This window comes from Mucilaginibacter aquatilis, assembly GCF_009755275.1.
Classification (GTDB): domain Bacteria; phylum Bacteroidota; class Bacteroidia; order Sphingobacteriales; family Sphingobacteriaceae; genus Mucilaginibacter; species Mucilaginibacter aquatilis.
This window is the reverse complement of record NZ_WQLA01000002.1, coordinates 173,015-230,685: the sequence shown is the minus strand read 5'-3', so window position 1 is coordinate 230,685 and position 57,671 is coordinate 173,015. Positions and strand designations below refer to the sequence as shown.

The following is a 57,671-nucleotide window of genomic DNA, read 5'->3' as shown; positions in this document are numbered from 1 at the left end:
CAAATATAATACTGGCGTAAAACAAACCCATAAACCAGGCCGGCGTTGGGTTATCCAGCTCATGTATACCGTCAAAATCATGCTCAATAAGTATTGATTTTTCTTCAGAAAGCGGCTTTAACGATAACAGTTTCTGGATAACCTGGGCTTTTGGCTTCTTGATCTTAGCTTTTTTACGGGCAACTTCCATTGCTGCATATTCTGCGGGCAAAAACACCTTGGCTACCAGCTTAAAAGCACGGTTAATCATCAACATAGCTACTATAATGGTAACCATAATTAATATAATGGCACCATAACCAAGGTAATCTCTTACAGCAGGTGTAATCAGGCTATCATCAGCAGCATTAACTGTTTGTGCACCGGTAACAAGCAGGCAGATTATAATATATTTTAGAAGTTTCATCGTGATAAAAAGCTGTCGGGTTCAACAAAACTGTCACGCAGTGGCATATCGCTCATGTAGTCGTTATGCTCTCTACGGCTCTTTATAAGCATAATACTTACTACTATAAAGAACACCAGGAAAATGGCTAATGATACGAGCAGGTAAATCTGATTACCCGACACGTTTTCGGTAAACTGCTTGAACATAATTATTGGTTATTAGCGGTTTTGTTTACTTTGATATCGGTTCCTAAGCGTTGCAGGTAAGCAATAATGGCCACGATTTCTTTATTCGGTTTTACTTTGATGTGGTCTTTAGCCAGGTTATCGGCAATCTCCTGAGCCTGTTTGTTCAAGTCCTGGTTTGCTTTAAGTGCATAACCCGGTGCATACGGTACCCCCAATCTTCGCATAGCTGTAATTTTAGCAGCTGTTGTGGTTGTATCCAGGTCCTGGTTAAGCAACCAATCATAATTAGGCATAATACTACCAGGCGACATCAGGCGTGGGTCCATCATGTGGTTATAGTGCCAGGCATTTCCATATTTTCCACCTTCGCGGTGCAAATCGGGACCGGTACGTTTTGATCCCCACAAGAACGGGTGATCATATACAAATTCGCCAGCTTTGCTGTAATCGCCATAGCGCTCTGTTTCTGACCGAAATGGCCTTACCGTTTGAGAGTGACAGTTAGAGCAGCCTTCGCGTATGTATAAATCACGCCCCTGCAACTCCAGCGGTGTATAGGGTTTTACGCTAGCTATTGTGGGTATGTTAGACGAGATTGTCATGGTTGGCATTAACTCGATAAACGTACCGATGAGAATCACGATTAAAGAGAGCACCATTAAACGAATAGGTTTACGCTCAATAACCTTGTGCCATATATCGCCGTTTTGTTTTACGTAAACGGGCTCCAGTGGCATGGCTTCGGCTGCCTCATTACTTACCAGGCTACCTTGCAACATGGTACGCGCTAAATTGTAAGCCATTACAATTACGCCTAACAGATAGAATGATCCACCTATTGAGCGCATCACATGCATTGGAATAATGCGCATGGTGGTCTCCAAAAAGTTAGGATACTTAAGCATGCCTTCAGGCGTAAACTCTTTAAGCATCAGCCCTTGTGTAAAACCGGCCCCATACATCGGTATAGCATAAAACAGAATGCCCAGGGTACCAATCCAAAAATGGAAGGCAGCCATCTTTTTAGAAAACAGGTTGGTTTTGTAAATGCGCGGAATCAGCCAGTACAGTATGGCAAAAGTTAAAAAGCCATTCCAACCTAAAGCGCCAACATGCACGTGTGCCACAATCCAATCAGTGAAGTGGCCTACCGCATTAACCTGCTTCAATGACAACAGCGGGCCTTCAAAAGTGGCCATACCGTAAGCGGTTAAACCTACTACCATAAACTTCAACACCACGTCATCTCGCACTTTATCCCACGCCCCCCGTAAAGTAAGTAAGCCGTTGATCATACCGCCCCAGCTTGGTGCAATAAGCATAATAGAGAATGCCACGCCTAATGATTGTGCCCAACCGGGCAATGTGGTATAAAGCAAGTGGTGAGGACCTGCCCATATGTAGATAAATATGAGCGCCCAAAAGTGCAGGATACTCAGCTTGTAAGAGTAAACCGGCCTGTTAGCCATTTTGGGTAAAAAGTAGTACATCATACCCAGGTATGGTGTAGTTAAAAAGAACGCAACCGCATTGTGCCCGTACCACCATTGTACCAATGCATCCTGCACACCGGCAAACAGGTAGTAACTTTTTAAACCGGATATAGGCAGCTCAAAAGAATTAACAATGTGCAGAACTGCAATGGTTACAAACGTGGCTATATAAAACCATATAGCCACATATAAATGGCGTTCGCGACGCTTAAATATAGTGCCGAACATGTTAACGCCAAACACCACCCATATCAGTGTAATGGCAATATCAATAGGCCACTCTAACTCGGCGTACTCGTGTGAGGTAGTAAAACCAAGCGGTAGGGTTAACACTGCTGAAAGGATGATGAGCTGCCAGCCCCAAAAGTGTATCTTGCTTAACACATCACTAAACATGCGGGCCTTAAGCAGCCGCTGCAGCGAATAATAAACGCCCATGAATATGGCATTACCCACAAAGGCAAAAATTACCGCATTGGTATGTAGTGGGCGTATGCGGCCAAATGTGGTATACTGATTACCCAGGTTGGCCGCTGGGCTAAACAATTGTATGGCAACCAATAGCCCCACCGTCATGCCTATAATTCCCCAGACAATGGTGGCTATCCCGAAGTTGCGCACAATCTTGTTATCGTAGTAAAATTTTTCGGGTTGCATAGATTAAATTAAGTTGGTCTTATTTGATGCGGTAAAGTTAGATTGGCCTGCCGGCTGACAGAATGATGTCAGTTGGCTCAAAAACTGATGTACATCACTTTTCTTCTTCGCGAGGCTCATCATCCAGCAGGATTCGAACGGAAGGTGTATACAGGTCATCGTGCTGGCCATGCCGTTGCGCCCAAAAAAATGCACCCAAAAAAACCAGGGCCAGCAAAATGCTGCAGCCTATAAGAAAGTAAATGATGCTCATAGCAGTTGACGCTTTTTTGCTGCTACCCTGGTAGCAATACTGGTGAATGATATGATAGTGGCTGTACTTAGCGGCATGAGTATGGCGGCAATTAAAGGTGAAAGGCTGCCGGTCACCGCATAGCTTAATCCTAACAAGTTATAGGTAAGTGATATACCAAACGAAATATGGATAATCTTAACCCCATCTTTGGCAAAGCCAAAAAATGCTGGTAGTTTGCTTAGTGACCGCCCGTCCAAAATGGCGTCACTTCCGGGCGAAAAGTTGTTAACATTGTCGGTTATGGCAACACCCAGGTCACTTTGTTTCAAAGCGCCCGAATCATTTAACCCATCGCCTATCATCATTACTTTACGGCCTGTAAGCTGCCATGATTTTATGTGATCAAGTTTTTGCTGAGGAGATTTGCTAAAATGCATAAATCCCAACGGACCGAAATATGCAGCCATTTCCTCTCGCTCGTGATCCTGGTCTCCTGATAAAAGGTAAAACTGGTATTTGGGTCTTAATTTGAATATATCACTTAACCCAGCCCTAAGGCTTTGTTTAAAGCGGAATGACCCGCAGTAGACATCATCAATCACAACATGCACTTCGGTATACTTGCCTGTTGTAAGGTGTTTGAGTTGCATAAAGGATGCACTGCCTACTTTTACTTCATGACCATTAACACAAGCCGACAAACCTTTTCCGGGTACTTCCTGATATGATGAAAGGGACAGCCGGTTATAAGAGCCCATTAACCTGCATATTTGCCGGCTAAGCGGATGACCCGAGTTGCTGCACAGGCTGTAAACCATTTGCTTTTCAGTATCTGTAAATTTGGCCTGCTGCTCAGCAACAGCATTTTCTCCGGTGGTAATTGTACCCGTTTTGTCAAGCACTACAGTATCAATCCGGGCTAACTGCTCAACTACCGCGGTGTTCTTCAGGTAAAATAAATTACGATCGAAGATGCTCAGTACAGCAGACATAGTAAATGGTGTACTAAGGGCCAGAGCACAAGGGCAAGCTACTATAAGTACAGCTGTAAAGGCTGAAATTCCTTTTGTGAAATTAGTTGGTAACCAAAAAAGTAATGAACCAAATGCGATTAGCAGCAAAACAATACTAAAGTATTTACTTACCCGCTCGTTAAAGGTTTGCATACGGTTTTGCTCGTTGCGGGTAAAGGCCTCGTTGTTCCAGAGCTGGGTAAGGTAGCTTTGTGACACCGGTTTGATTACTTCCAGCTCCAGCGCTTCGCCAGTTTGGCGCCCCCCAGCAAACACCACTTCTCCCAGTGTTTTGTGAACCGGAACTGACTCGCCCGTTACAAAGCTAAAATCAATCAACGCCTCGCCTTGCAGCAATATAGCATCAGCCGGTATAATTTCGTTATGCCGCACGCGCATACGCTGGCCAACCTTCAGTTCTGAAAGGGGTACCGGTTTCTCCTTTTCCTCTTCTATCACCTGTACCGCCACCGGGAAAAACGAACGGTAATCGCGTTCAAACGAAATATGGTAATATGTTTTTTGCTGTACAAACTTGCCTACCAGCAAAAAGAAAACCAAGCCACACAACGTATCGGCAAAGCCCGGGCCACTATGAGTCAGTATTTCGGCAAGCGTACGTATAAACAATACGGCTATACCCAGCGCCAGCGGGAAATCAATATTGAGCACTTTGTTGCGCAGATTATTCCACGCCGAGGCAAAATATTCTGTACCGCTGTAAAATACTACGGGCAATGAAAACAGTATATTAAGCCACCCGAAAAACTGCCTGAAGGTTTCTTCATAACCCGATAAGCCCAAATACTCCGGAAAGCTCAACAGCATTACATTGCCAAAGCAAAAGCCGGCAACTGCAATCCTTTTCACCAAATTGCTTTTCTGGCCAGTTGTTTGTTTTTTAACAATATCCTGCAGGTTTATTAAGGGCTCATAACCTATATCATACAGTAATTCCACCACCTGCCGCAAGCTAACTTCCTGATGATTGAACCGTACGTTAAGCTGCTTTTTCAGAAAATCGGTACGGGAATATGAGATAGCCGGATTAATTCGGTTTAAATTCTCTAGCAGCCAAATACACGAGCTGCAGTGAATATAAGGAATGTACAGTGTTACTACCGTCAGCTTATCATCCGTATAATCAATTAAGTCATTAATAATCGTAGGCTCGTCCAGGTACTCAAACCGTTTGTCAATAACTGCCCGGTTGGCGCCCGGATGGTTGTTGTAATTGTAGTAATTGCATAAACCACTCTCAGAAAGTACCTGGTAAACGCCCTTACAGCCCGCGCAGCAAAATTTTTTTTCATCCAGCACATAATTACTGCCGGCAAGATCTTCGCCGCAATGGTAGCAGGTGCTTTGGGTAAGCGCATCTATAATCATGATCAATAGCTATACCCCAAAATTGGGTTATAACTATTGATTACAGAATGACTGCTATTAGGTTAAGAAGTGATTAAAATCACTTCCTAATGACCCTCTTTAAAATACCGGGTTATTTTAGATACCGGAAAAACCAATATGGTTTTATGAGTACGCTTGGCCTTCGTTTTGGTATGGCTGCCGTTTACCCAATGTTCAAGGATGCTGGGCCGGTGATGCACCATAGCCAGCATATCAATGCGGCCGTGCGTAATAAGCCATTCCAACCCATCATTTACATCATCATTGCTTATTTGCCGGTATTAAATGTTAGAATAGTTGACCTAGAAGTAACCTCACTAACCTTTTGTGACACTACATTTCTTTTGTCTAAAGGGATATTGATCTTGATTGAGTAATTTGTCATTAATCGCTTGGTTAATCACTCGTTGCAGGTTACGCATTTGACACTGATAGTAGTGTCATTTGCCTCGTTGATCACGCATTCAATATTTATTGTAGTCATAACTGATTAAGTTATGATAATAGAAGGTCAACAAAGAGGTTAACTTTGGAAACTGAAAACAAAAAAAGCATATTCAATCAGTCGTAAAACTTTTTAAATACGCTCTTTTAGTCGGGATGGCAGGATTTGAACCTACGACCTCCAGCACCCCATGCTGGCGCGATACCGGGCTACGCTACATCCCGAAAGCTTTTAGCTAAACTATTCTGAATATTTATCAGGGGTGCAAATATATATTTTTGATAAAAAATATAAAATCCAGTATTCTGTTTTATTCCAAAGCTGTCGCTAATCAATAGGTAAGGTAAACCAAAAGGTGCTTCCTTGTCCAAGCTCGCTGTCTGCACCAATTTCGCCCCCGTGGCGCTTAATAATTTCTGCACTTATGTATAATCCTAAACCAAGGCCTGATACCTGAAATCCGGAGGCATCAACGCGGTAATACCTGTCAAACAAATGCTGTATTTTACTTTTAGGAATACCCGGACCTGTGTCAGATACTGAAACTTTTACAACTCCATCGACCTGTTCAATATGCATGGAAATCAGTCCGCAATCGGGTGCGTATTTCGCGGCGTTATTAATAAAATTGGTCACTACCTGGTCTATTCTATGTTCATCCGCCAGTATTTCCAACTCCAAATCACCGGTAATGCTTATGCGGTGGGAGCCGGTGATAGCAATTGGATTTGCACAGGCGTTAAGTAGCTGCGATAATATAAAATAAGTTTTATTCAGTTGCATTTCGCCCTGTTGCAGGCGGCGCACGTTCAGCAAATCATCAACCAGTGTGCTTACGCGCTGTATACTCTTACGCGATTGCATAATAAGCTTAGGCATCATAGCGTTGGTTGGGTTATGCTTAATTTTGTCCATCAATTGCAAAGAAGCTTTTAAACTGGTAAGCGGAGTTTTTAGCTCATGGCTAGCAATACTTATAAAGTCATCTTTACGCTGCTCAAGCTCTTTTTGCTCGGTAATATCAACACAAGTAATTATATAACCGGCAAATGAACCATCGGGCCTGAACAGAGGGTTGCCTTTAGAAAGTATCCAGTAATAATGGTCATTAACGCCGCGCAGTCTCAGCTCGCCTGTAAATGGTTCACACTTATTAAACGCTGCAAGGTAAAGTTCACGGTATTTTTGCTTATCATCAGGATGTATAAAGTCGGTCCATCCGTTGGCTGCAAGCGTGGCTTGGTTCTGGCCGGTAAAATCAGCCCAAGCTTTGCTCAAGAATGTAATTTGACTGGTATCATCTTCAACTGCTATCATAATACCCGAGCCTTCGGCCATAGCCCTGAATCTCGATTCGCTTTCCTGTAGCTCACGCGTGCGGCCTGATACTCTTCTTTCAAGCTCCGCATTTAACTCGTTAAGCTGTTGCTGTGCCTTTTGCAATTCATCGTTAGTTGATACCAATTGCTCATTGGCTGCTGCCAGCTCCTCGTTCAAACTAGTTTCACGGTTAAGCGCCTCCTCCTGCTCGCGCGAACGTTCTATTGCTTCTTGTCCTAACACGTTGTTAGTTACATCAGCTGCTGTGTGTAATATGCAATAAGTAACGCCGGCCGCATTTTTCACAGCCTTGTATTCATACTCATAATACCTTGTTTGCAACATGCCATTACGCAAAGTTTCTGCAGGAGAGATGCCTACTTTGCTTATCCCCGTTTCAAATACACCTTGCAGGTAAGCAAAAAAAGGCTGGCCCTGCAATTCTGGTACAGCATCAATTAATGATTGCCCTATAATACTGCTGTCTTTACCCCAAAACTCGAGCATTGCGTTATTAGCAAACGCAATTACAAGTTCGCTGCCGCTGTAAATAGCCGTTGCATCTTTTGATAACGACAAAACATGGAGTAACATTTCACTATTTAACGATGGCAGAGTATTGATCATTTCCGTTTATGCAACTGTAGAGTGTATGCCTTCGTTACAAAAATAAACAAAGTGGTTGTAAAATATTGGGTTGCTTGTTTCATAAACCCTCAAAACAATTAAAAAGTTTAACCATTAAGTGCATTTTTCAAATCCCTGTAATTTAAAACCTGAAAATTTTAATGCCCGCTATGTAAAGCAAATACTTTCTTAAAATTTTCGTTTAAATTTATATTCCATACTTTAGTAGCAATAGTATGCAAACGCCCGATAGTTATAACCAATTAATAAGTAAGGTGAATGCTTTTATAGAAAGGTATTATCTTAACAACTTATTAAGAGGACTTATTTTTCTGGGCGCAGGACTCTTCAGTGCATACCTAACCATTGTTTTACTTGAGCATTTTGGCAATTTTAATACGGTATTGCGTACCGTACTATATTATGCATTTATATTGCTTAACCTTGCGTTAATTGCACTGCTGGTTATACCGTCGCTTTTAGCTTACTTCAGGTTAGGAAAAACACTTACTCATGATGAGGCAGCAGAAATTATTGGAGAACATTTTACTGATGTAAAAGATAAACTGCTTAATACTTTGCAGCTTAAAAAGCAGGCGCAACAAAGTCATCAAAGCTACCAGTTGCTTGAGGCAAGTATTAATCAAAAAATTGCTGCGTTAACACCGGTAAGTTTTCCATCTGCCATAAACCTTGGCCAAAACAAGCATTATCTTAAATGGGTGGCATTACCGCTAACATTAATTATTGCTATATCGTTTATTGCGCCGTCCATACTAACCGAGAGTACAAAAAGACTTATTGAGCACGACAAACATTTTGAACCTGCGGCCCCTTTCAAGTTTGTAATATTAAACAAAAGCTTAAAAGCGGTACAAGGAGCCGATTTTAAACTCAACCTTAAACTTGAGGGCAACAACCTACCGGCAAATGTCTATATCCAAACCGGTAATAATACGTTTAAAATTGATAAAGAAAGCCTTTCTGCTTTTCATTACACGTTTATCAATCTTCAGCAAAATACATTATTCCGTATTTTGGCAAATGGTTTTAGCTCACAGCCTTATGAAATAAAAGTAGGTCTTAAACCATCGTTACTTAGCTTTGATGTTCAACTGCAGTATCCGGCATACTTACATAAAACCAGTGCAAGGCTAAATAACGCCGGCGATCTTACCATTCCTGCCGGTGCTACGGTAAACTGGTATTTGCATGCCGCTAATTCATCAGCCCTTAAATTTGTAATAGATGAGCAAGGCAAACAATTGCAACCATACAAAGAAGGTGAGTTTAAATACAACCAACGTATTATAAAGGCTACAACATACAGCCTTACCCCGCAAGGTAAAGATGTTAATGAGGGCGATAAAGCACAATACCGGATTAACGTTATTGCCGATGAAATGCCCTCCATAAATGTAGAGCAAAAGCAAGACTCCATTAGCAGCAAAGCAATTTATTTCACCGGCGATATTCATGATGATCATGGCTTTACTGCTTTAAAGTTTCATTTTAACGTGAGGAAACCGGGTAATAAGTTGCAAAACACGGTTCGCGCTGTAAAGGCCGATTTAAGTGCAAACCAATCAAACTTTTTTTACTACTGGAATTTAAAAGATTTGAATATTGAACCCGGGGCAGAGGTAAGCTATTACTTTGAGGTAACTGATAATGACGCTGTAACCGGACCGAAAACCGTTCGTTCAAGCGAACGAACGCTACAGGTACCTACGCAGAAAGAGCTTGCCGGGCAATTAGATGCCAATAGTAAAGCTACAAAGCAAAAAATGCAATCGGCCGTAAAATTGGCTGCACAGGTTGAGCGAGATGCACAAAAACTTAACCAGTTGCTGCTAAATAAAAACTCATTAACTTTTGAAGAAAAAAAGCAAATAGAAGATTTACTGCGCCGAAAAAATGAGTTAAACCAATTGGTTAAAGATATACAGGCCGATAATAAACGAGACCGCTACAACCGCGAAGAAAACCAAAAGCAAAGCCCTGAATTACAGGAGAAGCAAAAGCAAATGGAAGAGCTGCTGAACCATGTACTTGATGAAAAAACTCAGGACATGCTCAACAAGTTGCAGCAAATGATTCAAAAAGATCAGAAAGACGGTGCACGAACTGAGCTTTCTAAAATGCAGAACGATAATAAATCTTTGAAAAAAGAACTCGACCGTATGCTTGAGCTTTACAAGCAACTGGAGTTTGAACAAAAGCTCAATCAAAATATTAATGAGTTGCAAAAGCTGGCTGAGCAACAACAGGCGTTATCTGAAAAAACAAAACAGCCCGGTGCCAATATGCAGCAATTGCTTAAAGAGCAGGAGGAATTGAAGAAAAACTTTGATGGCGTGCAAAAGTCATTAAATAATCTTAAAAAATCGAATGAGGAGCTGGAGCAAAAAAATAATTTCAACCCCGATGAAAAAAAGCAGGAGGAAATAAACCGCGAAATGGACAACAGCAGGCAGCAATTGCAAAAAAACGATAAGTCAAAAGCTGCCAGTTCACAACAGCAGGCAGCACAGCAAATGCAGCAAATGGCACAAAAAATGCAGCAAGATCAGCAAGAAGGTGAACAGGAAGAGAATATGGCTAATGCCCAACAGCTACGCGAATTGTTAAAGGTGTTAGTTACCAGCTCTTTTGAACAGGAAAAGGTAATGCAGGCTTTTAAAGTAATGAGTGGCAATGACCCGATGTATGTTGGCATGGCTCAAAAACAGAAGAATATTAAGGATAATTTGAAAACAGCAGAGGACACTTTGTATGCCTTAAGCCGCCGTATACCTCAAATACAATCAACCGTTAACCAGGAAGTAACTGCAATTAACACAAATATTGATAAAGCGCTTGAGCTGTTAGGAGACAGGCGTACACCTGAAGCAAACCGCAGCCAGCAATACGCAATGACTGCCATGAACAACCTTGCACTGCTGCTGAGCGAAGCATTAGACAATTTGCAAAATGCAAGCAGCAAAGGCGGCAAAAGCGGAAAGCAGCAATCATTGCAGCAACTGAGTCAAATGCAGCAGCAACTCAATAAAAACATGCAAAAAATGCGTGAACAAATGCAGCAGCAGGGTAACCAGGGCGAGAGCGCCAAAGGGCAAAGCCAGCAGCAACGCAACAGCATAAGCGAGCAAATGGCACGCATGGCGCGGCAGCAGCAATTAATTAGGCAACAACTGCAAGAGCTTAACAGGCAGCAAAATAAGGACGGAACGGGTAAACTTGGCAACCTCGACAAAATTTCCAAAGAAATGGAACAAACTGAAAGCGATCTCGTAAACAAGAAAATCACGGAGGAATCGTTAATAAGGCAACGGCAAATTCAAAACCGCCTGCTAGATGCTGAAAAAGCAGAGCAGGAAAGGGAACAGAATAAGCAGCGGGAAAGCAGGGTTGGAATAGATACACCCCCGGGTTATATAAAAGCTTTGCAGGAATATGAGCTCTTAAAAGCAAAGCAAACTGAGCAAATACAAACTGTGCCGCCTGCTTTAAATTTTTATTACAAACAAAAAATTAAACGTTACTTTGACCAACTCAATGCAAAATAATATTCAATCAGACGGTGTTCAAACAGGGGAGCTGTTTACACTGCAACTTCCGTCAACGTACGAGAGCATAACACAGCTTGAGGCCCTGATTGAGGAGATCGCGGATAAATTTAAAGTTAGCGAGGATACTTTTGCCAACATGATGACCTGCCTTAACGAGGCAGCAATAAACGCTATTGTACATGGTAATAAACTCAATGCCGATAAAAAGGTAATTGTTAATGCCGACGTTGATAGCAAACGTGCTATTTGGACTATTACCGATGAAGGCGAAGGTTTCGACTTCAATGATTTGCCTGACCCTACTGCCGAAGAAAATCTGGAAAAGCTTACCGGCAGGGGAGTGTTTATATTAAAGCATTTAGCCGATCAATGCATATTTAATGCAAAGGGGAATGAGGTAGAGCTGCACTTTAAATTGTAAATGGCTGCTATTAACTTTTTTTTAGAAGATACCGCTTATAAGTTAAAAAATAAGCTACAGCTTAAACGCTGGATAAAGGATACTATAATTAGCGAAGGCTACAAATTAGGGGAGCTTAATTATATTTTATGCTCTGATGAATATCTTTTGCAGATAAATCGTCAGTACTTAAATCACGATACTTACACAGATATCGTAACCTTTGATAACTCCGAACAGGAGGGTGTTATTACCGGCGATATCTTTGTATCTGTTGATCGCACCCAGGAAAACGCTGTTAAATTTAATGTAGGGCCTGATAATGAGCTACATAGAGTTATTATTCATGGTGCATTGCATTTGCTTGGATACCTGGATAAGAAGCCAGCCGATAAGCAGTTGATGACCGATAAAGAAAACGAATATCTGGCAAAAAAAGCTTTTTGATTGCCTTTTGTTTAGCTACCTTTATTTAACAAAAACTAACATTTAACATGAAGATTTTAGCATTAATGCTTGCCCTGCTATTTACAGCACCATCTACCGTATATGATTTTAAACTAAAGAATATTGACGGTAAAGCATTTGACTTAAAGAAATATAAAGGCAAAAAATTATTGATTGTAAATACCGCATCAAAATGCGGCTATACACCACAATATACTGAATTACAAAAGCTTGCCGATCAGTATAAAGATAAGTTGGTGGTTGTTGGCTTCCCTGCTAATAATTTCAACGGCCAGGAGCCGGGCTCAAACGGTGATATCAAAGCATTTTGCGAAAAAAACTTCGGTGTAACTTTCCCTTTAAGCGAAAAAGTGAGCGTTAAAGGATTAGACATTGCTCCTCTGTTCCAGTATCTTACCACACAGGAAAATCCTGACTTTACGGGAGATATCAAATGGAACTTTGAAAAGTTTTTAATTGACGAGAACGGTAAACTTATTCACCGCTACCGTTCAAATGTAAAGCCATTATCAACTGAAATAACCAGCCAGTTATAGTTTAAATGAGTGTTTAAATGAAACGCCCCGGATAATATCCGGGGCGTTTTTTTATTCAAAACTTACCCGCTTTTACCCCTATTATTCCAAAATTATACTCCTATCATTAGCGTTTCGTTTTTAAAGAGCATCAGAAACCGCTAAGGCAAAAACAAATTGATTTACCTCAACAGAAAATAATTTAACAAATTATAAAACACCACATTTTACGGTTGGTTATACTTTGCAAACAGGCACATCAGTATGAACCAATCAGATAAACTTACCCGCCGGCAAATTGTTGGCGGCCTGGGAGCCGGAATAGCCGCCGCGGCAGTGTCGCCGGTATTCGGGTCAACTCAACCATCGCAGCCGCAGGCTGATAATTTAACGGTAGCCCCTTTGGAAGATCCTACCACACGCTTCCCGAAGCCTCCATTTAAAGAACAATCACAGCCTTGGCCAGGTTTAGCCAGCAAAATGGAACCACGGCCAGATCATGGTGAAAAGTGGTACAAAGGTTCGGGCAGGTTAATGGGGCGTAAAGCGCTTATTACCGGGGGCGACTCGGGTATGGGCCGTGCTGCTGCTATTGCTTATGCACGTGAGGGCGCCGATGTAGCTATTAATTACCTCCCTAATGAAGAGGAAGACGCTAAAGAAGTAGTTGCTTTAATAAAGGCTGCAGGCCGTAAAGCGGTAGCCATACCGGGCGACTTAAAAAGCGAAGACTTTTGCAAAAGATTGGTTGAGCAAGCTGTACAAGGTTTAGGCGGACTGGACATACTGGTAAATAATGCCGCCCGTCAGCAAACACGCAAAAGTATTTTAGAAGTATCATCAGAAGATTTTGATGCTACCATGAAAACTAATATATACGCACCGTTTTGGACCACTAAAGCTGCCGTACCACACCTTAAACCAGGCTCTGCAATCATTTTTACTACATCTGAGCAGGCTTATGATCCTTCGGCCGAATTATATGATTATGCGCAAACTAAGGCAGCTAATATGAGTTCGGTTAAATCATTAGCCAAGCAACTGGCCGAAAAAGGAATACGCGTAAACGGCGTAGCACCAGGCCCTATATGGACCCCTCTGCAGGTGAGCGGGGGTGCCACAATGGAAAAACTTAAAATGTTTGGCGGCCAAACACCACTGGGCCGTCCGGGTCAGCCGGGTGAGTTAGCTTCTATATACGTTCAGTTAGCTGATGGAACCGCAAGCTATGCCACAGGGCAAATCTATGGTGCATCAGGCGGTGCAGGTAATCCGTAAATATTTCAATAAACAGAAAAGCCGCTTTAAAAGCGGCTTTTCTGTTTATTATATTACATCTTGGGCATACGTCGCATCATGTTGGCCATGGCTGCGGGGTTGCTTACCTGCTTCATTATTTTACGCATATCTTCAAACTGCTTTATTAAGCGGTTTACCTCCTGCAAATCAGTACCCGAACCTTTTGCTATACGTGCACGGCGGCTTTGATTAATAGCATCAGGGTTAGCTTTTTCATGCGGAGTCATTGACTGAATGATGGCCTCGATTGATTTAAAGGCATTATCACCAATTTCAACATCCTTCATCATTTTGCCCACACCAGGTATCATGCCCATCAAATCCTTCATGTTACCCATTTTCTTGATCTGCTGTATCTGGCTATAAAAATCATTAAAGTCAAACTTATTTTTGCGTATCTTCTTTTGCAGCTCGGCAGCCTGCTTTTCATCAAACTGCTGCTGCGCACGTTCCACAAGTGATACCACGTCGCCCATGCCCAAAATACGCGAGGCCATACGGTCGGGGTGGAAAACGTCTAACGCTTCCATTTTTTCGCCCGTACCAATAAATTTGATTGGTTTGTTTACAACCGATTTAATGGATAGTGCAGCACCACCACGGGTGTCACCATCTAACTTGGTTAAAACTGCACCGGTAAAGTCTAAGCGGTCGTTAAACACCTTTGCAGTGTTTACAGCATCCTGACCGGTCATAGCATCAACCACAAATAATATCTCGTGCGGGTTAACGGCAGCTTTTACCTGCTCAATTTCCTGCATCATAGCCTCATCAATAGCCAACCTGCCGGCGGTATCAATTATAACTACGTTATTGCCGTTTTGCTTAGCCTGTGCAATACCCTCAAGGGCAATAGCTACAGGATCTTTACTTTCGAGGTTAGCATAAACCGGAATGCCTATTTGCTCGCCCAAAACCTGTAATTGCGTTATAGCCGCAGGGCGGTAAACGTCATCAGCTACCAGTAAAGGCTTTTTATTTTTTTGCGTTTTAAGGAAGTTGGCCAGCTTACCTGTAAAGGTGGTTTTACCGGCACCGTTCAAACCTGCAATTAAAATAATGGTAGGCGTTGCCGGAAAAGTTAATTCGGCAGTAGTACCACCCATTAGCGCCGTAAGCTCATCATTCATGATTTTGGTGAGCAATTGCCCCGGCGATATGGTAGTGAGCACGTTCTCACCTAATGCCTTTTGCCTTACATCATCTGTAAAGGCTTTGGCGGTTTTATAGTTTACGTCGGCATCCAGTAAGGCTTTTCTAATTTCCTTCATGGTTTCGGCCACGTTAATCTCGGTAATAGTTCCCTGGCCTTTCAGAACCTTAAACGCCCTGTCTAACTTATCGGAAAGATTTTCAAACATGCTGATAAATACTGCTTTATTTTGAGCTTACAAAGGTATTGTTTTTTGCCGTAGGTTGTATACAAAGCCTTAATTAACCAACATGAAGCGTAAATAAAATAACAACTAACCATTTAGTTATTATTAAAGTTTTTATGTACCTTGTTAAAAAAGTCAATGAAAACTTACTTAAAACTTAGCCTGATTATAATTACATTTACCACAACTGCAACCGTGGCGCAAACTATAAAGCGAATACCAACAACTGTAACTGTTGATGGTAGCGGCAGAACCACCGAGCCACCTATATATAAGGATGAAAGAGGCAAGATTTTAGAGCTTAAACAAGTAATGAGCTACATGCAAACCGGCGATTATAAAATGGTGAAGACTGCTGATAAGCGTAATAAGCCGGTATTTGTGGTCACCAAATCACCTGGTTTTAACCGCAGGCCGGTTGCAAATGAGGTAGTGGTAAAGCCGCAATAATCCATTTACTCAGTTTTAAACGGCATTGTTACCGTTTAAAACTTATGCTCTGTTCACAATATATGTGATAACCTTTAATATACTGTTGTACAGTTTTGGAGTTTCGCGTTCATTTGCCGCAAATGGCTTTACAAACCTGATGTGGCTATCAAATTAGGAGCCCATTTAATGTAGAACACCTTACGGGAACCTATAAATAATACCTAAAGCAAGGTTTTCGCTGGCCTGTATGCCAGGCTGGGTATCGGTGCGGTTTACAAAGGCATCTCTGTCATAAATAGCAACGCCTGTTATTGTTACTGCAACCAGGCGGTTAACTTTTGCAGCAATTGTTAAATCGAGGCGATGATCAATATTTTGTGCGCCACGACCGTAAGGCACAAATATTTGATAACGTGATGTTAAACGCAAGTTTTGCATAACTTCTTTATCAAATAAAGCAACTGCCTGGAATGCAAGCTCGTTATAAACTGATCTTCCTAGTTGTACGTTGTATGCCTTAGGCGGATTTCCGGAGTACTCAATGCCATCGTTAAGTACGAAAGTTTGACGGGCTGTACCGGTACCAATACGTAAATCAAACCAATTGTTAGGCTTGTATTCAAAACCGAATGATTCGGTTATGTAACCTGGCGCCATAAACTGCGATATAAGTACCGGAGGCTTATTTGCATCGTACCTGAAACCTTTGTCAAACTGTGATTCGAAACTTAATGACCCGAAGAAGAACCACGATTTAGATAATTGTGTGGCCAGTTTATTATCCCAAAAAATACGGTCGTTGGTTTTTCGGGGTAGCTGCTCCTTGTTTTTCGATCTGCCGTAAAGCAATACCAACTGGGTAGTGAATACAAACGGCTGCTTATTGTACTCCAGCTTGTAATCAATATTACCGTTTATAGCAAAAGAGTTTACACCACCACCCGTCCAGTTATTACTAAAGCTTGATTGATTGAAATTGATGCCTATAATAGCCGTTTTATGCCAATAGCTTATTTTATAATCCATCATGCTAACGGGCATGTATTCGGGCGTTACAATGATTGGCCTCAACTGGCGGGGCACAGCGTTACGGCGCGGACTAATACGATACCTGTTAATAAGATTAGTATCTATCTTAATACTATCGCGGCGCAAGCTATCGGCACGGCGAAGGCTGTCGGTCGTTCGCTGTAAATTAAGCGCAACGCGTTGCAGGCTGTCGGCACGGCGCAAGCTATCGGTTTGCTGGGCAAAAACCGTGGCGCACATAAACACAAAGGCAGATATAAACGTGAGTGCAGTTCTCAACATATTACAACAAATTAAACGAAAATGCGCAACGGATAAAAATTTGATTTGAATTACTTGAAGTATCAGCTAAAACAGCTTACCCATGCCCAAAGTTTTCGCCTACTTAAATATTGATCATCACGTTCAAAGCGGTAGGCTTCGCGTTCAAAAACAATTTGCTCATAGGCAGTTTGATGATTATTGTATTTCAGCCTGTTAACAAGATAATTCAACAAGTAAAGTAAGTAAAATGGTATAACGAGCAACTCGGCTGCCTGCTTTAAATGTATGGTTTCGTGCCTTAGTAACACTACATCATTTTTTAATACTTGTGTACGTACTAATATAAACGGAAACACGGCCATTCCATCAACTTTAAGGCTGCTTACAACAATAACCGGAAACTTCATGGTGTAAGTGGCACGTAACCCGGGGCATTAGGGTTACGCTGAAAGCGTTTAAGGTTTGATTTAATTTGATTAATAAACTCGTAATCACTGGCAGTGGTTACCATATAGTAACTAGGCCGGTAGCGGGCCATAAAGTTTGATAGTTGAGGATCTTGCAAACCGGTTACCTGTTGCACCAGTTTTTTACTAAAACGTTGGTCTATTACGTTTAACTTATAATCCTGCTCAATAAGTTCGCGCAAATGTGTGGCATTACGTCCGCTGCGGCTTAACATGTTCCAAATAGCATCAATACCTATTCCGGCACCGTTGGGCCCAATGCTTAAAATATCCTTATGTGCTAAGGAGCCATAAATTTTAGAATAGGCTTTGCGGGTTTCCTGTAACTTTTGGTCGGCGGTTAGTGTGGTATCGCGTACGTTTACCTCCTTAAGCATAATACTTTTGGCCTTAAGGTATACCGCCATATCACCGGTGGCAGGTACCCGCACGGTATCATTAAAGTAATTTTGTTTGCTTACTACCAAGGCATCGCCAGGGCGGGCGCTTATCTTAAAATCGGCCTTAAGTGTGTTATATACCGATTGGCCGTCACGTAAGTTTCGGATGTTGACTTTGGCTATACGCTCCTTGCTATCCTTGTCAAACACAAGACCCGCAACCTGTTTGTCTTGCGCAAACAAGGCCGGTGCTGTAAAACAAAAAAGCAACAATAGCCAATACCTCATCAATAACTCAGAATTTAACGGGGAACAAAGGTTTAAATTATAAACAAAACAAACGTACTGAGTTTGATAAATTTAACGTTTTTTAACAGCCCTGTAAACCGGTTGTTACTTAGCTATAATCAGTTGCTGGCCTATCTTAATATTATTATCGTTCATATTATTAAGTGCCTTCAGCTCTTCAACAGTTAGTCCGTAACGTTTTGATATATTATACAAAGTATCGCCGGTGCTTACGGTATGCACTTTTACAACCGGCTGTGCCTTTACAATGGTATCTTTTTGAGGATTAGCACTATTTTGATTTATTTCGGCCAGTACCCGGTCTTCACGACGTATTTTTTGCACTTCTCCTTCCGGACGGTCATACTGATCGAGCCCATACTTCTTTATAGTGTTGATAAGTAATTCGGGATATTTAGGGTTAGTAGCATAGCCGCATTGTTTTAACCCGTATGCCCAGCCAACGTAGTCATTTTTATCCAACTCAAATAGCATAGCGTAACGCTTGCGTTTCAAAAACTCCGAATGATCACGGTATGATTCTTCCGGGTTGCTGTATACCCTGAAACAGTCGTCAACCTTGTCATCATCTTTATAATAGCTGCGGCCGGTCCAATCGCTTGTGCATTTAATACCAAAGTGGTTGTTGGCATAACGGGCTAACTCGCCGTTACCAAAGCCCGACTCCTGTAAACCTTGCGCAAGGGTTATACTGGCCGGTATACCATAAAGGTTCATTTCTTTTACAGCAATAGCTTTAAAACGGTCAATATAACTTGCTACGGTGTAACTTGTAACCGTGGTTGTACTCGCTACAGGCTGATTTTCTTTTTGTACCCGCTCATTATTCTTTTTGTATTCGGGGTTGCGCTTTACCTCGGGTGCAGGCTTATTTACTGTAGTATTGCCGGGCGTGCGGGGAGGAGTGTAAACCGTTTTACGACGCGATGAACAAGCCGATAATAATAAGGTAATTATAAAAAGGTACGCTACGTTTTTAACCACGGGAAATTGAAATGCTGTTATATAAAAAAGTCATTGCAACATATAAAACAATCTCTGTACGAAGGATGCCTTTGATAAGCATAGTTCAGTGACTGCCTCATACCTCGCAATGACGGGTATTAAACTTTAATAATATTTTTATTGTCTTTTAGGTTCAGCGGCCTTTACAGAATCGGGCTGCTCATCGTAGGCATGCAAATCATACCTTTTAATTAAGCCTAACACCTGCGAACCCCATATTTTACTGCTGGCATAACCGCTGCGCTGTATTCCTTTAACCCAGCTTTTATAATCGTAGTGTGAAAGTGACTGTGAAAGATGACTAAACTGCTTACGCTCGGTCATGATGCGGGCAAAATCCTGAAAAGAGTCTGTTGCTGAGTCGTATTGTTTGTAGGCCGATTTGGTTTTCTTACGACCTGTATAAGATACAGGGCTTCTGCCTTTTACGCCGAAGTGATTGTTTTGAGTACGGGCAAGTTTGCTGTTTCCGCTGGCACTTTCGTGCATAGCTATAGCTAAAATGATGCTTGCCGGCACACCGCTCTCGTGCATTATGCGAATGGCATTATCTTTGAACTTATCCACATAGGATTTTGAAGTGTTCTGTGCCGAGGCCGCAAAAGCCGAAGATAACAAACAGGCAATCAGTAAGATTTTCTTCATAATTTACTTTTTTCTGATGACAAGCACGCCGTCGCGCACAGGGAGTATCAGTTTTTCAACCTGTGTACTAACAGCAATGGTGTCATTTAGTTTTCTGAAAAGTTCGGTGTCATTGTCTTTAGCGTCTCCGTACACTTTTCCTTTCCACAAAACGTTATCAATTATTATTAAACCTCCCGGTCGTATTTTGTCAATGATCAACTCGAAGTAAGCTAAATTGCTTTTTTTATCCGCGTCGATGAATGCAAGGTCGTAAATATTTTCTGATAATCCAAATAACACGTCCCTGGCATCGCCTATGTAAAGTTGTATACGGTCTTGTACGTCAGCCAGTTCGAAATTGTTTTTAAGCGTTTCTTCCTGTTCACGGTTCACTTCAATGGTGTGTACTTTTCCACCCTCAGCAAGACCCTCGGCAAGGCAAATGGTGGCATAGCCGGTAAAAGTTCCTATCTCTAAAATAAGTTTTGGCTGTACCAGTTTGCTTAACATACTTAACAACCGACCCTGATAATGCCCGCTCAGCATGTTTGGCTTTAACTGCTTTAAATACGTTTCGCGGTTTATTTTTTTCAGCGCCTCGGGCTCGGGGTCGCAATGAGCTTCCAGGTAAGTCTGCAAATCATGGTTAAGTATTTCCATTGGGCAAATGTCGGTGTTTTTTAAAGCAACACCAAAAGAGGGAAAACCTAGATGTCAGTTTAGTTAATTATTTAACCTTTATGATAACATACTATATAATATTGATAATAACCGTTAATATATTAACTCCTGCCTTAAGTAGCTTTGATATAAATAAACCAATTTACCTACTAACCTATCTTCATGAAAACATCAGCATCAGGAGCGCCACTTCCATGGCAGAGCCGTGTCTTTTGGTTGGAGTTCAACACCCGCGGACACCCCCATTTGAAATGTGTTACTAACCATTCCATTTCTTAACCACAAATTTTTAAACCTGTATTTATTATGAAAAAACTTAATTACCTGCTAACCCTAAGCATATTGTTTATGGTTATAGCTGTTAACACTTCATGGGCGTCAACCAGTAAAAAACAACAAGAACAACACTGGGGAACTCCATACTCTATAGCTTATTTGGCTAAACATCACAAATTAATTGAAGCCAACAAGGCGTTTAATTATACAACTGTTTATTTCAATATCTACCTTCCGCAAAACACCTATTTTACTTATTGGACGGTAACGTTTGATAATGGCATAAACACCTACACCTTTAATACTGACCCTTACGCTCACTACAATCCGCCATATTATGAAGATTCGTGGTCGGGCATTCCGCAAGGTACCTACACTGTTACCATACATAACAATGGATATGGCAACGGTTACTTATTTGATGCCGTTTTAGATTTTGTTGATGCTAACAGCCAATCACAGTCACCTTACTTCTGGGATAAAAACACAGATTACTCTGACTTTGTATTTCAAAACGTTTATGTACCCGGCGATCCGAATACATCAATCGGAATGAGCCTTTCAGCTCATCAATAATCCACACAATTGATAAATCATTCACAATAGAAAATTATTATCATGAAAAAACTTATTTATGTGTTTACAGTAAGCTTGTTACTGATTGCAATTGCCTTCAGTGACTCAATGGCTGCTCATAACAAACAGCAAAAGCAACACTGGGGAACGCCGTACTCTATAAATTATTTAGCCAAGAATCATAAGCTGATTGAAGCCAACAAGGCATTTAATAACACCAAAATATATTTTACGGCCTACCTTCCGCCAAATACTTATTTAACATCCTGGACAATAACTTTTGATGACGGAACGAATACTTATGAACTTCAAACTGATCCAAATGGTTATTACAATCCTCCATATTATGAAGATTCGTGGTCAGATATTCCGCAGGGAACGTACACAGTTACCATACATAGCAACGGTTATGCTAATACCTACATATTTGATGCTATACTAGATTATGTTGATGCTAACGGACAACTGCAGTCGCCTTACATTTGGGATAAACACACAGACTACGCTGACTTTGTATTCCAAAACATTTATGTGTGCGGAGGTACTAATTCCTTAATTAACATTTACCTGGCGGCTCATAACTAATTCACACAACTGATAAATTATTCACAATTAAAAATAAGTATCATGAAAAAACTTGTTTATGTGTTTACAGTAAGCTTATTACTAATTACCATTGCTTTCACAAACTCAATGGCTGCTCATAACAAGCAGCAAAAGCAACATTGGGGAACGCCATACTCTATAGCTTATTTGGCCAAACATCACAAATTGGCCGAAGCTAATAAGGCATTTAATTACACCAGGATTTTTTTTAACATTTACTTACCGCAAGGAACGTCTTTTATACATTGGACGGTAACGTTTGAGGATGGTACCAACACTTATACATTAAATACCGATCCTTATGGCTTTAATTATGGTTCGTCTTATGACTATTCATGGTCGGGTATACCACAAGGCACTTACACTGTAACTGTACACAATCAAAGCTATGCTAACAACTACTACTTTGATGCGGTGTGCGGGTTCACTGATGCTAATAACGAGAATCAGGCACCTTACTACTGGGATAAAAATACTGATAACAGCGATTTTGTATTTCAAAACGTTTACGTTCCCGGCGATCCTGGTACTTCAATTGATCTTTCACTATCAGCACATCACTAAATCACAATTAAAAGGGAGAGCCTTAAGGCTCTCCCTTTTAGTTATTAACTGCTACTCAGTGGCAAGTGTATCAATATGCACATTGAAGCGCTTACTTATAAAATCCATAATCTCCGGCTGGTGTCTATTATCATGCAAACCTTTTGCAGTATCCCATACGTTACCATCGGTAAATAAAATATGATAATGGGGATCCTGAGTTAGCACGTTACCATCCTCGCCCGATCGGGTGTATTCTACATAGGTTATTTTCTTTACCTGTTTAAAGTTGTACTCCTTTACACCTGTGCCCTTAAACTCGTTAACCTCTATTTTATAATTCCATATTTTGATGTAGTAGTCGCTCATGAAAAAAATCATTACCAATGCTATTACACCAGCTACCCACGCCATTGGCCTGAACACCTTCATACCGTCATAACCATGTTTCAGGTTAGTAAACAAAGTATATTCAGTATATTCCACACTGGTTAAAATAATGCTGTAAACAATCCTGATTGGAAAATAAATAAGGCTTACAGCCATGAAAAGTGCTGGAATGTACCATAAGTCATGATCAATAAACAGCTGATAATTTATGCGGGGGTTATCATCAGCTTCCCATTGCATAAGGTACTGAAGCAGCTGACCAAAGGCCAATATCATCAGCGGCAAAAAAATGATTAAAGTTATAAGGCCAAACCATTCCCACTTCTGGTACTTATGTTTGAGGTCGGCAAAGCTTAAATAGTTATCGGATTTGGTTGGCTTGTATGGAAACAACAGGGGTAAAGCACCCAACAATATAGCAGCAACAATTTCGGTAAGCCAGGGGTACATGGGCAAGGTTTAAAATCCGAACGACTTCCGCTCCATCCACGATTGCAATAATATAACGGCCGAAACCGTATCAACTAAACCCTTATCCTGCCTGCCTGATTTTTTTACACCGCCCGCCAGTATAGCCGCCGATGCCATTTTTGAGGTAAAGCGTTCGTCCATCATTTCAACAGGCGTATCAGGAAAAGTCTTTTTTAACAAGTTAACAAAGCCTTTAACATGCATAGCCGACTGCGATGGTGTATTGTCCATTTGCTTAGGTTCGCCTACTATAAAAAGTTCAACCTGCTCAGTTTGCAGGTACCGTTTTAAGTAATCAACAATTTGATTTGGGTGTATGGTATCAAGCCCGGTGGCTATCATTTGCAGCGGATCGGTAACGGCAACGCCTATGCGTTTGGTACCGTAATCAAAGGCCATTATTCTGGGCATGTTACAGGAGGTGTGAGGCCTAAGGCCTGTTATTAATAAACTATTGAACAAAGTTAATTTAATTATCACAAAATATCCGGCCTCCGGTGTTGCCATGTCCTGCAATGGAAAAATTCCCTATCTTGCACCAATGCAGTTTAAAGAGATAGTAGGGCAGCAAGCTGTAAAGCAACGTTTATTAAACACCGTTAAGGAGAACAGGGTTAGCCATGCCCAGTTGTTTTTGGGTCCCGAGGGTTCGGGTAGTTTAGCGTTGGCGGTTGCTTACGCCCAGTATCTCTCGTGTGAAGACAAGCAGCCTCATGATTCGTGCGGTGTATGTGCCTCATGCCGTAAATACGAAAAACTGGTTCACCCCGACCTGCACTTTTCATATCCCTTTTTTGCTTCTGATAAAAACGACACTGCCCTCAGTTTTATTGAGCAATGGCGCGAAGCACTTTTAACGCATCCGTACCTAAGTCTTGATTTATGGCGCGGATACCTCGAAGCCGAAAACAAACAGGCAAACATTAACATTGCCGAATGCCATCAAATTATTAAAAAACTGAGTTTAAAGCCATTCGAATCGGTTTACAAAATTTTAATTTTATGGTTGCCCGAATATTTGGATAAGGAGGGGAACACGCTGCTTAAAATTATTGAGGAACCGCAACCTAATACCGTATTTCTATTGGTGGCACAAAACCAGGATCAGATATTAAACACCATATTATCACGTACGCAACTGGTTAAAATACCAACGCTGGGTTATACCGATGTGCGCGATTATTTGGTAAATGAAAAAGGCATACCGGGCAGAACCGCCGAAGAAGCGGCTTACCTAAGCAGTGGTAATTTAACCGAGGCGTTAACCATGCTTACCCAGGAAACAAACAGTTTTCATCAGGATTTTTTAGACTGGTTGCGCAAATGCTACAGCAACAAAGGTTTGGAAATGATGAAGTTTGTAGAGAAGATAGCCAAGGCAGGCCGCGAATCACAAAAGAACTTTATACGCTACGGCATTAATTATATACGCGAGTGCTGCCTTATACTAAGCGGCGCTGGCGAGCTGGTACACTTGCCTGCTGCCGAAAAAGACACGGCACAAAAAATGTCGGCTGTAATGACCATTGAGATGACCGAGGCTATAACCAATGTGCTTGAGAAGGCGCATTACGCTGTGGAACGAAATGCAAATCCTAAAATTTTGTTTTTAGATGTATCTTTGCAGATTATAAAAATATTACATTTTAAAATTATCCCGCAAGGGAATCAATATATAACCTGATATGGGATGTGGAAGTTGCTCAACCGGAGGCGGATGTACGCCGGCGGGCTGCAAAAGTAATGGATCATGCATGACCAATGGCTGCAGTAAGCTGGATGTATATGATTGGCTGTCAGATATGGATATGCCGTCAAACTTTAAAGCTTTCCAAATAGTTGAGATTAAATTTAAAGGCTCGCGTAAGGATTTTTATCTTAACGCTGATAATATATACCTTGAAGCCGGTGAACTGGTGGCAGTTGAAACAGCAACCGGTGGCTATGATATCGGCCACGTATCATTAACGGGCGAACTGGTGCGCATGCAAATGCACAAACGCCATGTTAAGGAGGCCGATGTTACTAAAAAAATCTATCGCCGTGCATCAACTGCTGATGTTGATAAGTGGAAACTTGCTAAAGACCTTGAGTGGGAAACCATGCACAAGGCCCGTACACTGGCACTCAACCTCAACTTATCAATGAAAATAAGTGATGTTGATTACCAGGGCGATAAAACCAAAGCTACGTTTTATTATACTGCCGAAGGACGCGTTGATTTTCGTGAACTGATTAAAAAAATGGCCGAGGCCTTCCGTATTCGCATTGAAATGCGGCAGATAGGTATGCGCCAGGAAGCCAGCCGTTTAGGCGGTATTGGATCTTGCGGGCGTGAGTTATGCTGTTCAACCTGGCTAACTGATTTTAAAACAGTTTCAACATCTGCGGCGCGTTATCAAAACCTTTCCTTAAATACGCTTAAACTGGCCGGTCAGTGCGGTAAGCTTAAATGCTGCCTTAACTACGAGCTTGATAGCTACATGGATGCGCTTAAGCATATTCCTGATAATGTAAACTATCTGCGTACCGAACAAGGAGAAGCCCGCCTGCAAAAAACCGATATTTTTAAACGTATGATGTGGTTTAGCTTACCCGGTGCCGAAAACTGGATAGCTTTGCCAATTTCACGTGTTAAAGAAATTCAAAAACTAAATAAGGAAAACATTACTCCTGAATACTTCTTAGAGGAAGTTGAAGAAAAAGCAGCACCGGCTAAAGTGCTTGATTACGAAAACGTAGTAGGACAAGATAGCCTTACCCGTTTGGACGAACGTGGCCAGCAAAATCGCAATCGTAATAAAAAGAAGAAGAAACCGGCTCAGGGTGGTACCGGCAACCAACTACAACAACCGCAGCAAAATGCAGAACAGCGTAAGCCACAACAGCAACCACAACCAAATGCAGAGCAACGCAAAGCTCAACAAAACCAGGGTGGCGGCAATAATCAGCAACGGCAAAACAATAACCAGCAAAGGGTAAATCCAAACAGGCAACAGCAGGCTAAACCAGCCCCTGATGCTGTAAAACCATCGCCGGTTACTCCTGAAGGAGAAGCAAATGCTGAAGCAGCAGAAAACTCAAGTAAACGCAATAACCGCAGGCACCGTCCAAACCGTAACCGTGGTGGCGGCGGTAACAAGCCCGACAATAATCAGCAAACACAAGCCCCGCAGGCATGAAATTAGTTAAGTTATTAAGTTACTCATTACTGGGTTATTTGTTAATAACTACAGTAAGCGGCTGCACCGATCCGGGCAGGGTAATGGACGAAAACAAATCTGTAGCTAACCATAACTGGAGCTATGGTAATAAGATAAAGTTTGACGTACAGATTAATGATCCGGCGGTAGCATACAATTTGTATTTCAACTTGAGGGTAACAGCTAATTATAAATACGCTAACATTTTTGTGCTGCTTTACCAAAGCGGGCCGGGTTTGAAAAAAACAACACCTACACGGTTTGAACTTAAGCTAGCCAGTCCAACAGGTGAATGGTTAGGCAAGGGATCGGGCAGTATGTACAGCTATCAAATTCCGTTTAATACCAATTACCGTTTTCCGGCTAAGGGTGTTTACCACTTTGAAATTGAGCAAAATATGCGCGATAATCCCTTACGTTCCATTAACGATGTAGGGTTACGTGTTGAAAAGGTAGAATAGTTATTTTAAACTATTTGCAATAGCGGCTGTTGCTTTTTAAACTAACATACAACTCGTTATGAAAAAAGCCGCCTGTTTCCTCATGTTAATTTCGGCAATGGTATTATCAGCCTGCAATGCTTCAACCAGTAAAACCGGCGGCGATGTGGCCGATTCTGGCATGAACCATGGTAGTTCTGGTCCGGCTGATAGTGTGGGCGTAGTATCTCCGGGCAATCCTGCTGGTAACGCTACCGGTACAGGCTCAACCGATACAGGCACAACGGGCAGCAGCCAGGGTGCACCTGCTATTGATACCAGCCGCCGTATGTAAGCCAATAAATTTAATTAGCATTTTTAATAAATACTGCTTTCATTTGCTAAAATTATTATCAGATGGAAGTATTGGTATTAAGTGGCGTTATAATTTTTTTGCTGGCTGCACTTTTGTGGGTTATCAGCAAAGGAAGGCCGTCAAAATTATCTGATGTCGATTTAAATGAACTTAAAGCTGATAACGATCAGCTACGTATAAAAATCAGCGTAGCTGAAGAACGCATCAATAATACCCTGGCTGAAAAGGACACTATTGCTCAGCTACTTAAAGAAGAAAATCAAAAGCTCAATACACAACTACAGGCCGAACGTTTGGCTTTAGCTCAAGCTAACCAGGCGCTTGAAAGTAACCGCTCGTATTACCAGGCGCAGCAGGAAAAACTTCGTGAGCAAAAAGCCGAAATGGAACAAACCCGTTTGCATTTTCAGCGCGAATTTGAAAATGTAGCCGAAAAGCTTCTCAAAGAAAAATCACGCGAGTTTACTGATGTTAACAGGCATCAGTTAGATCATATTTTGAACCCGCTCAAGGAAAACCTCAAGGCTTTTGAAGATAAGGTAGAAAAGGTTTACAATATGGAAGCTGCTGATCGTAACACTTTAAAAGGCGTTATTACGCAGCTTATGGACCTTAACCGGCAAATTAGTAATGAAGCGCAGAACCTTACCAAAGCGCTCAAAGGTGATAATAAAAAGCAGGGTAACTGGGGCGAGTTCATCCTCGAAAAAGTACTGGAGCGTTCAGGACTGATCAAAGACCGCGAATATCGCCTGCAGGCTGCCCATCAGGACCAGGAGGGTAGCCGCTTTATGCCCGATGCCATTATTGACCTGCCCGATGATAAACACCTGGTGATTGACTCTAAAGTATCGCTGGTGGCTTATGAGCGGCTGGTGAACGCCGAAACGGAAGACGAGCGTAAACTATATGCCAAAGCCCACGTAGAGTCCATTAGGCAGCACGTACATGGCTTATCGGCCAAGAACTATCATGACCTGCAAAAAATAAACTCACCCGATTTTGTATTGCTTTTTGTGCCCATTGAATCATCTTTCAGCGTTGCAGTACAGCTTGATGCCGATTTATTTAATGATGCCTGGGATAAGCGGGTGGTAATTGTTAGTCCGTCGACGTTATTAGCTACCCTGCGTACTATTGCCAGCATGTGGAAACAGGAACGCCAAAACCGCAACGTAATGGAAATTGCGCGCCTAAGCGGTGAAATGTATGATAAATTTGTTGGCTTTTTAACCGACATGGATGGTATAGGCCGTAACCTTAAACAAACACAGGATGCCTATGAGCGTGCCCTTAATAAACTAAGTGAGGGCCGCGGAAACTTAACCATTACCGCCGAAAAAATTAAAAAGTTGGGCGCCAAAGCCAATAAGCAGATTGACGGGAAGTTTACCTCATTATTTGAAGATTAATAACACTTATGTTGTTAACTGGTAGATTCTGGGGTGATATTATTTATAAATTTGAGTAATGCATCCTCATTTTGAAACTTATCTTCAAACCCAAACTACTCTCACAGCTAATGAGATATCACAGGTAAGCAGTATGGCTTCATTTCGTATTTTAAAGCGAAATGAAAGCGTACTTTTTGCCGGTGATATTTGTAAGCACAAAACATTTGTAATATCAGGTTTATTGCGAAATTACAGTACATCGGTAGATGGTAGTGAACATATCCTCAGGTTTTCACCTGAAAACAGCTGGACACTGGACGTGGAAAGTTATGATAAGCAGGCACCCTCAGTTATTAACATATCGGCCATTGAACCCAGCCAGGTGCTTATGTGGAACAAAACTGATTTTCAAAATTTATTAGTCAACGTACCTGCTTTGAAGCAATTAGCTGAGCAACTGATTGCCAATAACACACATTACAGCAGCCAACGTATGTTAACAACTTTAAGTGCCTCTCCCGAAGAAAAGTACGAAGATTTTACCCGGCGTTTTCCAAATTTACTTGCCCGTTTACCATTACGTATGATTGCGGCTTATTTGGGTATTTCACTTAAAACGCTTACCCGAATACGCCACGCACAATTAACCAGGTAATGTAAATTATGGTCAAATGACCTTGTTTATAAAGGCCTTTGCCTTACACTTTTGTGGTAATAAAACATATTACTATGAAAATATTTGTAACTGGAGCTTCGGGTTTTGTAGGCTCTGCCATTGTGAAGGATTTAATACAACATGGCCACCAGGTTTTAGGGCTTGTACGGTCTGATAAAGGTGCCGAACAGGTAAAGGCTGCGGGTGCCGAAGTGTTGATAGGGGATGTTAATAACCCTGATTATTTAAAGCAAGGCATATCTGTTTGTGATGCGGTTATGCACACTGCATTCAATCATGATTTTTCGCAATACAAAGCAAGTTGTGAAGCCGATAAAGTTGTGATTGAAGCAATGGGTGATTTACTTGCTGGTACTAATAAACCACTGGTAATTACCTCTGGGGTAGGGCTTTTAAATTACAACCGTTTAGTAACCGAAGATGACTCGCTTCCGGCCGGCTCAGATGTAATACCTCGTGCAGCATCTGAAGAAGCAGCAGCGCAGGTTGCCGCAAAAGGCGGTAACGTTTACGTTGTGCGACTACCGCCAAGTGTACATGGCGCCGGTGATTATGGCTTTGTACCTATGGTTATTAACATGGCGCGGGATAAAGGCGAATCGGCCTATGTAGGTGACGGAAACAATTGCTGGCCCGCTGTAAGCCGTGCTGATGCCGCATCAGTTTATCGTCTTATTGTTGAAAAACAACCGCAGCTTAGAGTATTTCATGCTGTTGGCGAAGAAGGTATTCCTTTCAAAGAAATTGCAACAGTTATTGCCAACGGCTTGAATTTGCCTTTAGTAAGCAAAAGCGGTGATGATATTGCTGCGCATTTTGGGTGGTTTTCACACTTTGCTTCCATCAATTGCCCTTCAGACAGTATCAAAACCCGGGAGGCATTAAACTGGAAACCGCAAGGACCAGGTTTGCTTGAGGATATAGCGACAGCAGGGTATTTAAGTTAAAAATTAATAAAAAAGCCTGCGCATGTTAATAACCTACACAGGCTTTTTTAAATGTCACAATCGATTATTTTTTAAAAGCATTCCAACCCTGAGCTTTAAGTTCATGCACTTGTCCGCCTTTAGAGATAAGCTGGCAACCTGCCGATGCCTCGGTAATGTAACCAATTATACTTACATCAACATCGTGCTTAATTTTATCATAGTCAGCCTGTTTTATGGTGAAAAGCAGTTCGTAATCTTCACCACCGCTTAAAGCACAAACCGTAGGATCAAGGTTGAATTCACGTGCGGTATCATAAGTCATCGGGTCAACCGGAATTTTTTCTTCATACAACTGGCAACCCTTATTGCTTTGTTTACAAAGATGTAAAATTTCAGAAGCCAAACCGTCTGACACATCAATCATTGAGGTTGGCTTTACCTTCAAATCTTTTAATAATTGCACAATATCATGCCGCGCTTCGGGTTTTAGCTGGCGCTCAATGATGTAATCCTTACCCTCTAAATCAGGTTGAATTTTTGGGTTTTCTAAATAAACCAGTTTTTCACGTTCTAACAACTGCAAACCAACATAGGCTCCACCCAAATCGCCTGATACGCAAAGCAAATCACCTTCTTGTGCACCATTGCGGTAAGTAATATCGGCTTCATCAGCTTCGCCTAAAACAGTTATACTAATTACCAAGCCCTGCTTGCTTGATGTGGTATCACCGCCTATAATATCAACATTATACTGCTCGCAAGCCAGGTATATGCCACTATAAAGTTCTTCGATTGCCTCCAAGGTATATTTGCTTGATAGGCCTAATGATACGGTAACCTGTGTAGGCCGGGCATTCATGGCGCAAATATCGCTTAGGTTAACTTGTATAGCTTTGTAACCCAAATGTTTAAGTGGAGTGTATGCCAAATCAAAATGAATGCCTTCCAACAGCATATCAGTTGATACTAAAACCTTTTTATCGGCATAATTCAATACTGCAGCATCATCACCAACACCTTTAACCGTGCTTTTATGCTTAAGCTGTATGTTTTGAGTTAAATGGTCAATTAATCCAAATTCGCCTAACTTTTCAATATCGGTTTTACCGGCGTTGTCAAACATGTCCATAACTGCAAAAATACAAAAAGCTTACTGATTATGTATTTTATTCGTCAGGCATATCCCTAATCACACCTATAACTGAGTTTTCAACATATGTATTCAGCAGGAGGGATGAAATCATTTGCAGTTCGAAATTTAATATCTTGATCAAAATTAGTACTTAAGAGTTTTATTAACATTAATGTGAATAACGCAATTAAATCTAACAATCAGTCCACTTTACCAGCATCATCAACGTAAAAAGACCGGTCATATAACCGGTCTTTCCATATTTTGTGGATAAGTTTACTCCTTACAAACCTAACTTGGCCGAGATATCTAACATACGTTCAATTGGCTTCACTGCTTTCTCAATAATATCTGCAGGAAGTGTTATCTCAGGCATCTCGTTTTTAAGGCACAAATAAAGCTTCTCAAGCGTGTTTCGTTTCATGTGAGGACAATCATTGCAGGCACAAGTATTGTTCGGTGGAGCGGGTATAAAGGTCTTCTCCGGGTTATCTTTCTCCATCTGGTGAAGTATACCTGCTTCAGTAGCCACAATAAACTCTTTTGCCGTACTACTGGTAGCATATTTCAATATGCCGGTTGTTGACCCAATATAATCGGCCAGCTGTAGTATATGTTCCTCACACTCGGGGTGAGCCAAAATTTTAGCTTCAGGGTGCCGCTCCTTAAGCTTAGTGATCTTTTCGCGGCTGAAAATCTCGTGTACCATACAGGCGCCATTCCACAATACTAAATCTCTGCCTGTTTTTTTGGCTACATAAGCGCCCAAGTTACGATCAGGACCAAAGATGATCTTCTGATCGGCCGGCAAGCTTTCAACAATTTGTACGGCATTACTTGATGTGCAAACAATATCACTGAGTGCCTTCAACTCCGCGGTACAGTTTACGTAAGTTATTACCAGATGATCAGGATAGTTTTCCTTGAACTTTTTAAACAAATGCGGTGGACAACTATCAGCCAAAGAACATCCGGCTTTAATATCGGGTAACAATACCTTTTTCTCGGGCGATAGGATCTTTGCAGTTTCGGCCATAAAATGTACACCTGCAAAAACAATAATGTCGGCATCAGTCTTAGCTGCCTGTTGCGAAAGGCCTAAACTATCGCCAATATAATCGGCTATATCCTGTATCTCGCCTTCCTGGTAATAGTGGGCAAGTATAACGGCGTTCTTTTCTTTTTTCAGTTTTTGAATTTCGGTGTAGAGGTCAAGCGTTGGATCTACTTCCTCTTCAACAAAACCTTTTATGTTAATTTCTTCTAAAATGTCCATTGTTCACAGTACAATAAATACAATATATTTTAATTTATATAAATCTCTTATTGTTTATTAGTGTGTTAGTAATGTGGGTAAGTGATGATGAATTTAATTGCTGATATAACTTATTACACTTGTTTCCACAGGTTATCCACAATGATAAAAACTTAATTGATTGATTTTCAAGATTACATTTTAATCCACATCTATGTTAATAAACTGTTATGTTAATTAAAAGGCAGTTTTAACAATGTTGGTTTCTTGGGTATTTGTCATGCAAAGTGTATGCCTCAATTGGGGATAAATAAAGTTTTTGCGCCGTTTGTTCACATCAACAAAACTTATTAGCTATTTACCTACGCAAAATTAACATCTTTTAACGGCCTTATCCACACAAGTATTACTTTTACACATTGTAGACACTATTTATGATAAGAAATGTGGATTTCCTGGTAGTTGGTTCGGGCATAGCCGGATTAAGTTTTGCACTTAAAGCTGCCAAACATGGTAAGGTACTGATAGTTACCAAAGCCAGCGAAGATGAATCAAACACAAAATATGCACAAGGTGGTGTTGCCGTAGTTGTGGATAAAAAAGAAGATTCGTTTGAAAAGCATATTGAAGATACGTTAATAGCCGGCGACGGCCTTTGTGATGAAGAGGTGGTGCGCATAGTTGTTGAAGAAGGTCCGGAGCGCATACGTGAAATTATTGATTACGGTACAAATTTCGACCGTACAAAATCCGGCGATTATGATTTGGCCAAAGAAGGTGGCCATTCTGAATACCGTGTACTCCATTATAAGGATATCACCGGGTTTGAAATGGAGCGTGCTTTATTACAGCAAATACATCAAAACCCAAATATTGAAATTTTAACCCACCATTTTGCAGTTGATTTAATTACTCAACACCACCTGGGACAATTTGTGGATAAGCAAAGTAAAGACATAACCTGTTATGGTATTTACGCCTTCAATACAGAAACTAAGGAGGTTGAAACTATTAAGGCCAAGGTAACAGTAATGGCATCGGGTGGGGCAGGACATATATATGCTACAACCACTAACCCGGTTATTGCTACCGGTGATGGTGTAGCCATGGTTTACCGTGCTAAAGGCAAGGTACGTAATATGGAGTTTATCCAATTTCATCCCACAGCGCTGTACAATCCGGGTGAGTACCCGTCATTTTTAATCTCAGAGGCAGTGCGTGGTTTTGGCGGTGTACTAAAGCGTACTAACGGCGAAGAGTTTATGCACGAGTATGATTCACGTAAATCTCTGGCACCGCGTGATATTGTTGCACGTGCGATCGATGCCGAAATCAAGAAATCGGGTGAGGATTATGTGTATTTAGATGTAAGGCATAAAAAGAAGGCAGATATTTTAGCGCATTTCCCTAACATATACGCGAAGTGTTTGGATATAGGTATTGATATGACCAAAGATATGATACCTGTAACGCCGGCTTGTCATTATATGTGTGGTGGGGTTTTGGTTGATCATGTGGGTAAGTCATCCATCCAGCGTTTGTACTCTTGCGGTGAATGTGCATCAACAGGATTGCATGGTGCTAACAGATTGGCATCCAATTCATTATTAGAAGCGTTGGTGTTTGCTCATCGTATTTACGAAAATGCCATTATAGATTTTGAAACTAACCAAATACCTGATAACATACCAGACTGGGATGAAAAAGGCGTTCAGCTATCAAATGAAGATATACTAGTTACGCACAACGTACGCGAAATGCAAAAGCTAATGAACGACTATGTGGGCATTGTTCGTTCTGATTTCAGGCTAGACCGTGCCATGCGTCGTTTGAAATTTTTGCATGACGAAACGGAGGAGTTCTATAAAAAAACAAAGCTATCAGTAAAGCTTTGTGAACTGCGTAATTTGATACAAGTATCATACCTGGTTGTAAAATCGGCCATGGCTCGCAAGGAGAGTAGAGGGTTGCATTATACTACAGATTATCCGGAGCATATGGATGTTTTAGAGGATACGGTGTTTTAAAATAAATATTATGGGGATACTAGATATTTTTAAGAAAATAAAAAAGCCTTATAAAGATAGTTATGTCAATAATATCTATGAATTGTTATTCTGCGATTATGAACTTTATAGAGATTACCCCAATGATAAAAGTGCTTTCCCATGGAACGTATTATTTTTGAATAATTTTAATCCGATAGAGGTAAATAATATTATTCAAAATGACAATATAGAGTCTAGAATTAAAATACTGGCTTATAGAATTTTATCAGCAAACGGCATGGTTATAGACGATAAGGAGCTACTTGCTGTTATTGTTGAAGTTGGGCTGGATGATGGACTGGATGTATTAGCATCTTTTAAGGATGGTACCGCAAGATATATTAATCAAAGTGGAAAGATCTTAATTTGGGAGAATATAGACAATACTTCTATAAACCTTACAGAAAGTCTTTTCGAGCGTAGCAACATTATTGTAAATCAAATTGGTCCGTGGAATGAACCAAGAAGATCTCATCCAGAAAAAGGCATGGTGAGAATCAGTTTTTTGGTATCTGATAAATTATACTTTGGTGAAGGACCTATAAAGATTTTATTTAATGATGAACTAGCAGGACCGGCATTATTAGCAGCGACCTATCTAATGAAGTATATAACTGAGAAATCTTTAAGCAACGACGAAAGTATTTAATCTAAGATTCTATTTAATTATTGTTTAAATATTGAGTAACAAAGAAATAAGCATATGCCCTTAATTTTACCAGTAAAAAATAAACTCCCAGTAATTGCCGAAGATTGCTTTATTGCACCAAATGCTACAATAGTCGGCGATGTTACTATAGGCGAAAAATGTTCGGTATGGTTTAATGCAGTAATTAGGGGTGATGTGAATAGCATTACCATTGGACACCATAGTAATATTCAGGATGGTGTATGTGTACATGCTACCTATTTAAAGGCTTCTACAAACATCGGTAATTATGTATCGGTAGGGCATAATGCCATTATACATGGCTGTAAATTAGATGATTATGTATTAGTAGGTATGGGCGCAATTGTAATGGATGATGCCGTGGTGCAATCAAACGTGATAATTGCTGCGGGCGCCGTAGTGCTTGAGAGTACCATTTGCGAATCGGGATATTTATATGCCGGTACACCGGCAAAAAAAATAAAGCCACTTACCGAGGAGCAACTGGCTTTATTGCAAAAATTACCACATAATTATAACCTATATTCCAGTTGGTTTACTGAGTAGGTTTTGCATCTGCTTCCTCTTTTGGTATTACTAATGGTTCTTCCATTTCCCAGTTCGGCCTTAGCGTAAGCTCCTTATCACTAAACCAAGTTTTTTCGGGATACTGTTTTAATCTAACATTACCACTGTCGGCCTTCTTGTTTTTATTAGCATCATAAGTAACCTTTATAGTGTATTTGCCGGTAAAGAAATTACGATATACAATAGATGTATTTTTGGTTATTACATCAGTTTGCAATGTAGCCTTCTTTTCGTTTTGAATTTCAACAATGTAACTTTTGCTGGTATCAGGTACAGTTACTTTTAGGGTAAGTGTACCATAGTTCTCAGGTTTATCAATATTAAAGCGTTTATTAAATTCTTTGTTTTTATCGCCGTATATGTTAGTTAAGGCTTCATCAGCAAACTGTAATTCATAGCGGGTGTTTTGTTTCCAACGGTATTTAACAATCAATTTGCGTTGATTTGATGGGTCTTTAACTATTGATAAATTATTCACCGTGTTTGAGTCTTCCCGCAATTTAATCTTGCTGATATCATAAGATTCCAGGGGCAAATTTGCAGTTAAAATTAAGTCTGTTCCTGGCCGTAACCTATTGTCAATGTTGATATTATAGCCCAGCGTAACGTTTCTTTTGAAAGCTTCATTTTTACCCTTTCGCAAGGCAATGGTATCTATAAATTTTCCATCGTCGGCTATAGCTATGCTTAAGCTATCAAATTCCATATTACGGAAAAAGACTAATGCACTGTCGCGCGTTTTAGTAAAGTCTACAATTTTTTGCGCGTCTAAACCTGCCGGAAAGTTTACTTTAAGTGATGGCTTATTTAATGGCTTATTAAATATTAGCGATACTTTACCATCGTTATCAAAGCGTTTAGTTGTTACCCTGAACTTTTCAGGTGCTTGTTTAAATAAGTTTAACTGGACATTTGATACATCACCTTTTAGCGTAATTGGCTTATCTAAAAATGCAATGAGTTCATTATCGCTATTATAAATTTTATCGCCTGATTGTTCCTTTAATGCATATATGGTGTATTCACCCTCATGCAGGTTATTTAGCGAGAAATTTCCCGATGAATCGGTAGTAGCAAAATAAGACGGTTTTTTCTTGCCAAACATTGCAGTGTCTTTGGCTGCCGGGAAGATCATAACGGTTGTTTCTTTTTCCGGTTGAGAGGTAAGTGTGTTATTTACCTTTCCGCTAATGCTTAGCGAGTCTATCTGATCGCCGGTGGAAAATACGTAAGTGAAATTTTTAAGCTCGTTTGATTCATTAACGTCAGCAATTGATTTACCGAAGTTGAAAACGTATGTGGTATTTTTAAGTAAAGAATCATTTAGCTTAATTATTAAACTTTGACCCTTGGTAACGTACTCCGGCTGTTTTTCAAATGCCGGACTTATGCTAACCTCTGTATAAGGATTATTAAGTTTAAAGTATTCGTCAAAATCAATTTGAATTTGCTTAGCAGAAAATCTCCTCGTTTTGTTTTCAGGAGTAGCTTTCAAAATCTTTGGCGGTGTACGATCTCGGGGACCGCCTTGGGGTCTTTGTATACTTGCACATCCAATTAAAAGTAAAAGCGCAAAAGTTGTAAAATAATATGAAGAAATTTTTAGGATGCTATAAGTAGGCATTTTTAAGCGTTATAAGCGATTTTTGGTAATTTTGGGACTCCGATATTAAAATTAAAAAATAATGGCTTTAATACCTATTTATTAAAGCCATTTTTCATTGCAATTTTCGATTTTTTGCTCAAATTCACATCATCTTGATATGTGAACCATTAGCACAGAAATATCTGAAGGAGACACTCCTGAAATTCTTGATGCCTGACCGAGTGTTCTCGGTTTTATACGCATCAGCTTTTCACGCGCTTCTTTTGATAAAGATTGCAGTTGTTGGTAATTGAAATCAGGATTAATTTCTTTGTCTTCCATTTTTCTCATACGATCAACAATCTCCAGCTCCTTATCAAAATAACTCTCGTATTTGATTTTTATTTCAGCCTGTTCAATTGTTTCTTTGTCATATGCTGATAGTAATTCATTCAACGAAGCATCAGCTTTACGCAAATCTTCAAATCCAACCTGTGGTCTTCCAATTAACGATACCAATTTAACATTCTGCGATAGGGGAGTAGTACCTAATTCTTCCAGCAATGAATTTAATGAGGCAGCCTCAACTGATTTAGTTTTGGCATACTTCACAATATCATCAGAGTTTTTAATTTTTTGGTTTACTTTATCCAAACGCTCATCACTTATCAAGCCTAATTCTTGACCAACTGGTGATAAACGAATGTCGGCATTGTCCTGTCGTAACAATAACCTGTGTTCGGCCCGTGATGTAAACATGCGGTATGGTTCTTCAGTACCTTTGGTAACTAAGTCGTCAATCAGTACACCAATATAAGATTCTGATCTTTTCATAATCAGTTCATGTTTATCATGAACCTTTTGGTGAGCGTTGATACCGGCAATGAGTCCTTGTGATGCTGCTTCCTCATAACCAGTAGTACCGTTAATTTGGCCTGCTAAAAATAAGTTGCTTATTTTCTTGGTTTCAAGTGTTAACCCAAGTTGGGTAGGGGGGAAGTAGTCATACTCAATTGCGTAACCCGGGCGAAACATTTTAGCATTTTCAAATCCTGGAATTTGCGTTAGAGCACGGTATTGAACATCTTCCGGTAACGATGTTGAAAATCCGTTTACATAAATTTCTACTGTATTGAAGCCTTCCGGTTCAACAAATATCTGATGACGTTCGCGCTCTGCAAAACGATTGATTTTATCTTCAATAGATGGGCAATAACGTGGACCTAATCCTTTAATACGCCCGGTAAACATTGGAGATTTTTCGAAGCCTTCTTTTAATGTTTCATGTACAGCGGAATTGGTATAGGTTATCCAGCAGCAACGTTTTTCGGTTGGCCTTTCAACGTCTGTAAATGAAAAGCGCCCGGGGTTTTCGTCACCCCATTGCTCTTCCATTACAGCGTAATTCAACGTGCGACCATCAATACGTGGTGGTGTGCCTGTTTTCATTCTTCCGGCCTCAAAACCTAACTCAACCAATTGTTCTGTTAAACCTGTAGCCGATTTTTCGCCTGTTCTGCCACCGCCAAAACGTTTTTCGCCTATATGTATAACACCATTTAAAAAGGTCCCGTTTGTTAGTACTACAGCGTCACATTCTATCTCTACGCCTAATGATGTTTTTACACCTTTAACTGTTTCGTTTTTTACAATAAGCGAAGTGACAGTGTCCTGCCAAATATCTACGTTTGGTATAGCCTCCAATGCTAAGCGCCATTCTTCGGCAAAACGCATACGATCGTTCTGCGCACGGGGACTCCACATTGCGGGGCCTTTCGACAGGTTAAGCATGCGGAATTGTATAGTTGTCTTATCGGCTATAATCCCCGACAAACCTCCCAGTGAATCAACCTCACGCACAATTTGTCCCTTGGCTACACCACCCATTGCAGGGTTACAACTCATTTGTGCAATAGTGCCCATATTCATGGTTATGAGCAATACCGATGAACCCATATTAGCAGCGGCAGCGGCGGCCTCGCAACCTGCATGACCTGCTCCAGCTACTATTACATCATATTTTTTAAACATCTAAACCTCCAATGTTCCACGTGGAACTATTACAAAATTACAACCGGTAATATTATGTTCCACGTGGAACTTTAAATAATGATACTAATGCTACAAACGCCCAAATGCATTCCAGAATTACAAAAGGGTAAAAGCTAATTAAGTAAGATGAATAACCACATAAACCCGCCCCAACAAAATTCATTAAAGCATAAGCTTTACTTTCTGATCTAATTTTTTTGAATAAATTAAGTGCAAATCCAATCAACAGAACTATTACACCAATAGAAGCTATGATATCCGACGTCTTCATTATTAACTTTCTTTAAGCTCAGTAAGCTCCATCCAGCGCATGGTTCTTTCTTCCAAGTTATTGTTCAGCTTTTCAATGCTATTAGAGATATCAACGATTTTCTGATGATCTGTAATAGTATTCAGCTGCTCAGTAAGTGCTTTGACTTGCTCTTCAATTTTCGCAATATCAGCCTCTGCCGTTTCCAGTTCTTTTTGTTCTTTAAAAGATAGTTTACTCTTCTTTTGAACTTGTGCAATTGGGGTAGGAGCTACTGCAACCGGCTTTTGTTTTTGCGCTTGCTTCGCCTCTTCTTGTTCAAGGCGGAATGAAGAATAATTACCGTTATACAAATCAACAGCACCTGTACCACTTACTACAAAAAGCTGGTCTGTTAATTTATCCAACAAATACCTGTCGTGCGATACCATTAAAAGAATGCCCGAGTAAGTGGTAAGGAATTCTTCCAATACATTTAAAGTGTCAATATCTAAATCGTTTGTAGGCTCGTCCAGTATCAGAAAATTAGGATTTTTCATCAGGATATTGAGCAGGTGCAAACGCTTTTTTTCGCCACCACTAAGCAAACGTATAAAGCCATGCTGACGTGATGGAGGAAACAGGAATAAAGTAAGCAACTGTGAAGCCGAAATCATTTTACCATCAGCCATGGTAATATATTCTGCTACATTTTTTACTACATCAATTACGCGCTCATCTTCTTTAAAGTTCATACCGGCCTGGTTAAAATAACCAATTACCGTAGTTTCTCCTTTGTCAATGTTGCCCGTATCGGGTTGTAGTTGTCCTGTGAAAATATTTAGTAAGGTTGATTTACCACTTCCATTTTTGCCGGCAATACCTATACGGTCACCTTTCTTAAATACATAGCTGAAATTATCAATCACTGTACGCCCCTGAAAGGTTTTGCCGATGTGGTTAACCTCCATAATTTTATTGCCCTGGCGCGATGTCTTCATGCTCAGTTCCACCTTAGCATTAGGACCAGCATTTTTGGTTTTATCTTCTAACTCGTAAAATGCATTAATACGAGACTGTGATTTTGTACCGCGGGCCTGAGGCTGCCTGCGCATCCATTCGAGTTCCTTTTTAAGTAAATTAGTGTTCTTTTGAAACTGTACTTCTAGGTTTGCCTCACGTTCCGCTTTCTTCTCTAAGAAGTACTGATAGTTGCCGCTGTAAGTAAATATCTTTCCACGGTCTATTTCTACAATCTCGTTACACACATTATCTAAAAAGTACCTGTCGTGTGTTACCATTAATATGGTTTTGGCACCTTCTGTTAATAGTTTTTCTAACCACTCAATGGTGTCTATGTCAAGGTGGTTGGTGGGCTCATCTAAAACATAAATATCCGGATCTTCAATTAACAACTTAGCTAATGCCAAACGCTTTTTTTGACCGCCCGATAAGGTATCAATTCGTTGTCCTAAATGGTGAATATCCAAACGCCCTAGGATATTTTTAATTTGATATTCGTATTCCCAAGCGTTAACTGCACTTAGTTCTTCAGTAATCTTTTCAATGGCTTTAAGATTATCAGGCTCCTCTTCCAGTAACTGCTCGTAACGCAAAATAAGCTGTTGTTGAACATTATCTTTATGAAAGATATAATCACTGATGGTATGACCTTTTTCAAAAATCGGGTCTTGCTCCAGGTAACCAGGACGAAGATCACGCTGTGATACAACCTTCCCTTCCGTAGGATTTATTTTTCCTGATAGTAATTTAAGTAGGGTAGATTTTCCGGCTCCGTTAACACCAACTAAGGCAACGCGGCGTCCGCGGTTAATGCCTAAAGTAAGGTTACGAAACAGCCAATGGTCATGAAAAGAATGACCTAAATTTTCTGCTGATAAATACGTGCTCACGCTAATTGTTTTATATGATGTGAAGGATATATAAAAGTTCCTTCATCTGTTTTTAATGATTGCTTGTACATGGCAATTGCAACTGCTACCGCAGATATGCTCTTGTACTTTTGTAAACTGCCGCCTAGTAATGGGTTTATTAATCTCATAGCTAAACCAGCTACCTTTTCGAGTAATCTGAACTCTTTTCTTTTGCCCGTAAGTACCGAGGGCCTGTAAATATGTATAGACTCAAATGCTAGTTTCTGAATATCATTTTCAGTTTGGCCTTTGAATTTTAAATATGCACTGCTGGCATTCTTATTTGCACCAACTGATGACATGTAATGGAATTGTTTAAAGCCATTTTCAGATGCAATTTGAGCTAACTTAACAGGGTAGTAATGCTCAATTTTGCGGTACTGTTTAATATCCGGTGTTTTAGCTTTTGTAGTACCCAGGCAGCAAAAAAAAACGTTACCGTTGATAGATTTAGCAACTTCATCAAGTTTATCAAAATCAATGATAAGCTGTACTAGTTTTTTATGCTCAATAGGTAACTGCTTACGTACTATTACCATCACTTCATCATAGTGAGGCTGGTTTAAAATAGTTTTAAGTAAATATTCACCAGTTAAACCACTTGCCCCTGCTAATACTGCTTTGTTTGCCATGAGTTAAACGCAAAGGTACGTAAAGTATTTAACCTGCAAATAAGTTGCTTGATTGACTATGCCTTAATAATTTCTCATCGCAAGAGTAATTAAACTTACAGATGTATATTTGCCTTTATGGAAACAATCTCCTGGAACGATTTTGAAAAGGTAGAGTTAAGAGCAGGAACAATTATGGAAGTAAGAGATTTTCCTGAAGCCCGTAAACCCGCTTATCAATTGCGGGTGGATTTTGGCGACCTTGGCAAAAAATGGTCGAGTGCTCAAATCACTAAACATTACACAAAGGAGGAACTAATTGGCCGGCAGATACTAGGTGTAGTAAACTTTCCTGAAAAGCAGATTGCTAATTTTATGTCGCAGTTTTTAGTTACCGGCCTGGCCGACGAAAATGGTGATATTGTATTAACCACAGTTGAAAGACCTGTACCTAACGGAAGCAAACTTATATAATGCGTTTTATTAGTTTCGATAACGAAGGCAGCGTATCGCCTGATGAATTTTTTATGGGTGAAGCCTTGCGTGAAGCACGACTGGCCTATAGTGAAGATGAAATACCAATTGGCGCTATTGTTACCTGCCAGGGAAAAATTATTGGGAGGGGCCATAACCTCACTGAGCGACTTAACGATGTAAGTGCCCACGCAGAAATGCAGGCGTTAACTGCTGCTGCAAATCACTTGGGCGGCAAGTATTTAAAAGACTGCACCCTTTATGTTACTATGGAGCCTTGCGTAATGTGCGCTGGCGCCTCGTATTGGTTTCAGGTAGGTAAAATTGTGTTTGGCGCCTATGATGCCAGGCTTGGATTTGGCAGGCTTAACCAAAAGGTTACTCATCCCAAAACCATCATTACCGGCGGTATAAAGGAAAATGAATGCGCGGAACTGGTGCGCGAGTTTTTCAGGAGCAAACGAAACAAAACTTAACAATAATCTGAACAAATATGAGGTTGAACCCTTTATATTTGCGAGGATACATCTTTTTTTAACCTTAAAAAAATAGTCACTATGTCATTTGAATTACCGGCGTTACCATACGCAACCGACGCACTGGAACCGCACATTGATAAAGCTACTATGGAAATTCACCATGGTAAACACCACCAGGCTTATGTAACTAACTTAAACAAAGCTTTAGAAGGTAAGCCTGAGGCAAACAGCAATATCGAAGAAATTGTAAAGCACATTTCTAAGTTTCCGGCTGCAGTTCGCAACAATGGTGGCGGTCACTATAACCATACTTTATTCTGGACTTTGCTTTCACCCAACGGTGGTGGCGAACCTACCGGCGAACTTGCTGATGCTATTAAAAGCACTTTTGGTTCATTTGATGAATTGAAAACCAAAATGAACGAAGCTGGTGCAACCCGTTTTGGTTCGGGCTGGGCTTGGTTAGTTGTTACTGCTGATAAAAAGCTTGCCGTAACTTCAACTCCTAATCAGGATAACCCGTTAATGGATCTTCCTGAAATTACCGTGAAAGGTACCCCAATTTTAGGTATCGATGTTTGGGAGCACGCTTATTACTTAAAGTACCAAAATAAGCGTCCTGATTACTTAGCTGCTATCTGGAACGTTATTAACTGGAACCACGTAGCTGAGCTTTACAAAAAAGCTAAATAGTAAATTTTGGCTTAATCGCATAAAATTCAAAGCCACTGCATTATTGTAGTGGCTTTGTTGCTTTGTACTACGCCGTAATAGCCTTATAAGTGATGACGTATGAATGATATTACGTTGTGTATATTTGTTTAAACAAGTATTATTGATGAAGAGCATAGGATTTTTATCATTTGGGCATTGGGCAAACCATCCGTCATATGAAACCCGCACAGCAGGCGATACACTGCTACAATCAATTGACCTGGCGGTTGCTGCCGAACAAATTGGTTTAGATGGCGCATATTTTCGTGTACATCATTTTGCCCGCCAGTTGGCATCACCGTTTCCACTACTGGCCGCCGTTGGTGCAAAAACCAATAAAATAGAGATAGGTACCGGTGTAATTGATATGCGCTACGAAAACCCCATGTATATGGTGGAAGATGCAGGCGCAGCCGACTTAATTTCTAACGGACGATTGCAATTAGGAATCAGCCGTGGGTCGCCAGAGCAGGTAATTGAGGGCTGGCGTTACTTTGGCTATGAGCCTGCCGAGGGTGAAACAGACGCCGATATGGGTCGCCAAAAAGCATTGGCTTTTTTGGATAAGCTATCAGGAGTTGGCTTTGCACAGCCTAATCCGCAGCCCATGTTTCCAAATCCACCGGGCCTGTTGCGTCTTGAGCCACACTCGCCGGGTTTACGCAATCGTATTTGGTGGGGAGCCGCATCAAATGCTACTGCAGTGTGGGCGGCAGAGAATGGTATGCATCTGCAAAGCTCCACCCTAAAGTTTGATGAAAATGGCAAACCTTTTCATATTCAGCAAGCCGAGCAAATACGATTGTACAAAGAGGCATGGAAAAAAGCAGGACGCCAGCACGAGCCCCGTGTTTCGGTTAGCAGGTCCATTTTTGCACTGGTAAATGATATGGATAGGGCTTACTTTGGTCAGCAAGGTAAGGCATCAGATAGCTTTGGTTATATTGAAGCCAATCAAAGAGCCGTATTTGGCCGTAGCTACGCTGCCGAACCTGATAAACTTATTAAAGAACTGGCCACAGACGAAGCTATACAGGAGGCTGATACACTACTGCTAACCATTCCAAATACCTTAGGTGTTGATTACAATATACATGTGCTATCGTCCATTTTAGAGCATGTGGCACCGGCTTTAGGTTGGAGATAATGGCTCCTGCAAAATGAATATCCAGGAAATTAATGAAATACTACTAAGTATTTTATGGTGTGAACACTTAAGCTAATTTGTTTAAGCGTTCACATCATTCTCATTTTGGCTACAAACTCCCTCAATTAGGCTACAAGCACTCGTCATCATTTGGCCAACTTTGCTTTATCAAAAACAACATTGTATTATGGAACAACAAAAAGATAGCAAAGTATGGTTTATAACAGGTGCATCAAGAGGGTTTGGCCGTATTTGGACCGAAGCTGCACTTAAACGTGGCGACAAAGTTGCCGCCACCGCACGTAAGCCCGAAAGTATTGCTGCGCTTAAAGAAGAATTTGGCGAAAATGTATTAATACTTAAACTGGATGTTACCGATGCTAATGAGGCTAAGGAATCTGTAGAACAAGCATATGCACATTTTGGCAAGCTGGATATTGTATTAAATAACGCAGGCTACTCGCTGGTTGGTACTATTGAAGAGTCAAGCACAGATGATGTAAGGGCATTATATGAAACCAATGTAATTGGTCCGCTTAATGTGATAAAGGCTGCTTTACCTATTTTACGTAAACAAGGGCATGGGCACATTTTGGGTACATCTAGTAATCTTGGGCATTTTACCTTGCCGGTTATAGGTTACTACGCATCATCAAAATGGGCTTTTGAGGCCATACACGAAAGTTTGGCTTTAGAGATTAAAGACTACGGTATTAAGGTAACCATTATTGAACCCGGCGCTTACGCAACGGAATTTGGCACGCCTGAATCTTTAAAATTTGCCGAAGGGATGGATATTTATGAAGACTACAAGAACAACTTTTTTGAAACCCTGAGAAATTTCAAAAGGGGAGATCCGAACGCAACACCTGAAGCAATATTTAAAATTGTTGACACCGAAAACCCGCCATTACGCATATTTTTGGGTAACCAGGCATTACCGCTAATGCGCGATGTTTATGCTACGCGTTTAGCTACCTGGGAAGCATGGGCAGACGTAGCTGATGCGGCACAAGGTAATATGGAGTAAACTTTATACCGAATTGTTTAAGATATTTTGATACATCTTCCAGATAACCGATATTTTTTATATCGGTTATCTTACGTTATTAGTATTAATTATGAAAAAGCAGGACAATCTTCCGTACAGATTTGAGTCATTGAGTGATGCACATCGTGTGTTTGGCTTACCGGCTCCTAAGCACCCGCTTATTAGCCTCATTAACGGTGTGCATGGTCAGGTTGGGCTGCCACAATCCCATGTGCTCAGCTTTTATAAAATATCAAGCAAACCCAAGCTCAGCGGTAAATTAAAGTATGGGCAAAGCCAATATGATTTTGATGAAGGAGGGATGCTATTTGCTGCCCCCGGACAAATAATAGGCCAAAATGAAAACGAAAACGGCGTTTGCTCACAATATACGTTGCTCATTCACCCCGATTTCTTTTTGGGTTACCCGTTAGCAAAAAACATTAAGCAATACGGCTTTTTCTCTTACTCTACTAACGAGGCACTTCACTTGTCTGAACAGGAGCGCGAGACTATTCAAACCATATTTTACATGCTGGAAACGGAGCTAAACAGCCGTATTGACCACCTGAGCCAAAATGTGATCATGGCTCAAATTGAGTTATTGCTCAACTATGCCGACCGGTTTTACAAACGCCAGTTTATTACCCGTAAGCCCGTTAGCAGCACATTGCTGCAGCAGCTTGAGGAGTTGTTGAATGATTACTTTACCAATGAAGATTCGCTAAGTCAGGGCATCCCTACAGTACAGTATTTGGCAGGCCAGCTTAGCTTAACGCCAAATTACCTGAGTGACATGCTCCGGTCTCTAACCGGTCAAAATGCTCAGCAGCATATACATCATACGCTTATTGAAAAAGCAAAGGAAAAGCTATCAACAACCAGGCTTTCGGTGAGCGAAGTAGCTTATTCTTTAGGGTTTGAACATTCGCAATCATTTAGCAAGCTGTTCAAGTCAAAAACCAATCTATCACCGGTTGAGTTCAGGCAGCAATACAATTAAACTATATTGAACAGGGAAGGGGCATTTTGCCGTGGTTGTTAAATTGTAATTTTATATTGCAGTTTTATAAACCACGCGTTGCCTGTATGCGCCTTTTTATTGTTTTTTTATTTGTATTACTCGGCTGGTTAAAAGTAAATGCTACGCCTGATTATGCGTTTACACCCATTAATGTTAACAATGGCCTGTCAGGAAATCAGGTGCGCAACATTGTTCAATTGAAGGATGGCCGCATGGCTATAGTAGCACAAGGGCTGGTTAACATTTACGACGGTGCAAAGTTCAAATACCTACATTACACTGAAAACAACAGTGTTAACCTAACTGGTTACGGTGGTTTTCACCATTTATATGTAAGCAATAACGGATTGGTTTGGTTTAAAAACCAGCATAAGCTTTATATTATTGATGCCGAAAATAATAGCTTCGTTAGTAGCCCTGCTAAAACAGTTGCTGCACTAGGCATCAATAGCCCTTTAAGTGATTTTTTTATGGATAATGACCACCGTATATGGTGCATTACCCAAAACGATGACTTATACTTTTCACAACTAGGACAAGCAAAACTGCAAATTTTTGTTAAAAAAGTATCATCGCTTTCAGGAATGGCATATAAAGTATACGATGTTGCTGTTCTTGGCAATAAGCTATACTTGTTTTACCAGTCGGGCATGCTTATTTGCTTTGATTTAAGTTCGCGAAAGCGAATTTACAGCCAGCAGTCCTTAACTCAGGGCCAACATTTAAAATACGGCTCCACTTCCTTTGTTATACCCGGAAAGCAGCAGTTTTTTCAGCTGCGCAATGGTGCAGGCGGAGGAACAATGCTGACTTATAATTTTAAATTAAGACAGTGGAACACAGTACTGAGCACTGATTACTGGCTAAACTATTTGTCAGTTGATCAAGGTGGTGATATTTGGGTTAGTGGCCGCGATGGCATGTGGAAAATTGATAGCCAGTTAGCTAAAAAAGAGTTTATTCCAACTTTACGCCTGGTTGATGGGGAAGAAATAACAACCGAAGTAAGTACCATATACCATGACAACCAAGGTGGCATGTGGATGGGTACACTAAACCGCGGATTGCTTTACTACCATCCTCAACGGTTTAAATTTAAAAATGTAGGCAAGTCATTGTTTTCTTTGAGTAAGGCTGATAATTTGAATGTAACAGCATTTACCAATTTAGGTAATGACAATTTGCTTATTGGTACAGATAGAGGCCTGTTCGTTTATAACAAAATCAACACAGGGCTAAAGCCACTTCATTCGGCAAAAAACTTAAAATGTACGGCATTATACACCGATGAGGCGGGCAACATTTGGGTTGCCACAGCAGGAAACGGACTTTTCATACTGAATCAACGGCTGGAGTTGGCATCTGTACCATCACTTCCAGGTGATATTAACACTATCACTGCATACAATGATTCAACGTTGATATTATGCACTCGCAACGAAGGTTTTGGATGGTTAAATACAACTACACGAAAATATAGCCATGTAGGAGCGAGTAAGCAACTCTCTTTTGCATCAATTAAGCAGGTAATAGTTGTAAAACCGAACCTTTTAGCCGGTATATACAATGGTGGCTTTTTTGTTTATGACATTAAAGACAGTAAAATCACGTTGAAGCAAGGCGATAAGGATTATAACGCAATAGCCGTTGATGCAAGAAATCAGCTATGGTTGGCCTCGCAAGATGGTTTGCAACTGTGGAATAACTCGCTTAAAAAAACGCATACATTTTATACGTCAAATGGGCTTATAAACAACTTTATACAATCTGTTACACAAACGCCCGACGGTGCAATGTGGGTAGGCACATCCGGCGGTTTAACGCGTATTAGCTCAAGTGATGAAAACAATGAAAAATACACCCTATCAAGCTTCAATCACCTTGACGGTATCATTAAAAATGAATTTTGTGAACGATCTGCCTATGTTGACAGTAGCGGCAATACCTATTGGGGCGGAATAGATGGCTTTAACATTTTGCCTGCTAACACAAAACCATTCTATAAAAAGCCAATTGCGCCGTTGCTAATTAATGTTCAATTATTTAATAATGATGTCAAAGCAAATACAGCATATGACAACAATGTGGTTTTGAAACAACCACTTCAACAAACCAGGGAGATAAAGCTTAATTACAATCAAAACTTTTTAAGTTTAGAGTATTCGGCACTCAACTATGTCAATCCAACGCAAACTTATTATCGTTACCAGCTCGTTGGTTTAGATGAACATGAGCAACAGCAGCAATCGTCTGATGGAAACGGGCATTTTAGTTATACAAACGTTCAACCGGGTACATACTACTTTAAAGTGCGCGCTGCAGGTAATAATAATCAGTGGAATAACCAATATGCGCAAATTAAAATTTTAATTAAACCACCGTTATGGAAAACACCACTGGCTTATATTTTGTATGTACTGGTTCTTGCAGGCATTAGTATACTAAGTATTTACATTTATTTGAAAAGGAAACGTGCAAAGCTTATACTCCAGCAAAAGGAAGACTTTGACAGTATGAAAGCTGTTTTCTTGCAAAACGTTAATGCCGAACTTAATGAGCCTTTAAGCCATGTCGTCCATCCGCTAAATACATTAATTAAGCAAGTTGATGAGGGGCGTTTAAAACAGCAGCTTGCGCTAATATATGCTAACGTGCTTGATGTACAGCAGTCAGTAAGCCAACTATCTGATGAAGCATTAGTGCCGCTTAAAGATCAAGAGAACGCGTTAAACATGGAGATGCTGCTTATTAACATGCGCCGGCTTTTGGAGTTGCAACAAGAACGAAGGCTGCAGCATAATGTACAAAACAACGAGGGCTCCGTGTTAAACGGCAACCTGATGACGGCAGCTGATGAAAAGTTTTTAGAACGTACATTGAAGTTTGTACAGGACAACATTAACAATCCGGCCTATACAGTTGAATTACTAAGTAAAGACATAGGCATGGACCGTACTGGACTATACCGTAAGCTTACAGGCATTATTGGTAAAACACCAACTAACTTTATACGCTCTGTAAGGCTTAAGCGGGCTACTGAATTATTGGAGCAAGGATTAAGCGTAGCCGATGTTGCCGATAGGGTAGGCTTTAGTACGGCCAGCTACTTTACCAAATGTTTTCAGGAAGAATATGGTGTTAAGCCACTGCAATACCTAGCATCTCTAAAGCTTTCAAAACCCTCCTGATGGGCAATTTTCAACCAAAGTGATAAATATTTCAACATATGTATCAATGGTTGTTACTTGCTGAATTTAAATTTGCTGCACCAAAAAGCCAAATTATATGATCAACTTGAAAGGGGTTTGCGTAGCCGTGTTGCTACTATCATTTTCAACAACACATGCACAGGTTAACAGCAATAAGCAGGGAGCCAGTTTTAAATTCAACAGTACTGATGTTGAAATTCAGTTTTACTCTCCATCAATTGTGCGGGTATTTAAAACGCCTGTTAATAAACCCTACAAAAAAAGCAGCCTGGTTATTATTAAAACACCCGATAAAACAAACGTAACGCAGCAAAGGGAAGGCAGTAACCTAATATTGCGCTCGTTGGCGTTAAAGGTAGTTGTAAACGAAACCAATGGCAGCGTAGTTTTTTATGATTTAAGCGGCAAGCAGCTTCTTAAAGACAGTACCACCACCTTTACCCCTAAAGAAGAAGCTGGTTCGCCATCTTACAATGTAAAAGCATCATTTGTACTTGATGCAGATGAGCCTGTTTATGGTGTAGGGCAGGTTATGGATAATAAGTTTAACCGGCGCAACAGCAAATATGTTATGAAGAACGAGAATACCTTTACTTATTCTCCATACTTCATGTCGGTAAAAGGTTATGGTGTGTATTGGGATAACTATTCAATTTCTGAATATGCCGATTCACCGGGTAACCTATCTTTTCAAAGCCTGGGACACTGTGCCGATTATTACTTTATGTACGGTAAGAATGCCGATGGCGTAATTAAGCAAATACGAAGCCTATCGGGCAAAGCACCAATGTTACCGCTTTGGGCGTACGGTTTTTTCCAAAGTAAGGAGCGCTATACCAAACAAGAAGAGAGCCTTGAGGTGTTGCAAAAATACCGGTCGCTCAAAATTCCTATTGATGTAATTATACAGGATTGGCGTTACTGGCCGGAGTTTAACGGAACCGATAGTGCGTGGAACTCGCAGCGGTTTGATACGGATCGTTTTCCAAACCCTAAAAAATGGGTTGATGATATACATAAGCTCAATGCCCGGTTAATGATTGTTACCTGGCCTGGTTTTGGCCCTAAAACAGATCAACGTAAAGAACTGGATTCAAAAAAAATGATCCTGAACTTTGATACCTGGCCACCTAAAAGCGGTGCAAGACCGTATGATGTATTTAACCCCGAAGCGCTTAATATTTACTGGAAATATCTTAACGAAAGAATATTTAGTTACATAGGTAATGATGGTTGGTGGCTGGATTCGACAGAGCCCGACCATATCAACGTTAAAGATGCCGACTTCGATGTACCCACTCATCTCGGATCATACCGGAGTGTAAAAAATGCTTTCTCACTTATGCATAACGGCGGCATTGCAACGCATCAAAAAGCTGCATCAAAAGATAAGCGCGTTGTATTGCTTACACGGTCGGGCTTTGTGGGGCAGCAGCGCTATGGCTCAAATACCTGGAGCGGCGATGTTGGATCGACCTGGGAAATGCTGGAAAAGCAAATACCTGCGGCGCTGAACTACACGCTTATGGGCATACCCAACTGGAACAGTGATATCGGTGGTTTCTTTGCCGGTCGATGGAATAAAGAGGGCGGCGCTAAAAATCCAAAATATCAGGAGTTATATTTGAGATGGATGCAGTTTGGTACCTTTTGCCCCATGATGCGTTCACATGGCACCGAGGTACCGCGCGAGATATACAATTTCGGCAATCGCGGCGATTGGTGTTTCGACGGGCAAGAGAAGATGATTAATATGCGCTACCGTTTGTTGCCCTATATTTACAGTACCTCGTGGGATGTATCTCACAATGATGGCACATTCATGCGCCCGCTCATTATGGATTTTGCAGCAGACGCTAAAACACACGAAATTGGTAACCAATATCTATTTGGTCGCTCGGTTATGGTAGCTCCTGTTACCAAGCCTGAAGTAAGCAGCTGGCCCGTATATCTTCCGGCATCAACTACGTGGATCGACTTTTGGACCGGCGAACAACTTGCAGGCGGGCAAACAGTGAATAAAGAGGTGCCTAAAGACATCATACCTATGTACGTTAAAGCCGGCTCAATACTACCATGGGGCCCTGCCGTGCAGTATTCAGGCGAAAAAAAGTGGGATGACCTCGACCTGCGTATTTATCCGGGAGCAAATGGCCGCTTTACCCTTTACGAGGACGAGAAAGACAATTACAACTACGAAAAAGGCAGTTACAGCACTATTGACATTAGCTGGAACGATGCAAAAAAAGAGCTTACTCTATATACGCAAAAAGGTACGTATCCCGGCATGCTCGTGTCTCGCAAATTTAACGTATGCCTGGTGAAACCTGGCCTAAACATTGGTATGCAAGCAAATACTGCAGGTAAAGTTGTAAATTATAACGGCAGGCAGGTAACTATATCTTTTAATTAAGTTTATAAGCTTTGTTATTAAATGTTATTTTTACATTTAATATTAGTAAACCGATTTTACTGATACCGGCATATAACCATAGCTGCCGAAAACCAAATTAGACCTCAGTATTTATGTTTAAAATTTTAACACCCTTGCTATCATTGGGTACCCTGCTTGTAGTGCAGCTGGCATCGGCACAAAGTGCAAAAACAGGTAACCCGGTTTTGCCCGGCCATTACGCCGATCCTGATATTATGTACTCACATCAAACTAAAAAGTATTACCTGTACCCTACAAGTGATGGTTTTAAAGGATGGAGTGGTACCTATTTTAAAACCTTTTCGTCAAAAAACCTGCGTAACTGGAAAGATGAAGGTATAATACTGGAGCTAGGAAAAGATGTGCAGTGGGCAAACCGTAATGCCTGGGCACCCTGTATTGAAGAGAAGAAAATAAACGGAAAATATAGATACTTTTTTTACTTCACGGCAGCGCAAAAAATTGGTGTAGCTGTTGCTGATGCTCCAACCGGACCATTTGTTGACTTAGGCAAGCCATTAATTGATAGCCGGCCCGAGGGTGTTAACAGAGGTCAGACTATTGATCCCGATGTGTTCACTGATCCGCAAAGCGGTAAAAGCTACCTTTACTGGGGCAATGGATTTATGGCCGCAGCACAACTGACAGATGATATGACATCTCTTGTTCCGGGAACGCTTACCATGCTAAAGCCCGATAGAACTTTCAGAGAAGGGACATACGTTTTCTACCGTAAAGGCACCTACTATTTTATGTGGTCTGAAGATGATACGCGCAGTCCTAATTACCGTGTGCGTTATGCTACGGCAACGTCACCGTTAGGTCCGTTGACAATACCACAAAACAATATTGTAATCCAAAAAGATACTACTGCAGGTATTTATGGTACCGGGCATAATTCGGTATTACAAATTCCGGGTAAAGATGAGTGGTACATTGTATATCACCGGTTTGAATATCCAAATGGTATTAACATGGGTAAAGATGCTGGTTATAACAGGGAAGTGTGTATAGATAAAATGGAATTTAATGCTGATGGCAGTATAAAACCTGTTACACCAACCCATACCAGCATCAAAGCCCTCAAAAAGTAAATTGTAGCCGTAGCAAACATGAACATCAAAGCTTTTTTATACGTTGCTGTAATTGGAGTATTTACTGCCGGCTGTAGCATGGCGCAAGGTACAAATGAGGCAGAACTTAGTAATAAAGATAGGGTGGAGCAAGATGCAAGGCAATTGCGCATTCCGCAGGGCTATGCAAAAAATTTAAAATGGAACCTTCCGCTTGATTCTGTTGGCATAAATGGCTCCGTAATTACGTGGCAGTCTGATAACTTAGCATATGTGAGCCATGATGGCAAGTTGATGAAACGATCGGCCAGGAGTGAAAGTGTAAAAGTGAGAATGACGGCTACCGTAACAGCCGGTGCAAACAAGCGTACCAAGAAGTTCACTGTTAAAATTGCCCCCGAAGATCCAATATTCAATGGCTACCTTTTTAGCTATTTTGAAGGAGCCGGACCAAAGCAAACTCAGGAACAGATTAGATTTGGTGTAAGCAGTGATGCCATACATTGGACGGCTTTAAATAATAACGAGCCAGTACTGTCATCAGTAAATATATCATCGACCGGAGGCGTGCGTGACCCTCATATATTGCGTGGCGAAGATGACAAAACCTTTTTCATGGTAGCAACAGACATGTTTACCGTAAAAAATGGTTGGGGATATAATCCTGGTATTGTTTTGCTGCGGTCGAAAAACTTAATTGATTGGTCGCACGGCATTATCAATCTTGAAAAAAGTTATCCGAAACTGTTTCCAAACGTGCAGTGGGTTTGGGCGCCACAAACCATTTATGATCCTGAGGTGGATAAATACCTGGTGTATTTTACGGTTAAGCTTAAAGACAAATCTGCACTTGATTTTTACTGCGCCTACGCCAACAAAAACTTCACCGCCTTTGAAAATGAGCCGCGGTTAATGTTTAAAGCTAAGTATGGAGCCATTGACGGTGATATTGTTTACAAAGATGGCTTGTATCACTTTTTTTATAAAGGAAACACCAAAAACAACGATGGTAAGGAAATAAGAAACGGCATTCAGCAGGCTACAGCTAAAAGCTTGCGCGGACCGTGGGTAGAAGACTTTAAATATATTGATGCCTACTCAGGTACAGGTACTTCTGTGGAGGGCTCGGGCGTGTTTAAGCTCAATAACGAAGATGCTTACGTACTGATGTATGACCTTTATGGCCGCCTGCGTTATGAGTTTCAACGCAGTACCGATTTATTCACCTTTACCAAAACGCCCGAAACGTTTACGAAAAACTTTTATCCGCGGCATGGTACGGTAATGAGCATAACAAGGCAGGAAGCAGAGCGCCTTAGTAAAGAATGGACAGGTGTACCGGCGCAGCTTCTTGGTAAACAATAATGATATGAATTACTGCAGCAACATTGCCTTTACGTGGGTTGTTAATTTATGCTTGTGTTGTACTTTAAACCTTCAGGCACAAGTAATTAAGGATAATGTGTTTAAGTTTAAGTCGGAAGGTAACCCTGTCATAGAACATAAGTTTACGGCCGACCCAGCTGCGTTTGTTGAAGGCGATACTTTGTGGCTGTTTACCGGGCATGATTATGAAGGGAACCAAAAAGGCTACAAAATGAAGGACTGGTGTGTGTTTTCAACCACCGATTTAAAAAACTGGACGGAGTATCCTACACCCTTAAAGGTTTCAGACTTTACCTGGGACAAAACCGGTAAAGCTTACGCCGGTCAGGCCATTAAACGTAATGGGAAATATTACTGGTATATAAGTACCGATGGATCGGGGATAGGCGTGGCTGTGGCCGACAAACCCCAGGGACCATATAAAGACGCTATAGGGAAACCTTTACTTACAAACGCTGATTGCTTTGCTTCAACCCATAATTGGACCTGTATTGACCCTGCCGTATTTGTTGATAATAACGGACAAGCCTGGCTTTTTTGGGGAAACGGGGTTTGCTATTATGCAAAGCTCAAAAGCAACATGGTTGAAATTGATGGTAAAGTGAATAAGATAGACTTTGCCGGATTCAAGTTTGAAGAAGCTCCATGGGTTCATAAATATAAGGACAACTATTACCTGTCATACGCCTCCGGTTTACCCGAAAAGACAGCCTATGCCATAGCTAAGAACGTTAACGGCCCATATGTATACAAAGAAATACTGAACGAGGTGGCAGGTAATAGCGGCACCAACCATCAGGCTATAGTAGAGTTTAAAGGTAAATGGTACTTCATTTATCATAACGGCACACTTGAGCGTAATGGTAACAGCTTTAGCCGTTCGGTTTGCATCGATCAGCTGCACTACAACAAAGACGGCTCTATTAAACGGGTTGAAATGACTACAGAAGGAATAAAATAATTTATTGTCGAATGACGCTATAGTTTCACGTGGAACTGATTATTTACGCCTTTATTGATTACTGTTTTGTTAATGCTTTAAGGTGCTTTGATAAGAGATTATTATAAGAGAAACTTCTGGTATATATTCCAATTTAAGCCGGTACTATTTTTAGCAAAGCGTCTGTAAAGGAAATAAGTAAAAAAGCCTGTTAACATTTCGTTAACAGGCTTTTTGTGTTTTAGCGGAATTGGACGGGACTCGAACCCTCAGTCCAAGTAACTCTAAATGAACTTAAATCATTCATTTTTACCTATAATTCATGCATTACTCCCTTCAAACTTGATCAAAATGCATCATTTTATTCAATTTATGTCGGTTACTTATTTGGTTACTTAACACTATAAATTATCTGCTCTATAGAATTAAATCAATTAATAATTGTGATTTTAAGTATAAAAGGCAGGTTTTGACTGAGAAACAGCGAAATTAATAGAAAAAGTTCGAGAGCGGTACGGACCAGAACCTTTATTAATTGGGTTCTTTGAATTATGATTTTTTATTAAGGTGTAAAGAAGATATTTCTATTTTTGGCTGTCATGACGCCAAATGACCTCCTAACTAAAAAAGATCTAGAAGATTTCAAAAAAGAATTATTTACACTATTATCCACTTTAAGCGTACCGCAAGTTCAAGATCAGCCCAAATGGCTTAAAAATACCGAGGTAAAGAAGATGCTTAATATTTCGGCTAGCACTTTGCAAAATCTTCGATTCGCTGGAGAACTTCCTTATTCAAAAATTGGTGGTACTTATTATTACAAACAATCTGATATCGAGTGAATGCTTAATGGGACTCAAAAAAAAATTTAAAAAAGCAGATTGTCAGTCCTGCTGAAAAGCTTACGTTCAGCATCAAGTTTTTTCTTCGACGCGGTAAAAATCAAGAAAATCTAAATTCCACTATCTACATCCGTCTTACTGTCAATGGGACACGCGAAGAATGGTCGACCCAAAGAAAATGTCAGCGACGAGAATGGGATGTTAAAGCTAATCGCATGCTGGGTATAGGAGCCGGGGCCCGAACAGTTAATGCATGGCTTGATAGTTTATTTGCGCGGGCGCATGAGTGCCGACAGCAATTGTACTTGATTGGCAAATCCTTTACTGCTCAGCATGTCCGTAAACTAATGCAAGGTGAAGAGATTGAACCGCCT

55 protein-coding genes and 1 tRNA gene (2 of these 56 running past the window's edge) are annotated in these 57,671 nt (G+C 40.7%); 33 read left to right on the top strand and 23 right to left on the bottom strand.

The features are described from left to right. From GO816_RS05550 to GO816_RS05530, 5 genes are all read right to left on the bottom strand, one after another. A protein-coding gene (locus GO816_RS05550) for a cbb3-type cytochrome c oxidase N-terminal domain-containing protein (RefSeq protein WP_157540363.1) crosses the window boundary here: on the bottom strand, positions 1–406 show its 5' end (the start). 497 nt of this gene lie to the left of the window's left edge; the window shows 406 of its 903 coding nt (coding positions 1–406); it begins with the start codon at positions 404–406; the stop codon falls past the left edge of the window. Further along, a complete protein-coding gene (locus GO816_RS05545) occupies positions 403–594 on the bottom strand; it encodes a hypothetical protein (RefSeq protein ID WP_157540362.1) in 192 nt (63 codons plus the stop codon). The genes GO816_RS05550 and GO816_RS05545 overlap by 4 nt, the downstream gene beginning before the upstream one ends. Before the next feature lie 2 nt (positions 595–596). Next, entirely contained in the window at positions 597–2,726 is a 2,130-nt protein-coding gene (gene ccoN / locus GO816_RS05540; protein WP_157540361.1) for a cytochrome-c oxidase, cbb3-type subunit I, read from the bottom strand. A 94-nt stretch (positions 2,727–2,820) separates the two neighbouring features. Beyond that, the gene (gene ccoS, locus GO816_RS05535; protein WP_157540360.1) at positions 2,821–2,979 is read right to left on the bottom strand and encodes a cbb3-type cytochrome oxidase assembly protein CcoS; all 159 of its coding nucleotides are present in this window, start codon (positions 2,977–2,979) and stop codon (positions 2,821–2,823) included. Then, the gene (locus GO816_RS05530; RefSeq protein WP_157540359.1) at positions 2,976–5,363 is read right to left on the bottom strand and encodes a heavy metal translocating P-type ATPase; all 2,388 of its coding nucleotides are present in this window, start codon (positions 5,361–5,363) and stop codon (positions 2,976–2,978) included. The genes ccoS and GO816_RS05530 overlap by 4 nt, the downstream gene beginning before the upstream one ends. 89 nt (positions 5,364–5,452) lie before the next feature. Here GO816_RS05530 and GO816_RS05525 point away from each other — a divergent pair, with 89 nt between their 5' ends. Next, positions 5,453–5,761: a hypothetical protein gene (locus GO816_RS05525; RefSeq protein ID WP_157540358.1), complete on the top strand. Its 309-nt coding sequence runs from the start codon at positions 5,453–5,455 to the stop codon at positions 5,759–5,761. A gap of 218 nt (positions 5,762–5,979) precedes the next feature. Here GO816_RS05525 and GO816_RS05520 read toward each other — a convergent pair. Next, a tRNA-Pro gene (locus GO816_RS05520) sits at positions 5,980–6,053 on the bottom strand. A gap of 103 nt (positions 6,054–6,156) precedes the next feature. Further along, complete coding sequence (locus tag GO816_RS05515) at positions 6,157–7,776, bottom strand: ATP-binding protein (protein ID WP_157540357.1); 1,620 nt, start codon at positions 7,774–7,776, stop codon at positions 6,157–6,159. Between the two features lie 236 nt (positions 7,777–8,012). Between GO816_RS05515 and GO816_RS05510 the strand changes: the two genes are divergently transcribed. The 5 genes from GO816_RS05510 (at position 8,013) to GO816_RS05495 (ending at position 14,009) form a co-directional block, all read left to right on the top strand. Beyond that, positions 8,013–11,345, top strand: a complete 3,333-nt coding sequence (locus GO816_RS05510) for a DUF4175 family protein (RefSeq protein ID WP_157540356.1) — start codon at positions 8,013–8,015, stop codon at positions 11,343–11,345. Further along, on the top strand, positions 11,335–11,769 hold the full coding sequence (locus GO816_RS18685; RefSeq protein ID WP_198171427.1) for an ATP-binding protein: 435 nt from the start codon (positions 11,335–11,337) through the stop codon (positions 11,767–11,769). Before GO816_RS05510 ends, GO816_RS18685 begins: the two co-directional genes overlap by 11 nt. Continuing rightward, on the top strand, positions 11,770–12,195 hold the full coding sequence (gene ybeY, locus GO816_RS18680) for an rRNA maturation RNase YbeY (RefSeq protein WP_198171426.1): 426 nt from the start codon (positions 11,770–11,772) through the stop codon (positions 12,193–12,195). A gap of 47 nt (positions 12,196–12,242) precedes the next feature. Further along, positions 12,243–12,752 carry a glutathione peroxidase gene (locus tag GO816_RS05500; protein WP_157540355.1) on the top strand — a complete coding sequence of 170 codons (510 nt, stop codon included), beginning with the start codon at positions 12,243–12,245 and terminating at the stop codon, positions 12,750–12,752. Positions 12,753–12,995: 243 nt separating this feature from the next. Continuing rightward, positions 12,996–14,009, top strand: a complete 1,014-nt coding sequence (locus tag GO816_RS05495; protein ID WP_157540354.1) for an SDR family oxidoreductase — start codon at positions 12,996–12,998, stop codon at positions 14,007–14,009. A 53-nt stretch (positions 14,010–14,062) separates the two neighbouring features. On the opposite strand, the gene ffh is transcribed toward GO816_RS05495, so the two are convergent. Beyond that, positions 14,063–15,391, bottom strand: a complete 1,329-nt coding sequence (gene ffh, locus GO816_RS05490) for a signal recognition particle protein (protein WP_157540353.1) — start codon at positions 15,389–15,391, stop codon at positions 14,063–14,065. 156 nt (positions 15,392–15,547) lie between these two features. Between ffh and GO816_RS05485 the strand changes: the two genes are divergently transcribed. After that, positions 15,548–15,859, top strand: a complete 312-nt coding sequence (locus GO816_RS05485) for a hypothetical protein (protein ID WP_157540352.1) — start codon at positions 15,548–15,550, stop codon at positions 15,857–15,859. Between the two features lie 180 nt (positions 15,860–16,039). On the opposite strand, the gene GO816_RS05480 is transcribed toward GO816_RS05485, so the two are convergent. The 6 genes from GO816_RS05480 to GO816_RS05455 form a co-directional block, all read right to left on the bottom strand. Beyond that, on the bottom strand, positions 16,040–17,152 hold the full coding sequence (locus GO816_RS05480) for a DUF3078 domain-containing protein (protein ID WP_232336498.1): 1,113 nt from the start codon (positions 17,150–17,152) through the stop codon (positions 16,040–16,042). Positions 17,153–17,214: 62 nt separating this feature from the next. Then, positions 17,215–17,541: a hypothetical protein gene (locus tag GO816_RS05475; RefSeq protein WP_157540351.1), complete on the bottom strand. Its 327-nt coding sequence runs from the start codon at positions 17,539–17,541 to the stop codon at positions 17,215–17,217. Further along, on the bottom strand, positions 17,538–18,224 hold the full coding sequence (locus GO816_RS05470; protein WP_157540350.1) for a hypothetical protein: 687 nt from the start codon (positions 18,222–18,224) through the stop codon (positions 17,538–17,540). Before GO816_RS05470 ends, GO816_RS05475 begins: the two co-directional genes overlap by 4 nt. Before the next feature lie 150 nt (positions 18,225–18,374). Continuing rightward, positions 18,375–19,274 (bottom strand): glucosaminidase domain-containing protein, encoded by a 900-nt coding sequence (locus tag GO816_RS05465; RefSeq protein ID WP_317163594.1) that lies wholly within the window; start codon positions 19,272–19,274, stop codon positions 18,375–18,377. Between the two features lie 138 nt (positions 19,275–19,412). Further along, complete coding sequence (locus GO816_RS05460) at positions 19,413–19,940, bottom strand: glucosaminidase domain-containing protein (RefSeq protein ID WP_157540349.1); 528 nt, start codon at positions 19,938–19,940, stop codon at positions 19,413–19,415. 3 nt (positions 19,941–19,943) lie between these two features. Further along, positions 19,944–20,582 (bottom strand): O-methyltransferase, encoded by a 639-nt coding sequence (locus tag GO816_RS05455; RefSeq protein WP_157540348.1) that lies wholly within the window; start codon positions 20,580–20,582, stop codon positions 19,944–19,946. A 327-nt stretch (positions 20,583–20,909) separates the two neighbouring features. Between GO816_RS05455 and GO816_RS05450 the strand changes: the two genes are divergently transcribed. Genes GO816_RS05450 through GO816_RS05440 form a run of 3 tightly spaced genes read left to right on the top strand, consistent with a single transcriptional unit; the run spans position 20,910 to position 22,625 of the window. After that, the gene (locus GO816_RS05450; RefSeq protein ID WP_157540347.1) at positions 20,910–21,455 is read left to right on the top strand and encodes a hypothetical protein; all 546 of its coding nucleotides are present in this window, start codon (positions 20,910–20,912) and stop codon (positions 21,453–21,455) included. Between the two features lie 42 nt (positions 21,456–21,497). Further along, positions 21,498–22,040, top strand: a complete 543-nt coding sequence (locus GO816_RS05445) for a peptidase associated/transthyretin-like domain-containing protein (RefSeq protein WP_157540346.1) — start codon at positions 21,498–21,500, stop codon at positions 22,038–22,040. A gap of 42 nt (positions 22,041–22,082) precedes the next feature. Beyond that, a complete protein-coding gene (locus tag GO816_RS05440) occupies positions 22,083–22,625 on the top strand; it encodes a hypothetical protein (RefSeq protein ID WP_157540345.1) in 543 nt (180 codons plus the stop codon). 51 nt (positions 22,626–22,676) lie between these two features. Here GO816_RS05440 and GO816_RS05435 read toward each other — a convergent pair whose 3' ends face one another. Beyond that, positions 22,677–23,444: a hypothetical protein gene (locus GO816_RS05435; RefSeq protein ID WP_157540344.1), complete on the bottom strand. Its 768-nt coding sequence runs from the start codon at positions 23,442–23,444 to the stop codon at positions 22,677–22,679. 9 nt (positions 23,445–23,453) lie between these two features. Further along, positions 23,454–23,876 (bottom strand): Holliday junction resolvase RuvX, encoded by a 423-nt coding sequence (gene ruvX, locus GO816_RS05430; RefSeq protein WP_157540343.1) that lies wholly within the window; start codon positions 23,874–23,876, stop codon positions 23,454–23,456. Between the two features lie 130 nt (positions 23,877–24,006). Here ruvX and GO816_RS05425 point away from each other — a divergent pair, with 130 nt between their 5' ends. The 7 genes from GO816_RS05425 to GO816_RS05395 all read left to right on the top strand — a co-directional run bounded on the left by GO816_RS05425 (position 24,007) and on the right by GO816_RS05395 (position 30,480). Next, positions 24,007–25,149 carry a DNA polymerase III subunit gene (locus GO816_RS05425; protein ID WP_157540342.1) on the top strand — a complete coding sequence of 381 codons (1,143 nt, stop codon included), beginning with the start codon at positions 24,007–24,009 and terminating at the stop codon, positions 25,147–25,149. A 1-nt stretch (position 25,150) separates the two neighbouring features. Next, positions 25,151–26,647 (top strand): PSP1 domain-containing protein, encoded by a 1,497-nt coding sequence (locus tag GO816_RS05420; protein ID WP_198171425.1) that lies wholly within the window; start codon positions 25,151–25,153, stop codon positions 26,645–26,647. Then, positions 26,644–27,129: a gliding motility lipoprotein GldH gene (locus GO816_RS05415; RefSeq protein ID WP_157540341.1), complete on the top strand. Its 486-nt coding sequence runs from the start codon at positions 26,644–26,646 to the stop codon at positions 27,127–27,129. Before GO816_RS05420 ends, GO816_RS05415 begins: the two co-directional genes overlap by 4 nt. 58 nt (positions 27,130–27,187) lie before the next feature. Continuing rightward, the gene (locus GO816_RS05410) at positions 27,188–27,442 is read left to right on the top strand and encodes a hypothetical protein (RefSeq protein ID WP_157540340.1); all 255 of its coding nucleotides are present in this window, start codon (positions 27,188–27,190) and stop codon (positions 27,440–27,442) included. Positions 27,443–27,504: 62 nt separating this feature from the next. Further along, positions 27,505–28,875 (top strand): DNA recombination protein RmuC, encoded by a 1,371-nt coding sequence (gene rmuC, locus GO816_RS05405; protein ID WP_157540339.1) that lies wholly within the window; start codon positions 27,505–27,507, stop codon positions 28,873–28,875. 58 nt (positions 28,876–28,933) lie between these two features. Next, positions 28,934–29,512, top strand: coding sequence for a Crp/Fnr family transcriptional regulator (locus GO816_RS05400; protein WP_157540338.1), 579 nt, complete (start codon positions 28,934–28,936; stop codon positions 29,510–29,512). A 74-nt stretch (positions 29,513–29,586) separates the two neighbouring features. Continuing rightward, entirely contained in the window at positions 29,587–30,480 is an 894-nt protein-coding gene (locus GO816_RS05395; protein WP_157540337.1) for an SDR family oxidoreductase, read from the top strand. Positions 30,481–30,544: 64 nt separating this feature from the next. Here GO816_RS05395 and thiL read toward each other — a convergent pair whose 3' ends face one another. Next, on the bottom strand, positions 30,545–31,585 hold the full coding sequence (gene thiL, locus GO816_RS05390) for a thiamine-phosphate kinase (protein WP_157540808.1): 1,041 nt from the start codon (positions 31,583–31,585) through the stop codon (positions 30,545–30,547). Positions 31,586–31,877: 292 nt separating this feature from the next. Beyond that, positions 31,878–32,870, bottom strand: coding sequence for a quinolinate synthase NadA (gene nadA / locus GO816_RS05385; protein ID WP_157540336.1), 993 nt, complete (start codon positions 32,868–32,870; stop codon positions 31,878–31,880). A gap of 416 nt (positions 32,871–33,286) precedes the next feature. On the opposite strand from nadA, the gene nadB reads away from it, so the two are divergent. From nadB to GO816_RS05370, 3 genes are read left to right on the top strand one after another with little or no spacing between them, the layout of a single operon-like run. Then, positions 33,287–34,876, top strand: a complete 1,590-nt coding sequence (gene nadB / locus GO816_RS05380; RefSeq protein WP_317163604.1) for an L-aspartate oxidase — start codon at positions 33,287–33,289, stop codon at positions 34,874–34,876. A gap of 10 nt (positions 34,877–34,886) precedes the next feature. Beyond that, a complete protein-coding gene (locus GO816_RS05375) occupies positions 34,887–35,546 on the top strand; it encodes a hypothetical protein (protein ID WP_157540334.1) in 660 nt (219 codons plus the stop codon). Between the two features lie 54 nt (positions 35,547–35,600). Continuing rightward, positions 35,601–36,113 (top strand): gamma carbonic anhydrase family protein, encoded by a 513-nt coding sequence (locus GO816_RS05370; protein WP_157540333.1) that lies wholly within the window; start codon positions 35,601–35,603, stop codon positions 36,111–36,113. Here the strand turns inward: GO816_RS05370 and GO816_RS05365 are convergent. The 5 genes from GO816_RS05365 to GO816_RS05350 form a co-directional block, all read right to left on the bottom strand. Then, on the bottom strand, positions 36,103–37,758 hold the full coding sequence (locus tag GO816_RS05365; protein ID WP_157540332.1) for an Ig-like domain-containing protein: 1,656 nt from the start codon (positions 37,756–37,758) through the stop codon (positions 36,103–36,105). The two genes, GO816_RS05370 and GO816_RS05365, sit on opposite strands and share 11 nt — an antisense overlap. Positions 37,759–37,887: 129 nt before the next feature. Continuing rightward, positions 37,888–39,750, bottom strand: coding sequence for a tRNA uridine-5-carboxymethylaminomethyl(34) synthesis enzyme MnmG (mnmG, locus tag GO816_RS05360; protein ID WP_157540331.1), 1,863 nt, complete (start codon positions 39,748–39,750; stop codon positions 37,888–37,890). A gap of 52 nt (positions 39,751–39,802) precedes the next feature. After that, positions 39,803–40,042, bottom strand: a complete 240-nt coding sequence (locus GO816_RS19025) for a CBU_0592 family membrane protein (RefSeq protein ID WP_449406777.1) — start codon at positions 40,040–40,042, stop codon at positions 39,803–39,805. 2 nt (positions 40,043–40,044) lie between these two features. Beyond that, positions 40,045–41,913, bottom strand: coding sequence for an ABC-F family ATP-binding cassette domain-containing protein (locus tag GO816_RS05355; protein WP_317163593.1), 1,869 nt, complete (start codon positions 41,911–41,913; stop codon positions 40,045–40,047). Continuing rightward, positions 41,910–42,566 (bottom strand): NAD(P)H-binding protein, encoded by a 657-nt coding sequence (locus tag GO816_RS05350; protein WP_157540330.1) that lies wholly within the window; start codon positions 42,564–42,566, stop codon positions 41,910–41,912. The genes GO816_RS05355 and GO816_RS05350 overlap by 4 nt, the downstream gene beginning before the upstream one ends. 117 nt (positions 42,567–42,683) lie before the next feature. Here GO816_RS05350 and GO816_RS05345 point away from each other — a divergent pair, with 117 nt between their 5' ends. From GO816_RS05345 to GO816_RS05285, 13 genes are all read left to right on the top strand, one after another. Then, positions 42,684–43,019, top strand: a complete 336-nt coding sequence (locus GO816_RS05345; protein ID WP_157540329.1) for a tRNA-binding protein — start codon at positions 42,684–42,686, stop codon at positions 43,017–43,019. Then, complete coding sequence (locus GO816_RS05340) at positions 43,019–43,495, top strand: nucleoside deaminase (protein ID WP_157540328.1); 477 nt, start codon at positions 43,019–43,021, stop codon at positions 43,493–43,495. The genes GO816_RS05345 and GO816_RS05340 overlap by 1 nt, the downstream gene beginning before the upstream one ends. Positions 43,496–43,576: 81 nt before the next feature. Next, a complete protein-coding gene (locus GO816_RS05335; protein WP_157540327.1) occupies positions 43,577–44,191 on the top strand; it encodes a superoxide dismutase in 615 nt (204 codons plus the stop codon). A gap of 145 nt (positions 44,192–44,336) precedes the next feature. After that, complete coding sequence (locus tag GO816_RS05330) at positions 44,337–45,359, top strand: LLM class flavin-dependent oxidoreductase (protein WP_157540326.1); 1,023 nt, start codon at positions 44,337–44,339, stop codon at positions 45,357–45,359. Between the two features lie 187 nt (positions 45,360–45,546). Continuing rightward, positions 45,547–46,389 (top strand): SDR family NAD(P)-dependent oxidoreductase, encoded by an 843-nt coding sequence (locus GO816_RS05325; RefSeq protein ID WP_157540325.1) that lies wholly within the window; start codon positions 45,547–45,549, stop codon positions 46,387–46,389. Positions 46,390–46,480: 91 nt separating this feature from the next. Further along, positions 46,481–47,392, top strand: coding sequence for a helix-turn-helix domain-containing protein (locus GO816_RS05320; protein WP_157540324.1), 912 nt, complete (start codon positions 46,481–46,483; stop codon positions 47,390–47,392). A gap of 86 nt (positions 47,393–47,478) precedes the next feature. Continuing rightward, on the top strand, positions 47,479–50,601 hold the full coding sequence (locus GO816_RS05315) for a helix-turn-helix domain-containing protein (RefSeq protein ID WP_157540323.1): 3,123 nt from the start codon (positions 47,479–47,481) through the stop codon (positions 50,599–50,601). 97 nt (positions 50,602–50,698) lie between these two features. Then, positions 50,699–53,035, top strand: a complete 2,337-nt coding sequence (locus tag GO816_RS05310; protein WP_157540322.1) for a glycoside hydrolase family 31 protein — start codon at positions 50,699–50,701, stop codon at positions 53,033–53,035. Between the two features lie 113 nt (positions 53,036–53,148). Next, entirely contained in the window at positions 53,149–54,150 is a 1,002-nt protein-coding gene (locus tag GO816_RS05305) for a family 43 glycosylhydrolase (protein ID WP_157540321.1), read from the top strand. An 18-nt stretch (positions 54,151–54,168) separates the two neighbouring features. Beyond that, positions 54,169–55,494, top strand: a complete 1,326-nt coding sequence (locus GO816_RS05300; RefSeq protein WP_198171423.1) for a glycoside hydrolase family 43 protein — start codon at positions 54,169–54,171, stop codon at positions 55,492–55,494. 97 nt (positions 55,495–55,591) lie between these two features. Next, positions 55,592–56,476 (top strand): glycoside hydrolase family 43 protein, encoded by an 885-nt coding sequence (locus GO816_RS05295; RefSeq protein WP_198171422.1) that lies wholly within the window; start codon positions 55,592–55,594, stop codon positions 56,474–56,476. A 578-nt stretch (positions 56,477–57,054) separates the two neighbouring features. Beyond that, the gene (locus GO816_RS05290; RefSeq protein ID WP_157540319.1) at positions 57,055–57,297 is read left to right on the top strand and encodes a helix-turn-helix domain-containing protein; all 243 of its coding nucleotides are present in this window, start codon (positions 57,055–57,057) and stop codon (positions 57,295–57,297) included. Positions 57,298–57,335: 38 nt separating this feature from the next. Then, positions 57,336–57,671: the 5' portion of a phage integrase SAM-like domain and Arm DNA-binding domain-containing protein gene (locus GO816_RS05285; RefSeq protein ID WP_394350656.1), read on the top strand. Its footprint extends 258 nt past the window's final position; the window shows 336 of its 594 coding nt (coding positions 1–336); its start codon is at positions 57,336–57,338; its stop codon lies off the right edge, out of view.

Coding starts and splice junctions, on each gene's coding strand:
- GO816_RS05335 (WP_157540327.1), top strand. CDS start 43,577: ATGTCATTTGAATTACCGGCGTTACCATACGCAACCGACGCACTGGAA.
- GO816_RS05290 (WP_157540319.1), top strand. CDS start 57,055: ATGACGCCAAATGACCTCCTAACTAAAAAAGATCTAGAAGATTTCAAA.
- GO816_RS05545 (WP_157540362.1), bottom strand. CDS start 594: ATGTTCAAGCAGTTTACCGAAAACGTGTCGGGTAATCAGATTTACCTG.
- GO816_RS05425 (WP_157540342.1), top strand. CDS start 24,007: ATGCAGTTTAAAGAGATAGTAGGGCAGCAAGCTGTAAAGCAACGTTTA.
- GO816_RS05415 (WP_157540341.1), top strand. CDS start 26,644: ATGAAATTAGTTAAGTTATTAAGTTACTCATTACTGGGTTATTTGTTA.
- GO816_RS05440 (WP_157540345.1), top strand. CDS start 22,083: ATGAAAAAACTTGTTTATGTGTTTACAGTAAGCTTATTACTAATTACC.
- GO816_RS05310 (WP_157540322.1), top strand. CDS start 50,699: ATGATCAACTTGAAAGGGGTTTGCGTAGCCGTGTTGCTACTATCATTT.
- GO816_RS05325 (WP_157540325.1), top strand. CDS start 45,547: ATGGAACAACAAAAAGATAGCAAAGTATGGTTTATAACAGGTGCATCA.
- nadA (WP_157540336.1), bottom strand. CDS start 32,870: ATGGACATTTTAGAAGAAATTAACATAAAAGGTTTTGTTGAAGAGGAA.
- GO816_RS05485 (WP_157540352.1), top strand. CDS start 15,548: ATGAAAACTTACTTAAAACTTAGCCTGATTATAATTACATTTACCACA.
- GO816_RS05375 (WP_157540334.1), top strand. CDS start 34,887: ATGGGGATACTAGATATTTTTAAGAAAATAAAAAAGCCTTATAAAGAT.
- GO816_RS05305 (WP_157540321.1), top strand. CDS start 53,149: ATGTTTAAAATTTTAACACCCTTGCTATCATTGGGTACCCTGCTTGTA.
- GO816_RS05315 (WP_157540323.1), top strand. CDS start 47,479: ATGCGCCTTTTTATTGTTTTTTTATTTGTATTACTCGGCTGGTTAAAA.
- rmuC (WP_157540339.1), top strand. CDS start 27,505: ATGGAAGTATTGGTATTAAGTGGCGTTATAATTTTTTTGCTGGCTGCA.
- GO816_RS18685 (WP_198171427.1), top strand. CDS start 11,335: ATGCAAAATAATATTCAATCAGACGGTGTTCAAACAGGGGAGCTGTTT.
- ccoN (WP_157540361.1), bottom strand. CDS start 2,726: ATGCAACCCGAAAAATTTTACTACGATAACAAGATTGTGCGCAACTTC.
- GO816_RS05400 (WP_157540338.1), top strand. CDS start 28,934: ATGCATCCTCATTTTGAAACTTATCTTCAAACCCAAACTACTCTCACA.
- GO816_RS05340 (WP_157540328.1), top strand. CDS start 43,019: ATGCGTTTTATTAGTTTCGATAACGAAGGCAGCGTATCGCCTGATGAA.
- GO816_RS05475 (WP_157540351.1), bottom strand. CDS start 17,541: ATGAAGTTTCCGGTTATTGTTGTAAGCAGCCTTAAAGTTGATGGAATG.
- GO816_RS05515 (WP_157540357.1), bottom strand. CDS start 7,776: ATGATCAATACTCTGCCATCGTTAAATAGTGAAATGTTACTCCATGTT.
- GO816_RS05410 (WP_157540340.1), top strand. CDS start 27,188: ATGAAAAAAGCCGCCTGTTTCCTCATGTTAATTTCGGCAATGGTATTA.
- GO816_RS05455 (WP_157540348.1), bottom strand. CDS start 20,582: ATGGAAATACTTAACCATGATTTGCAGACTTACCTGGAAGCTCATTGC.
- ccoS (WP_157540360.1), bottom strand. CDS start 2,979: ATGAGCATCATTTACTTTCTTATAGGCTGCAGCATTTTGCTGGCCCTG.
- GO816_RS05480 (WP_232336498.1), bottom strand. CDS start 17,152: ATGTTGAGAACTGCACTCACGTTTATATCTGCCTTTGTGTTTATGTGC.
- GO816_RS05365 (WP_157540332.1), bottom strand. CDS start 37,758: ATGCCTACTTATAGCATCCTAAAAATTTCTTCATATTATTTTACAACT.
- thiL (WP_157540808.1), bottom strand. CDS start 31,585: ATGTTTGACAACGCCGGTAAAACCGATATTGAAAAGTTAGGCGAATTT.
- GO816_RS05495 (WP_157540354.1), top strand. CDS start 12,996: ATGAACCAATCAGATAAACTTACCCGCCGGCAAATTGTTGGCGGCCTG.
- GO816_RS05300 (WP_198171423.1), top strand. CDS start 54,169: ATGAACATCAAAGCTTTTTTATACGTTGCTGTAATTGGAGTATTTACT.
- GO816_RS05345 (WP_157540329.1), top strand. CDS start 42,684: ATGGAAACAATCTCCTGGAACGATTTTGAAAAGGTAGAGTTAAGAGCA.
- GO816_RS05370 (WP_157540333.1), top strand. CDS start 35,601: ATGCCCTTAATTTTACCAGTAAAAAATAAACTCCCAGTAATTGCCGAA.
- ybeY (WP_198171426.1), top strand. CDS start 11,770: ATGGCTGCTATTAACTTTTTTTTAGAAGATACCGCTTATAAGTTAAAA.
- GO816_RS05500 (WP_157540355.1), top strand. CDS start 12,243: ATGAAGATTTTAGCATTAATGCTTGCCCTGCTATTTACAGCACCATCT.
- GO816_RS05530 (WP_157540359.1), bottom strand. CDS start 5,363: ATGATTATAGATGCGCTTACCCAAAGCACCTGCTACCATTGCGGCGAA.
- ruvX (WP_157540343.1), bottom strand. CDS start 23,876: ATGCCCAGAATAATGGCCTTTGATTACGGTACCAAACGCATAGGCGTT.
- GO816_RS05330 (WP_157540326.1), top strand. CDS start 44,337: ATGAAGAGCATAGGATTTTTATCATTTGGGCATTGGGCAAACCATCCG.
- ffh (WP_157540353.1), bottom strand. CDS start 15,391: ATGTTTGAAAATCTTTCCGATAAGTTAGACAGGGCGTTTAAGGTTCTG.
- GO816_RS05350 (WP_157540330.1), bottom strand. CDS start 42,566: ATGGCAAACAAAGCAGTATTAGCAGGGGCAAGTGGTTTAACTGGTGAA.
- GO816_RS05420 (WP_198171425.1), top strand. CDS start 25,151: ATGGGATGTGGAAGTTGCTCAACCGGAGGCGGATGTACGCCGGCGGGC.
- GO816_RS05395 (WP_157540337.1), top strand. CDS start 29,587: ATGAAAATATTTGTAACTGGAGCTTCGGGTTTTGTAGGCTCTGCCATT.
- mnmG (WP_157540331.1), bottom strand. CDS start 39,750: ATGTTTAAAAAATATGATGTAATAGTAGCTGGAGCAGGTCATGCAGGT.
- GO816_RS05525 (WP_157540358.1), top strand. CDS start 5,453: ATGACCCTCTTTAAAATACCGGGTTATTTTAGATACCGGAAAAACCAA.
- GO816_RS05435 (WP_157540344.1), bottom strand. CDS start 23,444: ATGTACCCCTGGCTTACCGAAATTGTTGCTGCTATATTGTTGGGTGCT.
- GO816_RS05450 (WP_157540347.1), top strand. CDS start 20,910: ATGAAAAAACTTAATTACCTGCTAACCCTAAGCATATTGTTTATGGTT.
- GO816_RS05460 (WP_157540349.1), bottom strand. CDS start 19,940: ATGAAGAAAATCTTACTGATTGCCTGTTTGTTATCTTCGGCTTTTGCG.
- GO816_RS19025 (WP_449406777.1), bottom strand. CDS start 40,042: ATGAAGACGTCGGATATCATAGCTTCTATTGGTGTAATAGTTCTGTTG.
- GO816_RS05510 (WP_157540356.1), top strand. CDS start 8,013: ATGCAAACGCCCGATAGTTATAACCAATTAATAAGTAAGGTGAATGCT.
- GO816_RS05320 (WP_157540324.1), top strand. CDS start 46,481: ATGAAAAAGCAGGACAATCTTCCGTACAGATTTGAGTCATTGAGTGAT.
- GO816_RS05445 (WP_157540346.1), top strand. CDS start 21,498: ATGAAAAAACTTATTTATGTGTTTACAGTAAGCTTGTTACTGATTGCA.